The 57,671-nt window shown below is 49.0% G+C and carries 52 protein-coding genes, 5 tRNA genes and 3 pseudogenes (1 of these 60 only partly in view); 27 read left to right on the top strand and 33 right to left on the bottom strand.

Translation table 11 applies throughout. The annotated features are described in order from the left end of the window. The first annotated feature begins 158 nt into the window (after positions 1–158). From K7R23_RS16205 to K7R23_RS16195, 3 genes are all read left to right on the top strand, one after another. A complete protein-coding gene (locus tag K7R23_RS16205; protein ID WP_232796080.1) occupies positions 159–569 on the top strand; it encodes a hypothetical protein in 411 nt (136 codons plus the stop codon). An 820-nt stretch (positions 570–1,389) separates the two neighbouring features. Further along, complete coding sequence (gene mobQ / locus K7R23_RS16200; RefSeq protein ID WP_012906261.1) at positions 1,390–2,904, top strand: MobQ family relaxase; 1,515 nt, start codon at positions 1,390–1,392, stop codon at positions 2,902–2,904. Positions 2,905–3,002: 98 nt separating this feature from the next. Continuing rightward, a complete protein-coding gene (locus K7R23_RS16195; RefSeq protein ID WP_012906262.1) occupies positions 3,003–4,433 on the top strand; it encodes a DUF2971 domain-containing protein in 1,431 nt (476 codons plus the stop codon). 198 nt (positions 4,434–4,631) lie between these two features. On the opposite strand, the gene K7R23_RS16190 is transcribed toward K7R23_RS16195, so the two are convergent. Together K7R23_RS16190 and K7R23_RS16185 are read right to left on the bottom strand one after the other, a co-directional pair. Further along, complete coding sequence (locus K7R23_RS16190) at positions 4,632–5,162, bottom strand: lipoprotein (RefSeq protein ID WP_024132725.1); 531 nt, start codon at positions 5,160–5,162, stop codon at positions 4,632–4,634. Further along, positions 5,107–5,361, bottom strand: coding sequence for a hypothetical protein (locus tag K7R23_RS16185; protein WP_024132726.1), 255 nt, complete (start codon positions 5,359–5,361; stop codon positions 5,107–5,109). The genes K7R23_RS16190 and K7R23_RS16185 overlap by 56 nt, the downstream gene beginning before the upstream one ends. A gap of 235 nt (positions 5,362–5,596) precedes the next feature. On the opposite strand from K7R23_RS16185, the gene K7R23_RS16180 reads away from it, so the two are divergent. The 6 genes and pseudogenes from K7R23_RS16180 (at position 5,597) to K7R23_RS16160 (ending at position 10,862) form a co-directional block, all read left to right on the top strand. Next, entirely contained in the window at positions 5,597–6,070 is a 474-nt protein-coding gene (locus tag K7R23_RS16180) for a DUF4755 domain-containing protein (RefSeq protein ID WP_024132727.1), read from the top strand. Between the two features lie 38 nt (positions 6,071–6,108). Then, a pseudogene (locus tag K7R23_RS25850) lies at positions 6,109–6,486 on the top strand (hypothetical protein). 502 nt (positions 6,487–6,988) lie between these two features. Continuing rightward, positions 6,989–7,858, top strand: coding sequence for a GIY-YIG nuclease family protein (locus K7R23_RS16175; RefSeq protein WP_012906265.1), 870 nt, complete (start codon positions 6,989–6,991; stop codon positions 7,856–7,858). A 1,189-nt stretch (positions 7,859–9,047) separates the two neighbouring features. Next, complete coding sequence (locus K7R23_RS16170) at positions 9,048–9,716, top strand: hypothetical protein (protein WP_012906266.1); 669 nt, start codon at positions 9,048–9,050, stop codon at positions 9,714–9,716. A 105-nt stretch (positions 9,717–9,821) separates the two neighbouring features. Further along, positions 9,822–10,301: a DUF4756 family protein gene (locus K7R23_RS16165; protein ID WP_012906267.1), complete on the top strand. Its 480-nt coding sequence runs from the start codon at positions 9,822–9,824 to the stop codon at positions 10,299–10,301. Between the two features lie 156 nt (positions 10,302–10,457). Then, the gene (locus tag K7R23_RS16160) at positions 10,458–10,862 is read left to right on the top strand and encodes an H-NS family histone-like protein (RefSeq protein ID WP_012906268.1); all 405 of its coding nucleotides are present in this window, start codon (positions 10,458–10,460) and stop codon (positions 10,860–10,862) included. A gap of 73 nt (positions 10,863–10,935) precedes the next feature. Here K7R23_RS16160 and K7R23_RS16155 read toward each other — a convergent pair whose 3' ends face one another. The 6 genes from K7R23_RS16155 to K7R23_RS16130 form a co-directional block, all read right to left on the bottom strand. Continuing rightward, positions 10,936–11,178 carry an H-NS family histone-like protein gene (locus K7R23_RS16155; RefSeq protein ID WP_012906269.1) on the bottom strand — a complete coding sequence of 81 codons (243 nt, stop codon included), beginning with the start codon at positions 11,176–11,178 and terminating at the stop codon, positions 10,936–10,938. A 99-nt stretch (positions 11,179–11,277) separates the two neighbouring features. Next, complete coding sequence (locus K7R23_RS16150) at positions 11,278–11,574, bottom strand: hypothetical protein (protein WP_012906270.1); 297 nt, start codon at positions 11,572–11,574, stop codon at positions 11,278–11,280. A 51-nt stretch (positions 11,575–11,625) separates the two neighbouring features. Further along, positions 11,626–11,916, bottom strand: coding sequence for a hypothetical protein (locus K7R23_RS16145; protein ID WP_012906271.1), 291 nt, complete (start codon positions 11,914–11,916; stop codon positions 11,626–11,628). A gap of 80 nt (positions 11,917–11,996) precedes the next feature. Beyond that, positions 11,997–12,236, bottom strand: coding sequence for a helix-turn-helix transcriptional regulator (locus K7R23_RS16140; RefSeq protein WP_012906272.1), 240 nt, complete (start codon positions 12,234–12,236; stop codon positions 11,997–11,999). Positions 12,237–12,402: 166 nt separating this feature from the next. Then, a complete protein-coding gene (locus tag K7R23_RS16135) occupies positions 12,403–13,248 on the bottom strand; it encodes a DUF6387 family protein (RefSeq protein WP_012906273.1) in 846 nt (281 codons plus the stop codon). 288 nt (positions 13,249–13,536) lie between these two features. Beyond that, positions 13,537–13,626: transfer RNA gene (locus tag K7R23_RS16130), tRNA-Ser, on the bottom strand. Between the two features lie 93 nt (positions 13,627–13,719). On the opposite strand from K7R23_RS16130, the gene mtfA reads away from it, so the two are divergent. Both mtfA and K7R23_RS16120 read left to right on the top strand, forming a co-directional pair. Further along, on the top strand, positions 13,720–14,517 hold the full coding sequence (mtfA, locus tag K7R23_RS16125) for a DgsA anti-repressor MtfA (RefSeq protein WP_012906274.1): 798 nt from the start codon (positions 13,720–13,722) through the stop codon (positions 14,515–14,517). 99 nt (positions 14,518–14,616) lie between these two features. Next, positions 14,617–14,692: transfer RNA gene (locus tag K7R23_RS16120), tRNA-Asn, on the top strand. A gap of 36 nt (positions 14,693–14,728) precedes the next feature. Here the strand turns inward: K7R23_RS16120 and cbl are convergent. Both cbl and nac read right to left on the bottom strand, forming a co-directional pair. Continuing rightward, the gene (gene cbl, locus K7R23_RS16115; protein WP_012906275.1) at positions 14,729–15,679 is read right to left on the bottom strand and encodes an HTH-type transcriptional regulator Cbl; all 951 of its coding nucleotides are present in this window, start codon (positions 15,677–15,679) and stop codon (positions 14,729–14,731) included. 100 nt (positions 15,680–15,779) lie between these two features. After that, a complete protein-coding gene (nac, locus tag K7R23_RS16110) occupies positions 15,780–16,697 on the bottom strand; it encodes a nitrogen assimilation transcriptional regulator NAC (protein WP_012906276.1) in 918 nt (305 codons plus the stop codon). A 327-nt stretch (positions 16,698–17,024) separates the two neighbouring features. On the opposite strand from nac, the gene K7R23_RS16105 reads away from it, so the two are divergent. Beyond that, positions 17,025–17,100: transfer RNA gene (locus K7R23_RS16105), tRNA-Asn, on the top strand. 161 nt (positions 17,101–17,261) lie between these two features. Then, positions 17,262–18,524, top strand: coding sequence for a tyrosine-type recombinase/integrase (locus K7R23_RS16100; protein ID WP_012906277.1), 1,263 nt, complete (start codon positions 17,262–17,264; stop codon positions 18,522–18,524). A 668-nt stretch (positions 18,525–19,192) separates the two neighbouring features. Here the strand turns inward: K7R23_RS16100 and K7R23_RS16095 are convergent. Next, positions 19,193–20,080, bottom strand: coding sequence for an integrase domain-containing protein (locus tag K7R23_RS16095; RefSeq protein WP_012906278.1), 888 nt, complete (start codon positions 20,078–20,080; stop codon positions 19,193–19,195). Positions 20,081–21,051: 971 nt separating this feature from the next. Further along, entirely contained in the window at positions 21,052–21,282 is a 231-nt protein-coding gene (locus K7R23_RS16090; RefSeq protein WP_042623206.1) for a hypothetical protein, read from the bottom strand. Positions 21,283–21,986: 704 nt separating this feature from the next. On the opposite strand from K7R23_RS16090, the gene K7R23_RS16085 reads away from it, so the two are divergent. The 8 genes and pseudogenes from K7R23_RS16085 (at position 21,987) to K7R23_RS16050 (ending at position 28,122) form a co-directional block, all read left to right on the top strand. Further along, complete coding sequence (locus K7R23_RS16085; protein WP_232796079.1) at positions 21,987–22,910, top strand: DUF2169 family type VI secretion system accessory protein; 924 nt, start codon at positions 21,987–21,989, stop codon at positions 22,908–22,910. 205 nt (positions 22,911–23,115) lie between these two features. Further along, positions 23,116–23,472 (top strand): DUF4150 domain-containing protein, encoded by a 357-nt coding sequence (locus K7R23_RS16080; RefSeq protein ID WP_012906283.1) that lies wholly within the window; start codon positions 23,116–23,118, stop codon positions 23,470–23,472. Positions 23,473–23,499: 27 nt separating this feature from the next. After that, the gene (locus K7R23_RS25795) at positions 23,500–24,699 is read left to right on the top strand and encodes a hypothetical protein (protein WP_012906284.1); all 1,200 of its coding nucleotides are present in this window, start codon (positions 23,500–23,502) and stop codon (positions 24,697–24,699) included. A 19-nt stretch (positions 24,700–24,718) separates the two neighbouring features. Continuing rightward, positions 24,719–25,243 carry a hypothetical protein gene (locus K7R23_RS16070; protein WP_197534110.1) on the top strand — a complete coding sequence of 175 codons (525 nt, stop codon included), beginning with the start codon at positions 24,719–24,721 and terminating at the stop codon, positions 25,241–25,243. A gap of 499 nt (positions 25,244–25,742) precedes the next feature. Continuing rightward, a pseudogene (locus tag K7R23_RS16065) lies at positions 25,743–25,957 on the top strand (Arm DNA-binding domain-containing protein); the annotation flags it as partial. Positions 25,958–25,961: 4 nt separating this feature from the next. After that, a pseudogene (locus K7R23_RS16060) lies at positions 25,962–26,371 on the top strand (integrase domain-containing protein); the annotation flags it as partial. Between the two features lie 300 nt (positions 26,372–26,671). Beyond that, on the top strand, positions 26,672–27,565 hold the full coding sequence (locus K7R23_RS16055) for a DUF4747 family protein (RefSeq protein WP_012906287.1): 894 nt from the start codon (positions 26,672–26,674) through the stop codon (positions 27,563–27,565). Between the two features lie 92 nt (positions 27,566–27,657). After that, entirely contained in the window at positions 27,658–28,122 is a 465-nt protein-coding gene (locus tag K7R23_RS16050; RefSeq protein WP_231851609.1) for a hypothetical protein, read from the top strand. Positions 28,123–28,543: 421 nt separating this feature from the next. Here K7R23_RS16050 and K7R23_RS16045 read toward each other — a convergent pair whose 3' ends face one another. After that, a complete protein-coding gene (locus tag K7R23_RS16045; RefSeq protein ID WP_012906289.1) occupies positions 28,544–31,360 on the bottom strand; it encodes an autotransporter outer membrane beta-barrel domain-containing protein in 2,817 nt (938 codons plus the stop codon). Between the two features lie 273 nt (positions 31,361–31,633). On the opposite strand from K7R23_RS16045, the gene K7R23_RS16040 reads away from it, so the two are divergent. After that, positions 31,634–32,563 carry a fatty acid desaturase gene (locus K7R23_RS16040; protein ID WP_012906290.1) on the top strand — a complete coding sequence of 310 codons (930 nt, stop codon included), beginning with the start codon at positions 31,634–31,636 and terminating at the stop codon, positions 32,561–32,563. A gap of 81 nt (positions 32,564–32,644) precedes the next feature. On the opposite strand, the gene K7R23_RS16035 is transcribed toward K7R23_RS16040, so the two are convergent. The 10 genes from K7R23_RS16035 to K7R23_RS15990 all read right to left on the bottom strand — a co-directional run bounded on the left by K7R23_RS16035 (position 32,645) and on the right by K7R23_RS15990 (position 43,539). Further along, positions 32,645–33,235: a YybH family protein gene (locus tag K7R23_RS16035; RefSeq protein WP_012906291.1), complete on the bottom strand. Its 591-nt coding sequence runs from the start codon at positions 33,233–33,235 to the stop codon at positions 32,645–32,647. Continuing rightward, positions 33,192–33,836, bottom strand: coding sequence for a phosphatase PAP2 family protein (locus K7R23_RS16030; protein WP_012906292.1), 645 nt, complete (start codon positions 33,834–33,836; stop codon positions 33,192–33,194). The genes K7R23_RS16035 and K7R23_RS16030 overlap by 44 nt, the downstream gene beginning before the upstream one ends. 6 nt (positions 33,837–33,842) lie before the next feature. Beyond that, positions 33,843–35,186 carry a B12-binding domain-containing radical SAM protein gene (locus K7R23_RS16025; RefSeq protein ID WP_012906293.1) on the bottom strand — a complete coding sequence of 448 codons (1,344 nt, stop codon included), beginning with the start codon at positions 35,184–35,186 and terminating at the stop codon, positions 33,843–33,845. Further along, positions 35,183–36,493 (bottom strand): B12-binding domain-containing radical SAM protein, encoded by a 1,311-nt coding sequence (locus K7R23_RS16020; protein ID WP_012906294.1) that lies wholly within the window; start codon positions 36,491–36,493, stop codon positions 35,183–35,185. Before K7R23_RS16020 ends, K7R23_RS16025 begins: the two co-directional genes overlap by 4 nt. Next, positions 36,490–37,515, bottom strand: coding sequence for an N-acetyltransferase (locus K7R23_RS16015; RefSeq protein ID WP_012906295.1), 1,026 nt, complete (start codon positions 37,513–37,515; stop codon positions 36,490–36,492). Before K7R23_RS16015 ends, K7R23_RS16020 begins: the two co-directional genes overlap by 4 nt. Continuing rightward, complete coding sequence (locus tag K7R23_RS16010; RefSeq protein ID WP_012906296.1) at positions 37,515–38,861, bottom strand: B12-binding domain-containing radical SAM protein; 1,347 nt, start codon at positions 38,859–38,861, stop codon at positions 37,515–37,517. Before K7R23_RS16010 ends, K7R23_RS16015 begins: the two co-directional genes overlap by 1 nt. After that, the gene (locus tag K7R23_RS16005) at positions 38,861–40,252 is read right to left on the bottom strand and encodes a B12-binding domain-containing radical SAM protein (RefSeq protein WP_042623207.1); all 1,392 of its coding nucleotides are present in this window, start codon (positions 40,250–40,252) and stop codon (positions 38,861–38,863) included. The genes K7R23_RS16010 and K7R23_RS16005 overlap by 1 nt, the downstream gene beginning before the upstream one ends. A gap of 6 nt (positions 40,253–40,258) precedes the next feature. After that, positions 40,259–41,791, bottom strand: a complete 1,533-nt coding sequence (locus K7R23_RS16000; RefSeq protein WP_012906298.1) for a GH3 family acyl-acid amido synthetase — start codon at positions 41,789–41,791, stop codon at positions 40,259–40,261. Beyond that, positions 41,784–42,437, bottom strand: a complete 654-nt coding sequence (locus K7R23_RS15995) for a hypothetical protein (RefSeq protein WP_231851610.1) — start codon at positions 42,435–42,437, stop codon at positions 41,784–41,786. The genes K7R23_RS16000 and K7R23_RS15995 overlap by 8 nt, the downstream gene beginning before the upstream one ends. 205 nt (positions 42,438–42,642) lie before the next feature. Further along, positions 42,643–43,539 (bottom strand): hypothetical protein, encoded by an 897-nt coding sequence (locus K7R23_RS15990; protein ID WP_231851611.1) that lies wholly within the window; start codon positions 43,537–43,539, stop codon positions 42,643–42,645. A gap of 167 nt (positions 43,540–43,706) precedes the next feature. Between K7R23_RS15990 and shiA the strand changes: the two genes are divergently transcribed. Together shiA and K7R23_RS15980 are read left to right on the top strand one after the other, a co-directional pair. Continuing rightward, positions 43,707–45,023 (top strand): shikimate transporter, encoded by a 1,317-nt coding sequence (gene shiA, locus K7R23_RS15985; RefSeq protein WP_012906301.1) that lies wholly within the window; start codon positions 43,707–43,709, stop codon positions 45,021–45,023. Between the two features lie 116 nt (positions 45,024–45,139). Further along, positions 45,140–46,594 carry an AMP nucleosidase gene (locus tag K7R23_RS15980; protein WP_012906302.1) on the top strand — a complete coding sequence of 485 codons (1,455 nt, stop codon included), beginning with the start codon at positions 45,140–45,142 and terminating at the stop codon, positions 46,592–46,594. A 55-nt stretch (positions 46,595–46,649) separates the two neighbouring features. Here K7R23_RS15980 and K7R23_RS15975 read toward each other — a convergent pair. The 3 genes from K7R23_RS15975 to K7R23_RS25845 all read right to left on the bottom strand — a co-directional run bounded on the left by K7R23_RS15975 (position 46,650) and on the right by K7R23_RS25845 (position 48,465). Beyond that, positions 46,650–46,725, bottom strand: a tRNA-Asn gene (locus tag K7R23_RS15975). 99 nt (positions 46,726–46,824) lie between these two features. Further along, positions 46,825–48,279, bottom strand: coding sequence for an EmmdR/YeeO family multidrug/toxin efflux MATE transporter (locus K7R23_RS15970; RefSeq protein WP_042623208.1), 1,455 nt, complete (start codon positions 48,277–48,279; stop codon positions 46,825–46,827). Positions 48,280–48,312: 33 nt separating this feature from the next. Continuing rightward, entirely contained in the window at positions 48,313–48,465 is a 153-nt protein-coding gene (locus tag K7R23_RS25845) for a DUF5951 family protein (protein WP_280949113.1), read from the bottom strand. A 6-nt stretch (positions 48,466–48,471) separates the two neighbouring features. Here K7R23_RS25845 and K7R23_RS15965 point away from each other — a divergent pair. After that, a tRNA-Asn gene (locus tag K7R23_RS15965) sits at positions 48,472–48,547 on the top strand. A 231-nt stretch (positions 48,548–48,778) separates the two neighbouring features. On the opposite strand, the gene K7R23_RS15960 is transcribed toward K7R23_RS15965, so the two are convergent. Then, complete coding sequence (locus K7R23_RS15960) at positions 48,779–49,675, bottom strand: LysR family transcriptional regulator (RefSeq protein WP_012906304.1); 897 nt, start codon at positions 49,673–49,675, stop codon at positions 48,779–48,781. 148 nt (positions 49,676–49,823) lie between these two features. Between K7R23_RS15960 and iadA the strand changes: the two genes are divergently transcribed. After that, positions 49,824–50,957, top strand: a complete 1,134-nt coding sequence (gene iadA / locus K7R23_RS15955) for a beta-aspartyl-peptidase (protein ID WP_012906305.1) — start codon at positions 49,824–49,826, stop codon at positions 50,955–50,957. Positions 50,958–50,967: 10 nt separating this feature from the next. Continuing rightward, complete coding sequence (gene dcuC / locus K7R23_RS15950) at positions 50,968–52,434, top strand: C4-dicarboxylate transporter DcuC (RefSeq protein WP_024132734.1); 1,467 nt, start codon at positions 50,968–50,970, stop codon at positions 52,432–52,434. A gap of 89 nt (positions 52,435–52,523) precedes the next feature. Here the strand turns inward: dcuC and ldtA are convergent, their stop codons facing one another. The 6 genes from ldtA to K7R23_RS15920 form a co-directional block, all read right to left on the bottom strand. Beyond that, positions 52,524–53,447 carry a L,D-transpeptidase gene (gene ldtA, locus K7R23_RS15945; RefSeq protein WP_012906307.1) on the bottom strand — a complete coding sequence of 308 codons (924 nt, stop codon included), beginning with the start codon at positions 53,445–53,447 and terminating at the stop codon, positions 52,524–52,526. Between the two features lie 97 nt (positions 53,448–53,544). After that, entirely contained in the window at positions 53,545–54,609 is a 1,065-nt protein-coding gene (cobT, locus tag K7R23_RS15940) for a nicotinate-nucleotide--dimethylbenzimidazole phosphoribosyltransferase (protein ID WP_012906308.1), read from the bottom strand. 25 nt (positions 54,610–54,634) lie between these two features. Then, positions 54,635–55,378, bottom strand: coding sequence for an adenosylcobinamide-GDP ribazoletransferase (gene cobS / locus K7R23_RS15935; RefSeq protein WP_012906309.1), 744 nt, complete (start codon positions 55,376–55,378; stop codon positions 54,635–54,637). After that, entirely contained in the window at positions 55,375–55,920 is a 546-nt protein-coding gene (cobU, locus tag K7R23_RS15930) for a bifunctional adenosylcobinamide kinase/adenosylcobinamide-phosphate guanylyltransferase (protein WP_012906310.1), read from the bottom strand. The genes cobS and cobU overlap by 4 nt, the downstream gene beginning before the upstream one ends. Beyond that, positions 55,917–57,437 carry a cobyric acid synthase gene (locus K7R23_RS15925; protein ID WP_012906311.1) on the bottom strand — a complete coding sequence of 507 codons (1,521 nt, stop codon included), beginning with the start codon at positions 57,435–57,437 and terminating at the stop codon, positions 55,917–55,919. The genes cobU and K7R23_RS15925 overlap by 4 nt, the downstream gene beginning before the upstream one ends. Next, positions 57,437–57,671, bottom strand: the 3' end of a protein-coding gene (locus tag K7R23_RS15920) for an energy-coupling factor ABC transporter ATP-binding protein (protein ID WP_012906312.1). It continues 587 nt past the right edge of the window; the window shows 235 of its 822 coding nt (coding positions 588–822); the start codon falls outside the window, past its right edge; it ends in the stop codon at positions 57,437–57,439. Before K7R23_RS15920 ends, K7R23_RS15925 begins: the two co-directional genes overlap by 1 nt.

Genomic DNA, 57,671 nt, shown 5'->3' with positions numbered 1-57,671 from the left:
AATCGACTGCAATACTACTGATACTTTTTTTATTATCGCCTATCATAGTTATTGTTGTAGGCATTATATTTTTTAACTCCAACTTCTCGACATATCACTTTAACTTATACTACCTTCTTCTTTCAACTGTATGTTCACTGCCAATATATTTTTTATATTTGAAAAGAAATTCCTATAAGAATTTCAATGATTTTATTTTGTTCATTTCAGCGTCCCTTACAGCAGTATCATACGTCACAGGAGGAGAATGGCTGCTTTTATCCAAACTACCAAGCTTAGAGATACAACTGCAGCATCCAAATATATTCTTCTTTACACTGATTAAACTCAACATAATAATTATTTGTACTATTGCTAAAACAATTATAACTTTCCATGAGTGGGTAAAGCTCAGTAGAAATGAAAAAACAACTTCATTGAAAGATAGTTTTAAGCAGGCAAAAATTTATGTGTCAGATCGTTTAAAAAAATTAAAGCCTCTCCCAGATACTACCAACATAGACGATAAAAAACATAATGAGCATAGTGATAATAATGAAGTCCATAAAAAAGATAGAAGAAGCAAATAGTATTATCCATTCATTATCCGTAGTATCAACGCTCATAAACGCAAGTATGTTTATGAGCAATAAAAATAATATCATCATTAGATTTTGACTTCTTACACTTAGATTTTTCATTCAAAGGCTCCATATTAAAGATAAACATACCATAATAAATATGTGTTCTTATCAGATTGTCAATGTAATGAAATAATATCTACAGACGAAACCTGCGCTCCCGGAAGTAAAACCATCCCAAAAAACATGTTTTTGCAGTAGAGACTCAAGTTAGCTGTTATTAAAATAAAATTGTGCAACACATGTGATAGTATTTAATAACCAAAAACATCTGGCACTCTCCGCGTTACTTATTTTTGCACATTCGTGTTTTTATTTTCACCTGTTATTTTTTAAATGTGTTTTCAGGTCTTAACCTGTGAATTGTGCAACACATAGCACTCTCTATTTTATTAGCTTTTTTCTTCAACTTTAGCTATCCCGCCTTACGGCGGGAACAATTAATACTTCTTTTGCCCTTACGGGCCTTTTCTTTACTCTTTTTTCCCTTCGGATGTGAAACCTACACCTTTAATCCAGTTTGCGCCGTTTAATTTAACGCATCATTTTACAACCATCAGTATATTTCGTATTAATTAATAAGGGGGGGAGTTTTTACATTGGCTTATTTTTTAAAGACAATGCCCACCTATACACTGCTACGCAGTGTGTGGGGTCTACCGACGGTTGCCTACCGCAGGCTAAAAGCAAAACCAAGGTCAACGTCAACCCCGAAGTTTTTCTGGCGAAAAACTAACAGCAGCACTTTTATTTGAGGTTATATTTTTATATGGCGATTTTTCATCTGGATTTTAAAATTGTGAAACGAAGCGAAGGCATGACTTCCGTTGCGAAAGCTGCCTACCATGCCCGTACACGTATTACAGATGATCGCATTGGTGAAACATATGATTTCAGCCACAGAACAGATCTACATGGTCATATTATATTAGCCCCTGATTCAGCTCCTTCTCATATTATCGAAAGCTCCTCAGCACTCTGGAATGAAGTTGAAAGAGTGGAACGCCAGAACAACGGTCAAACAGCCCGCTATTTTGATGTCGCTATCCCTGTAGAACTCAACAACGATGACAAGAAAAAATTAGTTGCCGAATACTGTCAGAAAAACTTTGTCGATAAGGGTATGATAGCTGATATCGCATTCCATGATTTAGACAGTAAAAACCCACATGCTCACGTCATGTTAACCCTGAAAACTATCACCGCTGCTGGCTTCGGCAAAAAAGACAGAAGCTGGAATGATAAGAAGATGATGATCCAGTGGCGTGAGTCGTGGGCCACCATGTCAAACAGCTACCTTGAAGCTATTGGAAGCGAAGAACGTATCGATCACCGCTCTCTCAGATCGCAATGTGCTGATGCTCTTGCCCAAGCAGAAGAAGCATTCAGCGCTGAAGAGAAAGCATTCTGGCTTGCCAAGGCAACCGAAACAAACCGTCCAGCAATGCAGCGTGTTCATCGTGCTAAATGGAATAACTCAGAGTCTCAGGAACAGCGAGCTGCTGAACAAGCTCAACGCAATCTTCAAATTGAAGAGGCCAAGAAGGTTTATACAACATTTAGTGAACTGCCATTGGAAATCATCGTTGATGTCAGAAGCTTTACGGTTACACATCATGCTGAACCCGAAGAAATCATTCTCCCTGACTACACGCCAAAGGAAAAACAGCAGCCGGTGGTGTCGGTGCCTACCACAAGCAGAAGACCAGCCGTAAAATCTTACCGCGATCCCAATAAGGCCAGTAAAGTTAGTGCCGCAGGGAAGAAATCTCCCGTTCTAATTGTTCCTGAACCAAATAAATCCACTAAACTGAAAACACCTTCCTCCCGAAACACCAGAGCGAAGAACCGCGCTCCCATGAACAATAGAAAGCAAGTTAAACCACGCCAGAATGGTATGTTTAAGCGTTTCACACTACTTGTGGCGGGCTTCTTCAAAGAGAGATTTGTATGGGCCAGAAGGAAACCCGATACCACTGATACTGATCATGACAAACGTATCGCAGAAAACTATGTCTTCGATGAGGTGTTGGGGATCTATGTTCCACGCTCAGAGTTTGAAAATCGCGTTAAATATAACAATGACCAAAAATCATCAGAAGCAGAGTTCTGTGGAAACGTATCAGATAATGACAAGACCGTTCGTTTCCCAAGTCGTCAACGTGTAGTAGAAAAACATGTGAATGTCTTAGATTGCATACCCAAACCTTCAGCAGGTAAAAAGCTATCAACTTCTGAACTAACACTATCAAGGTCGAGTATTAAAAATAAAAATCAAAACTAGATTACTTTCAATATTTTAATTAAATCTAAAGAATCAATTTTACTGCTATAAGTAATAATGTTACTATAATTAAACATATTATCAAATGGGTTCATATAATGAAAAAGGAAATTTATAGATTTAGAAGCATAAATAGTTTGATAGGCGAATTTAACGAATTAGAAACTCAAAGTATTTTTTTTGCTGCTCCAGAAAATCTGAATGATCCAATGGAAGGCTTTAGAGATATTTATTGGAATGGTGACATCATTGTTTGGCGGAACTTATTTAAACATTACCTTTTATGCTTAGAACAAGTGTGTTCTCTATTGCTCATATCAGGAGAGAAACAAACAATATCCATTCAGGATATACCAATATTTTCCAACGAAGAAGATTATCCCACCCAACAATACAAAGAGCTATTTACTAATATATCAACACATTTTTTCTCAAGTGATTACCTGTCAAGACTAATCGAAGCCATATCAAAACGTACAATCCGGAGAGATGAATTATCTTTTTATCTTAAAACGGTTCACTACTTTGCTCTTGAATCTATATTTTCACAATATGAGAAAAATGCATTAATACCACAAAGGGGAACGAACGACTTTGATACAGAAAAGCCAATAATAGATTTGCTTGAGCAAAATTTCTTTTCACTTATGGATGATAAAATTAGTTCTAATGTTGATGATAATAAAAGGAAAATTAATGCGTTGTTTTCTGCTTTTTTGCATACAAACTCACAAATAGATTTAATTAACCGTTATAATGGCATCATAGATGATAATACTAAAAATAAAAATTTAGTTTTCTTCGAGTTTGTAGAGAAATATATTTCTATTTTAGAGAAGTTAATCTATCCTGAGTGGTATACAGCCTGCTTTATGTCAGAATGTTATAATTCTTCTGTATGGGGACATTATGGAAATAATCATACCGGTGCATGCCTTATATTTAAAATTGAATCTGAAGACAATAATAACAGTCTTAGCTTAAAACGAAAAAATGGTTATAGTTCCACATCCGGGCATACATATGGATTTGTTAAACACAAGTTTTATCCAATTGATTATAAAAACGGATATGGTGAGATAGATTTTTTCAGAATGTTAGGCCGACTACCCATCCCAAAATTAAATTCAACATGGTACACATTGGATGGCGAAATTAGCATATGTGCTGATGATATGCTTAAATCCGAGGACAAATGGAGAGAGTCCTACTGGAATAATTTCTATCGTGATATAACGATCAAAACCAAAGACTGGGAATATGAAAATGAACACAGACTAATATTATCCAGTTCTCTTATTGATTTTAGTGAATCAAAAGATAGAGTGTTGATTTATGACTTCAATTCATTGCAAGGTATCATTTTTGGAATAAAAACAAAAATAGAGGATAAAATAAAGATAATGAAAGTCATTGAGAATAAATGCAGGGAAAATGGCAGAGCTGATTTCAAATTTTATCAGGCATATTACTCCCCTAAAAACAAACAGATAGAGCATTTCGAAATGACCTTACTGACTTTAGCATGATGAATATATGTTATAATATGAACAGTTCTAAAAGCTGTTCATATTATACTATGATTATTTATCTTAAATTATTTTTTATTCCTTTCAGGAAATAAAATTATTAAATAAAGGTAAGCTTTATATTAATTTCCCTTCTCAAACATGCCCCTGCTCTACCTTCTACAGAGGAATAGGGGCATTTAACGATCCAGCATCCTTTTAGTTAGCTTTCCAACCATTACTGGTTTTAACGAGATTCATTGCACCATCAGCAGGTTCATTCATCCCTTTAACGTTGGCGAACGCCTTTTTGTCAATCCAGCTCGGAACGTCAGTAAGCTTCCATGTATAAGATACGCGAACAACCTTCTGACCGCCGTTACCCGGTTCCGTCCATTCCTTGATCTCGTCAACAGCACGACGACCTACACAAGCACCATCTGTTGTGCTCCAGACTTTAGCTTTTACTCCTTCGTCTGTTATCCCTAATACGTTCGAATCATAGCCCTGCTCAAAGACCATCATTCCCTGCTCAACAAATCCATCGAGGATCACTGAATTTGTGCCTGTGCCAGTCGAATCAAGTCGTGGCTTGGCAAGACGGATGGGGAAGCTAGTGTTATTGTTATCCAGCGAAAAGCAGTATCTGGTCTGCCCGATCTTGGCATTGATCGCTTTCTCAAAATCGCCTTTTTCACCACATCCCGCCAGTGCCAGAGCTGCGCCAGCAACGAGTAAAATCTTCTTCATCTGCGTATCCATCCTGATAATCAAAAATGTTGCCATGTGTTAATGTTTTTCTGGTTAACTGTAGTGTTTCTGCGTGTTCAGACAGATATGACACAACAAAACCAACGTCTAACCAATTGATAGGATTCAATTCTTTTTGAGGCTCGTCATATCGTTTAAAACGATCAAAAACAACTTTACGATAGCCTTTTGCTATCACAATTTAATATTCGATCGTTTTTAACAATTAATTACCGATCAATATCACGCATCTAATCGTCAAAAACTATCAATAATTAATTATTGATCTTTTATATCGATCATAATTTTACGTTCTAATAGGCTTGAGACGCAGGGGCAAGAGCCTCAGTCGCAGCGCCATAAGAGCCAGAAACTCCTTAGGGTTCTGTGAACAGACCAAGCCCCTTTAACTCATTTACATGGAGGAAGTAAAAGTGGAAGCAGCAGGTATCGTGTTTTTAGTTGTGCTCTTCATCGTTATCATGACCGCAGTAGATATACAGAAGAAAAAGCACTACAACAGCTTCACGGAAGTTCTGGATGGCGATGTTTTATCTTATGAATGTCAGCGAACCGGGATAGTCATAGATACCAAACAACACACCATTCGTTTTTTCGATAAAGAAAGAGACAAGACATATTCTTATAACAATATCAGAGAGATCAATTACACGCTTTCAGAAGGTGGTAAATTTTACGGAAATGGAACATTGAAAGGCATGAATAATGCGGCTATTGCTAACTGGAGAGAACAGCTTTCAGCTAATAAACGATCTGGCCTAAATATTTTAACCGATGATATTAAAAACCCTATGTGGAAAATTAATGTTCCCTTGAAGAATAAAACCATTTCAAATCAAGAACTTTGCGAACGCTGGCTTCTTGTTTTTAAACGATATGTTTTTTAATCCGTTATTTTTAATTATTATATACCTATGGGACTAAAATGAAAAAAATGCTTATTGCTGTATTGATTATTCTTCCACTTGCCAGTTGTACCGTTCACGGAAATAAATCCCTGACAGATGAAACTCACCAGACGGTAAAGCTAAAAATTGTCAAGGGGAAAACAACCCAACAAGACATCCTTACCGCGTTCGGAGAACCATAGACACGCGCCACGGACGATGGGCAAGAGATGTGGAACTACTCCAGTATGACGGGAGAAAATCAGTTATCTAACTACATTCCCGGACTTGCTTTACTGACCAGTAGCAGTACAGCACACATTAAATCGCTGGATATCTGGTTTAAGGGCGATGTTGTTGAGCGTTACAATTTTAGTCAGACAGCCAGTAAGACTTCACGTGGTTTGATGGATTAATTATTACATGTGATAGACTCATATAGCTGTATATCTATACACCCTCTTTAGACTCTGTTCGATACAGCACACCATTGTAATGAGCTTCGGCATATGTTGAAGCTCTATCTCTTTTTTACACTCAAATCCATCATTTCTAAATTTAGGGTTTATAAATGGTTGAAATTGGGTGCGTATAGCATCATTAGACGCGGGATAAAAACAAGTAAAACCCACTGTTAAGGACAATCATGCTATCCCTGTTAATATCCAACAATACATTGCTGATAAAAAAAATCCGATTATAATCGGAAAGGCTATATTTTCACAAAATAAGTTCAAAAATGAACCAGAATATTGTATTCTTCTGACACTGGTTCAATGAGGATGAATCATAATAGAGATTCTAATATTTATGATTATATATAACCTAAGCAAAATTTACACAACGAATCATAAACCTATATTGTATTATGCTTTTCTCTATCGCCGACTCAAACCAAGATTAAAAATAGGATGAACCATGAAAAAACAAACTAAAAAGAAAACATATACAATGTATATATTAGAGCTTGAAGATAATTGTTATTACATCGGTATAACAAAGTTTTTAGGGCGCTCCATGGATAAACATCATCAAGGGAAATGTTCTTGGACAAAACTACATAAGCCATTAAAAATACAAGAGTCTTATTACGTTCATGTAATATCTGATGATGAATTGCCTTCTTTAGTCAAGGAAAAAGCTAACGAATACGCCCAATTGTATGGTATAGAGAATGTTGGATATTGGCAAAAAGTTTTCAGAGAATATTATGTATATGTTTGGGAACTAGAAGGTGGAAACTACTATATCGGCATGACTGTGAGATTAAAGAACAGAAATTTTGAACATATAAGCAAAAGAGGCTCAGACTGGACAAAGAAGCATAAGCCAATAAAACTTATAGAAAAAACTAGCTTTTTATCTGATGACATTAATTATGTTTATAGAATAGAAAACATTAAAACATTCGAGTATATGTTCCGTTATGGTATTGATAAAGTTAGAGGAGGCACTTTTAGTACTGCAGACACTTTGTATAAAAGCATTATATTAAAATATATACGCAAATACAAATATACACTTTCCGTTTATGAAGAAATAATGACGTACACTCGACCAGAATTAGTTCCCAATAATTTATGGAGTCTTGTACGTATTCATAAAAATGATTTATATCAGAATATTTCATCTCTAGAAAAAATAAATGAATTGCTTAACAAAAGAAATATAGTAATAGATGCTTGGCCTTATGACAATGATACTAAAAAAATAATATTTGCTTGTTGGGTATTACGCGGTTTTAATCCGGAATTCGCATGTTATTTTATCGATAAAATAGCATATTGATAATACAATATGAAGGTATTCATAAACTATATATATAAACAAAAATCCATCCTCCTTGGTATATTTAAATACTGATTATAAATTATACTTCTTCATGTGGATGGAAGGATGTTATCATTTTAATATTGTTCATTGTATTTTTCTTTTTTTATTTATTACTATTTAATACTCTATAGTAAGCGTCAAAAATATATATTTGTATTTTATCATATTTTAAATTTCTTTTTGAAAAGATCTTTATCTCTGTGCTTACGCACGGCTACGCCCTGACGCTGACATTTTTATTTTATTCACCTCCTGTCTGTTAAATAAAAAGAAAAGTCTTCGATCATTATTTGATCTCTTTTCCTCATGATGCTGAATTTAGATCCTATTTTTAAACATAGTTTTTCCCTTTAGACATATAGCATTTGCTCTTAAACGTATAGGAAAACTATATTATTGGTAGCAGCACTTCGTGATTGTTCGCAACAATCACTTAGCTGAACAGGGCTTGCCCCTGTTAATATTGGATTTATCCAAAAAAGATCGCGTCGAAGACGCATACAAAGTAAAAGGAAAATTAATTAATCTCTCACAATAAAAGCAGCGGTTCGTGATTGTATGAAACAATCACATCGCTGTAATAACATAATAAGAAAAATAAAACAGATTGCACCATTGGTGCCATTTTCATAAGGCACAAATAAACTCCATCGCAAAATGTTTCTGAACATAATAATTAAGAAAAATTTTAATGCCACTCATTTTCATTACTGAAAACCTCCAACGCCATCCATAAAATAGCAGGTGCCATTCAACAGGCACACTTTCCCTTTTACTATATTAAACTTATTACTATATTACAGCTATTATTTCTTATATAAAACAATAGATTACATAAAAAAGGTTATAGGTTCCTATAACTATGGTTATCGATATCTATAACTCGAGTTATAGTTTTCTATAACCATGGTTAGCAAAAGCTATAACTATAGTTCCGTACTGAAACTATGATTTAATAACTGGCGGACATTCCACTCCCAGCAAACTTATTCCAGCCAGAAAGTAATAAGCGTTTTATTCATCTTACCCTATGGATTGATATCCACTATTTTAAAACTTTTTCCATTTATTTTTGACTTTGTTATTGACGGTAGTGTTTAATCTGTTATGTATTAATAAAAACAATAATAAAAGGAAAAATACAATGACACAGATAGATTTCAAATCCCTTAACGACTTATCACCCTTTGAGCTAAAGCAGTATATTGATGATCACCATTTCACCAATGAACAGAAAGTACAGATATTCGAACATTATTACAGCACACATAAAGACATTACCAATATTTATTCAAGAAAAGAAAACATCAAATCCATCAAGAAAGATGTCGATTATGTTCATATGTTCACGAAAAACTTCCAACAACTCGCAGAACTTAATATTTCAAAGAATGAACTGAAAGTCATAGCAAGGATCTTAAACATCATGGAGTTCGGAAACTGTTTTCATATATCACAGGCAAAGCTATGCCGTGATTTAGATATCAAAAAATCAAACATGTCTATTGTTTTTACAAAGCTTAAAAAGAAAGGGATCATTATTAATAAGGACGGAGACCTCTTTATGAACTCCAACATATTCCTTAAGGGACAAGCGCATTCTATCAACGCCAAACAACGTCCTAATGTCAAAAAGGCACAGGGATTTGTAGTTGATGAAAAAGAAAGATTTGAGAACGTTTATACTTTCCGAACAGATCATATTGAAGGAACTGATATGGATAGCAATAGTGAACAGCCTGCGTACAATGAGGATTTGAAACTACAGTCCCCAGATGAGATGCCCGAATGCCTATTTGAAAAGACGGAGTAATCGTATTTTATAAAAAATATTACATTGAATATTTCGCTATAATTTGACACTTACACTACACCTCGTAATATATAATATATCCACTATTTTATAACGAGGTTTTATATGAGAAAAGTAAAAACAGACAACAGTGATTTAATCCAGTATTTAGATACAATCAAAGAACTAAAAAATCATATTTCGATAGAAGAATACAGAAATGAATATCGTAGGCTACGTTCCGATGATGTTCCTTTGATTAAAGCCCAAAAGTTTAAATCTGCACATACCGAACTTCGCAGACTTGAAAAAAAGAGAGAGTCTCTCATTGAATGCTTTATTGATGAATTAAATCCCATCAGCAGTTCAAAAGCCAACACATCAGCAAAAGCATCAGGTAATCTTGATTTGTTTAACGAACGTGTATTATACCGTAGGGCCATTTCAGAAAAGGGTGATGAAGAAATCATTGCCTTGGTCATAAAACAGCGTACAGAAGCCGCTGTTGAGTTCCAGCGTTCCATAGAACAAAGTCTTGAGCAGCTCTCTCACATCTCGTCAGAGTTTAAGCCATCAAGCCAAAAGCGCAAAAAAATGTCTCTTTAAAGAACAGCCTTATGTTATCCGTATCAAATGGGATGTTTTAAGATTGCTTAACCGATAATATTTACTATATTATTTACGGGTTGTTTTTGACTGTACAACAATACAGCATACATTATTTTTATTAATCGCCCCTTTTAAAACACCGGACAACATACTATGAGTGAAGCTCTTAAGGCACTGAACAATATTCGTACACTTCGCGCACATGCTCGTGAAACAGATCTGGCAACTCTGGAAGAGATGCTGGAAAAACTCTCTGCTGTCGTTGAAGATCGTCGTGAGGAAGAAAGTGCCGTCCGTAAAGAACAAGAAGAACGTCAGGCCAAGCTGCAAGCCTTCCGTCAGAAACTGCTAGAAGATGGTATTGACCCGGCTGAACTCCTTGCTGCTGTTGGCTCATCCCAGCTTAAAACCAAATCAACCCGCGCTCCTCGTCCTGCCAAATACAAATATACAGATGAAAACGGTAATGAGCAGACTTGGACGGGTCAGGGCCGCACTCCTAAAGCGATCGCTGCTGCTATCGAAGCTGGTAAAACACTGGAAGACTTCGCGATCTAACTTGTATTAACTCTGATTTTCTCTGGTAGAGCCTGCTACCTGAACAGGTTCTGCCAGATTATCCATGTCGTAGTCATCCCTGAAAATCTTCCGGTGAAACCCGATAACGCTCCATTTTCTCAAGCAACTGTTGTAACCTCTTAGCCCTCAATTTCTGCGCTTTTTTCTCACCAATTTCCTGATAGTATTCTTCCCGGCGCTCTGCCACGACTTTACGGAACTTCATTAAAAGCTGTTCCAATGTTTTGATGTCGGTAGTTGCGGCTTCTGCTTGGATTTTTTTATACATATGCATCACATCAAATTCATCAATCATTTTTGGCTCCTTGTATAGAGTATGTTTTCACTAGCATTTTAGCTTTCAAATCAGGTTTGTTATCAGCCCCATGAAGGGGCAGATAGACGTCAGAACGCATCAACATATTGACTCCGCCAGAACGGTGTAGTGCATTTTGGCTAATGCCTGCTTAACCTCTTTAAAATCCACTTCAGACAGTTTTTCAGCAGCGTTCTTTTTCCATGATTTTTTCAAAAGGTGTTTTTCAGCATTTCTCATCGCCAGTTCGATTAGCCTACAGATAAACTCATGATCCATTACATGCGTCATAATCATATTACTGGTCGTTTTATCCTTTGAGTTAAAAAGCTCCGCATAGATATGCAAAGACACAACATAATAGATTTCAGTAGATTTATTTTTAAATGTATTCATTTTTATTTCCTTTTTAGTTTAATATTAAAGTAGATATTTTTTATGGTTGTATCAGCGGTATACACACTTATAGACAATCCAAAGTTGACGAAGGTGTTGCTTTACTTTCACATAGTTAACACTCCCGGAGATCCGTTCCGTTTTTTGTTCACCACCAGTCCCATAAAAAATGTTCTTTGTTTTCTCGATAATATTTTCAATCACTTCGTTCATATCCTCCTTATTTTTCAGTAGGTGATAGAAATGCACAGGCTGGTTTCGTAGCCGTTTATTCATATAATGGTTATACAAATACTCGGTTTCACTGATAAACTGCTCTGTAGTATTAAGTTCTATTTTCATATATTGCCCTTTTATTGTTTAAGATAATAAGAGTCCCTGAGCGAAAAAATATCTATTCGCCCGGAAACAGTATTTATGTTTTATGCTGTGTTCTGGCGTGAGTTCCGAATAGTGGCTTCAATCCATTCATCTATCTCACTTTCGACAAAGGCTACGCACCTCGGTCCTATTTTTACCCTGTCTGGAAAGTTTCCTTCCTTAATACGCTCATATAAGGTGGTGCGACTAAACCCCACCCTATTTAAAACATCAGGAACACGGATAAATCGTTTTGCGATATATTCATTTTTCGTAGCACTTATCTGATTACTGTTTTTCATTGTCTGTCCTCTGTTATTGCGACGAGAACAATAATAGCGAATTCGCTTATGACGTTTTAGGGGCGTTCATAAAAGAGTTTTTTGAAAAATATGAAGGGAGATGAACAGAAAGAGGTTCGTTAAGGCTGAATGCGATCACGTTCGCTCACGGCGAACGTAACCCTTTTTACTTGGCTGCTTTTTTCTTCTTCTTATCATCCTCAACATGCTTATCAACAGGTGTGTCTTTTAAGTGATTGTTTTGCATGATGTAATCTTCAAGCGATTTTAGATAGCTTGCATCAGTCAGAAAAGCCATTGCCAGCGGGTAGTCCGTTGCCTTTAGCATTCCTTCATCACGATCGTTGTCGCTATCTTCGTGAAGCAACGAAGAAATCAGTGAAAGCGGGATTTTGACGCCATTGTCCTCACCCCAGAAAATTAGGTCCATCATCGGAATAAGACGATATTCAATAATTTTTCTGAACGTGCTTTTGCCAAAACGATACTCCCGTTCCGCAGGAGCTTTCATCTTTAGCTGTCTCTTCCATTGCGGGATTAGCACTTTCATATGTTCAATGATCTCTTCGGTTGATGCCTCTTCCAGATGAATATCGACAGTGATACGAGCAAGGTTTTTCAGCGATGTTTGTTTTAGATACTCGGACAGAAATTCGGATTCGCTTAACGCGGAAAGCTCAGGAGTGGCTTCGGTTAATGCCAGCGTTTTCGCATAAAATTGCGCGTGGCTTCGTGTGGTAGGATTTACCGCGTAAGTTCTGGGAAGCTCATGCCCAAGGGTAGCGGTATCACCACTGAACAAGATTTCGCCTCGCAAAATTTTATTGCGGTAATCATCCAGTAGTAGTCTGTTGAAGGTTGGTATGGTATTCCGGCTCAGCAACATCCTGTAGGCCAAGATACGCCGCTCAATCTCAACATAAAACTGTTGAAGGCTTAGCTTCTCTATCGCCTCATAGCGTTTAACATCAAACCATGCTTCCAGTGCTTTCCTGATTTCACTTCTTTTCATCCATCCTCCAGCAATCCATTCCCTTTAAGATACCCTTACAGGATCCGTGTGAAGCAATGGCAGTTCAACTGTTTTGTCACCAGAGATGTGAGATGGGCTAAGTTGTTGTAAAAGAGTGTGAGCTTGTGAGCTAAAGAAGATAAAAGTGGATGCCCAATAAGGTGCAACATGATAAAAATGGCAGCGTTAGAGGTGAGAAAACAGCGTAAGATAAAGAAATTTTAATGCAGGGATTTATGCAGGGCAAAATCAAAAACGCTTCGTAACCTATTGATTTTGTTGAATGATTGGCGGAGAGAGGGGGATTTGAACCCCCGGTAGAGTTGCCCCTACTCCGGTTTTCGAGACCGGTCCGTTCAGCCGCTCCGGCATCTCTCCGTTTTGATAGTTGCCATGATGCCAGGTTATTTGGCATTTTAACAGCCCCTGTCCCTTCAATTTTGTTCAAGTGACGAGTTTGCGAGCAGATCGATGATAAAGTGGCCCTGGAAAGCACAAGACACAGCGCAAAATGAGTCAGCCATGTGGGAGGAAGCCCTCGCAATCCCACTGCTGATGACATTAACTGCGCAGGAACAAGCCAGACTTATCGCGCTGGCGGAACGATTCTTACAGCAAAAAAGGCTGGTCGCACTTCAGGGATTCGAACTTGATGCGTTGAAAAGCGCGCGTATCGCCCTGCTTTTCTGTCTGCCGGTACTGGAACTGGGTATTGAATGGCTGGATGGTTTCCATGAGGTGCTGATCTACCCGGCCCCTTTCGTGGTTGACGATGAATGGGAAGACGATATCGGTCTTGTGCACAACCAGCGGGTTGTCCAGTCAGGTCAAAGCTGGCAGCAGGGCCCCATCATTCTTAACTGGCTGGATATTCAGGACTCTTTCGATGCATCCGGCTTTAATCTGATCATTCATGAAGTGGCGCATAAGCTGGACATGCGCAATGGCGATCGCGCCAGCGGTATACCGCTTATCCCCCTGCGCGAAGTAGCCAGTTGGGAGCATGACCTGCATGCTGCGATGAACAATATTCAGGATGAAATTGACCTGGTCGGCGAAACCGCATCCAGCATCGATGCCTATGCAGCCAGCGATCCCGCTGAGTGTTTTGCCGTTCTGTCGGAGTATTTTTTCAGTGCGCCTGAACTCTTTGCTCCGCGCTTTCCCGCGCTGTGGCAACGCTTTTGCCAGTTTTATCAACAGGACCCGCTGCAGCGGCTGCGCGATAGCCAGGATGACGATTATTTTCCCGCATCGCAGGTCCACTGAGGGTGGTTTTGCGGATTAATTAACCAATTGAAAAAGCGTGTTAATTTTACTGTTGACACGCCGTGGCGCGGCCAGTATTATGCGCCTCGTTCACACAATTCCTCTGTAGTTCAGTCGGTAGAACGGCGGACTGTTAATCCGTATGTCACTGGTTCGAGTCCAGTCAGAGGAGCCAGATTTAAGAAGCCCGCTTTTTAGCGGGCTTTTTGCTTTATATCTGATAATCGATCGCCACCTCGTCCGGCGCCATCACCTGTCGTTTAATCTCATCCACGGCCAGGCCTGCATTGCATAACTCAATAAACCGCCAGACATAGTTGCGCTGTAACTGGCCGCGCTTCAGCCCCAGCCAGACGGTATTGGCCTCAAACAGATGCCGGGTGTCCAGTCGGGTTAATCCCCCCTCTTCCCGCTCGCCGCTCGACTGTTCGGCCACCAGGCCAATGCCCAGTCCCAGCGCGACATAGGTTTTAATCACATCGGAATCCTGTGCGCTGAGCACAATATCCGGCACGATCCCTTTACGGGCAAAAGCTTCATCAATACGGGAACGTCCGGTGATCCCCTGACGGTAGGTGATTAGCGGCCACCTGGCGACAGATTCCAGAGTCAGCGGCGAAAGCTGCGTCAGCGGATGATTTTCCGGGACTAGCAGGCTGTGGTGCCAGCGAAACCAGGGAAAGGCCACCAGTTGCGGATCGTTGCTCAGTCGCTCACTGGCAATACCAATATCCGCCCCGCCATTTTGCAATATAGATGCAATTTCCTGCGGCGTTCCCTGAATTAACTCCAGACGCACTTCCGGAAATATTTCACGGAACGCTTTTATCACTTCCGGCAGGCTGTAGCGCGCCTGCGTGTGAGTGGTCGCGATAGTCAGCACCCCGGAAGTATCATTCGTAAACAGATCCGCAAGGCGACGCACATTGCTGGCCTCATTAAGGATCCGCTCTGCGATGACCAGCAGCGCCTTACCCGGCTCGGTCATGCCAAGCAGTCGCTTCCCCCGACGAATAAATATTTCAATACCAAGCTCATCTTCTAGCTCACGAATATGGCGGCTCACGCCCGATTGCGAGGTATAAAGCATACTGGCGACTTCAGTCAGGTTGTAATCCTGACGCGCCGCCTCGCGGATAATCTTTAGCTGCTGGAAATTCACGCTTCGCTCCGGAAGTATCAGACATGACGCTATTGTTAAAGTCTGCTCTCCGGCATAACAAATAATAAAAATCCGTATCTTATTCCAGGTAAGAATAACGCTAACTGACCAGTTGCAGCTCGCGATTTTCCAGCCCCGGACTACTGACCAGCGACATAAGGATCTCTTTCACCGCCTGCGCCTGAGGGGACAAACTGCCTCTGGCCGAAATGTTTAAGGAAAGCGAGAGATTCATGGAGGGTGAAGTGATCCGCGCCATCCAGCCATGTGCCGCACCGCACAACGCGCGCGCCGCCGACTCAGGCAAAACCGTTACGCCCATGCCGCTGGCGATAGCCGCCGTCAGGGTGGCGATGGACTCAATCTCGCCTGTGACTTTTGCCGTTAAGCGGCGCAGCGAGAAGGCCTCATCGACCCGTAAACGTACCGCGCTGTAGTCACGCGGCAGAAAAAGGTTCATCTGCGCAACGGCGGCAAGATCGACGCTCTGGTCCGGACAGTCGCGAGTCCCCACCAGAAACAGATCTTCTTTGATCAGCGGCTGGCTGATAATTCCGGCCTGTGGAGAGCGCTCATAAAGCACTGCCATATCGAGCTGACCGCTCATTATCTTATCATTCAGTACCGCACCGCTGTTTTCATGCAGGTACACCAGCACTTCCGGTAGTTCCGCCCGCACCGCCTGCAGCAGTGGCATCGTTACTGAAGAAGCAGCCGTTCCCGGCGCCAGCCCAATCGACACCTGTCCCGTCAGGGTTTGCCCGACGTTAACCACCGCCAGCTGCGCCTGTTCGCACTGGCGCAGTATCGTGCGCGCATGGGCATAAAGAATTTTTCCCGCTTCGGTCGGCGTTACGCCTCGCTTGGTGCGAATCAACAGTTGCTGATTGAGCTCCCCTTCCAGCGTGGCGACCTGCTGGCTCAGCGCGGGCTGGGCGATGTGTAATACTTCAGCGGCCTGCGTCAGGCTACCAATATCGACAATTTTCACGAAGTATTTCAGTCGTCTGAAGTTCATTTTGCCTCCTGTACGGAATGCCAGAACCCGTGCTGGCAGTCATGTCAGGAGATAACTGCAAGATGCTTGCCAGTTTCTGTTAAGAGGAACAGTTTCGTTTAATTGCCCGAGAAATAAGCATTTATGATTGCTACCCGTATTATTGTTCACATCCAGCGTTTTTCGATCTGCCCCATCGGGGGTAGCAGCGCACCAGAATGGGGCAACCGCAGCCAACGATCGAAAGTTCATCGCTTTGCTGAATTTGTCAGCAAACAGACGCGCAATTGTATTTCCCCCTTTGACAACCCTGATTGCCGTCGCTAATATGCGCCTCGTTCACACGATTCCTCTGTAGTTCAGTCGGTAGAACGGCGGACTGTTAATCCGTATGTCACTGGTTCGAGTCCAGTCAGAGGAGCCAGATTCTTGTTTTCAGGCGTGCTTATGAGTGCCAGTATGATTAGGTTTCAATAAGTTAGCGTGAAAATCTGTCCCGATGCGTATTCAGTTTTCCCTCCGCATCCGGTTAATTTGGTGGTCAGATTTGGGGTCAGGTTGGTTCGATTCTGGAGTGACCCCCAAATGTCTTTAAACGATTCAAAAATCCGCAACTTTAAATCCCCTTCCAGACCCGTAAAATTGTCTGACTCTCACGGTCTGTATCTGCTGGTTAAACCTGGCGGTTCACGTATCTGGTATCTCAAATATCGCTTCAATGGCAAAGAGTCCCGCGTCAGTCTGGGCGCATATCCGCTGGTTTCTCTTGCTGAAGCCCGCCTGCAGCGTGACGGTATCCGTAAACTGCTGGCGCAGAATATCAGTCCCGCACAGCAGCGTGTTGCTGCAAAGGCCGCTGCGTCACCGGAAAAATGCTTTGAGGCCGTCGCGCTGGCATGGCACAAAACCAACAAAAAATGGTCGGCTGACTATGCAGAGCGCATTCTTGCCAGTATGAAGAATCATATCTTTCCGGCAATCGGTCATATGCCCGTCACTCTGCTGAAAACGCAGCACTTCACGGCATTGCTGAAAGTTATCGAGGACAAAGGCTTTCTGGAAGTCGCGTCCCGTACCCGGCAGCAGCTCTGCAACATTATGCGCTACGCCGTGCAGCAGGGATTTATCGAAAATAATCCTGCGCAGCATCTGGAAGGCGTCACCGCGCCGCCGGTTAAAAATCACTATCCCGCCCTGCCACTGGAACGGTTACCTGAACTGCTGGAGCGTATCGGCGACTATCAGCAGGGACGGCAGTTAACGAGACTGGCGGTTGTACTGACCCTGCATCTGTTTATCCGCTCCAGTGAGCTGCGCTTCGCCCGCTGGAGCGAGATTGATTTCAGAAACAAAATCTGGACCATTCCCGCCACAAGGGAAACGATTGAGAAAGTTCGTTTCTCTGGCCGTGGCGCAAAAATGCATACTCCGCACATTGTGCCGCTTTCTCGTCAGGCTATCGCCATTCTGAAGCAGATAAATGAAATCTCCGGGCATCTGGAACTGGTATTCCCCGGCGACCATAACCCGTATAAGCCGATGAGCGAAAATACCATCAACCGGGCGCTTCGCCTGATGGGTTACGATACCAAAACCGATGTCTGCGGACACGGCTTCCGGGCAATGGCCTGTAGCGCATTAGTGGAATCTGAACTCTGGTCGCGGGATGCCGTGGAGCGCCAGATGAGCCATCAGGAGCGTAACAGCGTGCGGGCGGCATATATCCACCGCGCCGAACATCTTGATGCACGCAAGGACATGATGCAGTGGTGGTCAGACTATCTGGACGTGAGCCGCGAGGGGTACGTTGCACCCTATATTTATGCGCGGCGGCATAAGGCGGCCTGAGCCAATCGCAGCGTCATTTATTGAGAATGGAAAAGCGGTTTCCGATTGCCCGGGAGTCGCTTTTTGCATTGAAAGGTTCTGGCTTCGTTTTTCTGGTTATTCATCGGAAAGTACCCGAATTTATACGGGGCCGGATAAAATCGGGTACTCTTCTATCGATTCATCACAAATCAATAGGTGAATATCGAAAATTATTTGAGATGAATAATTCAGGCGGTAACTGCCAGGCAATCTGCACCAGAAACCGATTTGCCGATACGCCATAACTGCACCAGTCTGCCGTCGCCAGCTTGTTTCAAGGCTGTGCCAGAAACTACCGGATAAATATCGAACTGCGCCAGTGTTAAGGCCCTTTCAGCCCTTTGGCCTTTTCCGGTCTGGCGCTGTTACCCTTAGTCGCCCTTTACCTTTATCTGGCCTTTTCCCTTTTGCTGGCGCAATCATCAACAAAAATACCGTAATGCTGCACCAGATACATGTTAATAGGCCATATCGTTCAGAAGCATCGTTATTGAGAGGAAATTGTACAAAAAATTTCTACGTAGAAATTTTTTGCACGAAAACCGATGAATAACCCGAGATTAATAGGAAACCACCCAAAAATATTTGCCCCCAAATAATTTTGGGTGAAAATCGATGAATAACATCATATTGCAAGTCTGAAGCTATCAATCAGCATCATCCCTTCGCCCGTAAACCTGCGCCACATACCGACCGCGCCCGTCGCCGTGGCCTAAATCCATCGCCGTCATCGCCAGCGCCTCTTTCTCGCTGAATCCCTGCGTCAGATAATGACGAATGGCATCCTGCGCCCACGCATAGCGCAACGAGTGCGGAGAATATGCGCCAGTTAACCCGAGACGTGACGCCTGACTGTGCCAGTATTTCATCGCGCTTTTCAGGTCTGGTTTATCGATCAGCCTGCCGTGGCGATCTTCTGCCACTGCCAGCGCATTATCCAGCGCTTTTTTGACAGCGCCAGCATCAAGAATAACGGTTTCACGCGGGCGACCTCCTTTAGTGCCAAACACCACGGTTAAACGGGTATCACCACGTTCCAGTGCCTGCCGCCACGTTTTCAGCGACTGCTCACTTTGCACCGCCTCCTGCGAACGCAGCCCCAGCAATCTTGACAGTGCCAGCGCTGCCGCCATCCCCGGATCTTTTGCGCGGGCCGTCTCCAGCACATCACGATAGTGCTCCGGCGTGATAGCCTGCTTCGTACCATTGCGGGATGCGCCGGACAATCCCAGCGAGCGGTTATTCAGCCGCTCACTCTGCGCCAGCCTGTCACGCCCGGCCTGTTTCATAATGCAACGCACCGCCGCCATCTCGTTTTGCAGGGAACGCTTCGTGATGCCCTGCGCCAGTCGTTCACGGACATAGCCTTCAATATGCCGCGCCTTAAGCTGCTCCACCCGCCGAATTTGTACATTCTGCGCCAGTACCAGGCGCTCACAAAACCGCTGCGCCAGCTTAATGCGGTCGTGAACGGTCTTATGGCTGCCGCCTGCCTGCTGCGCCAGCCGCTTCATTTCCTGCTCCAGAACTCCCATATTTTCCCCTTTTCATGATTGCCACAAACTCATCCCAAAAACCCAACACTGATACAGCTCTCCCCGGCGCACAGGCCAATAGCCCCTGTTTTTTTGTCGGGGCTGCGAACGATACCTGAGCGCCGGGGCGGCAGTCGTTGAGGTGTGATGGGGCTTCGGTTGTGCTCTCTGAGCAGCCGCCCGCTTGTGCGGGTTATCCCCCGGATCGTCCAGATCCGCCTCGGTATCGGTTCATGTTCTCCTTATGGGTAAAATGGCCTGAAAAGGCAGTGTCAGAATCCAGCAGTGAGCTGATGCAGTTGAGTTTTCTGGTGCAGATTGAAAGGGCTTCGTGCGTCACTTTCCCGCTTTGCGCGGTTAAAGTGACGCACGGGTCTGGTGCAGTATTTTTAAAATCGCAAACTGGTGCAGTTTTACAGTCACGCGGCAGCAAAGCCTGACAGCAATGCAGGCCGCAGTCTGTGAAGCAAAAGGCGCTGACGGGGTCAGCCAGTAGAAGCTGTCCAGGATAATTCCGGCGTGGTGCAAATGGGGGCCTGCTCTTACGCAGTTGTAAAAACCGGGCCTTCGTTGCGATAATCTGCAACCCGGTGTTTGCAGAGGCTTGTACCGGTAAACGGCTCAACCATCCTGATAGCAGGCGCTTCTTTCAGGTTGTGAAGCGTTGAGCGCTGTCAACGACAGCACAGGGCAAGGGAGAAACTATGCCAGTATCGCTGGCGCGGAAAGGAATAACTTTTTTTGCGTCAAAAAGGTTTTCTGTGAATCTCAGCTATGCGTCAGAACGCTTCGTTTGCCTTCTCCAGATCTTCTGTGATTATCCATGCTATAAATCAGGCATGCCATCAATGGGAATCCGATACACTTTATACAGCAGAGGCGCTGTCGCGTACAGGTGAACTTGTGCGCGATAGAAAAAGTGATACGTGGTCTGGCGGAAACAAAGCGACGCGGGGTAAGACGAAGACAAATTAAACCCCGCCTGCTGGCGTTGTATTAAGGTGGCTGAGACAGATAATAACGCTACCAAACGAGCCTTCAGGTTCGTCTGTCTGGGAAAAGAGAACTGGCTTTTCTTCGGCAGCGATCATGGTAGAGACAGAAGAGCCATGATATACAACCTGATCGAGACGTACAAATTCAACGGGATAAAAATGGAAAACTGTCTGAAACAGATCCTGCTGCGGCTTTTCGCTTGGCATGAGTGCTCTGCTGTATTCGACGGCCGGCACGTAATACGGACTCCATATTTTCGTCCGCGATAGCAATAGCAGGTTTTGCAGTGAAATAATCGTTAACTCCGCTTTGTCATTACAGGAGCAGGCCTTCTGGTTGAATGATGTTTAAAATCAGCTCAGACACTGCAGTTATACAGAACGAGTGATAAAAGGGACTGGTACATGTTGACCTGGTGTTTAAGAGGCACATCAATCGCGTTACCCGATGCCTATACAGGATGTCATGGATTAATAAGAGTGTATGTGATTGCTGCTCTGCCTTAACCGCAATCAAGCATAACAGCCCTGTTGACTGGTATGAGACAAAAATAGCGGATCATATGCTACTGTAATTATCTGGTTATTATGCTGATTTTAAAGCTGTCAACACTATCAATTACGAGCTAACCAAATAAAATTCAGGATAACATGCAGCGAGATCAACACATACCAGTTTTATGGACGTTGGCAGGGTATTAACACTTCAGGCCGGAGACGTTATTGAACTGAAGTGCGGAAGGAGCGTACTTCGTCTGGATAAAGAGGGAAAGGTCACGCTAAACGGGGTTGAATTCAGACTGGAAGCTAGTGGTCCGGTACAGATTACCGGGAAAGATATTGATCTTAACTAAGGGCAACAGGCTATGGAATTCAGAAATCTGACGCCGTTTCCGGCATTATATTACGTCATGCGGGATAAAGACGACCGAGAAAACTTTGTGGTGGTCATGAAAACCACGTACCGACTGACCGAAAACGGAACCGCCCGTTTTTGGGCCGAACTCATTGATGATGAAGCAGACATGGCACTTCTATGTTTTCAGGATGAATATCGTCATGACATGCATCATTCGATGGTAATTCAGGAAAGCGATATGTCGCCCTTTAAGCCGCGTTGCGACATCATTATCAACGGAACTGCCCATGCACTTGGTAACCAGCCTGTCGATTCATTACCGGTTTCAGTCACATTACTGTCACCGGAAAACCAACCGCTGATGAATAAAAAATTAGTGGTGACGGGTGAACGGGCATTTCGCCGGACAGATAAAAAAACGTGGGAGCTGACGTTGCCGCAACCGTTCACCTCGCTACCGGTTGTCTGGATTTATGCTTTCGGCGGTGAGTGCCGGATTAACGGGCAGGATAAAGGCAATGATGCCGTGCCTGAGTACTGTCTGTTGTCTCAGGAAGCCCGGAGCGTTCACCCTGACAGGAATAATCCGCCACTGGCTCACAGCGTTTACCCGGCTAATCCCATCGGGCGTGGTTACATCACGCCGTGGTATTTAACGGCAACGCAGGCTGATTCTTTTCCGGCCCCGAGGATAGAACAACCGGACAACCCTTTCACCGCTGAAGCTTTTCAGGCACTGGTTAACGGCCATTCAAATGTCCCGGCTGACGTCTATCGGCCTGCGGGGCTGGGCATCACTGGCCGGAGCTGGCAGCCGCGTTTAGCCCGCGCAGGGACTTATGACCATTCATGGCTGACACAGCGCCACCCTTATTTACCCCAGGATTTTGAATTCAGCTACTGGAATGCTGCACCGGAGGACCAGCAAATAGCGGCTCTGCCGCCCGGCTGCCGGTTCATCCTGAGCGGGCTGTAATGGATGGCCGGTTGATCCCGCAGAAAATGAAGCCGGACACGCTGATTTTAAACACGGACACGCAGCGGGTGACAAAGATCTGGCGGATTATGCTGAATGCGGCATTGCCCGTCAGGGCGGTGGAAGCCAGATATGAAACCGCGCCGGAGCAGTTACCTCACAAATGCCTTCCCCTCCCGTAACATCACTGGTTAAAGGATAAATAATGGCGGACGACTACCTTGCAAGGAAACAAAGCGGCTGGCTGGTGATAAGCACACTGCCGGATGTCTGTAAGACCCCGTTAGGTCCGGTATTCGTACCGGTGCCTTATCCGGTTGTTGCTTTTCTGCAGGAGAGTGAAAAAGAGATCTCCTCGGTGCGTGCTAATGGTCATCCCGTCGTGGTTTATAACCAAAGTCTGGTGCCGACGACGGAAGGGGACCAGCCCGGTACGGGAACGGGGTTGAAAAGCGGCACGGTGGGTGGAAAGTGTTATCCCAAAGCGCACAGCAAATCCGTAAGAGCGGGAAAACATCCAGTTCTGCGGCATGGCGATGATTTCTGGATGAACGGCCGGTAGAGCACTGAACATCACAGGGATGAAAATATGAGTGATGAAGGCGATATTATTAATGTAACGGCACCCGCACCAGTAGGGGGCAGCCTGAACCCGGATATCAGCGTGATTAAGAATATCACTGTCTCGGGGGAGTATGCGCAGGTGGAAGGCGAGACGGCGTTTGATGTGTGGCTGACGGTGGACTACACAGATGGTGCAGCACCGTTCAGCATGGGACTAACGGAGGACGAGTATAATGCCATCCGGGAACAGCACCCACAGCTGGCACTGTCGGCATTGAGTGACGGCGCTGTCGGCAGCAGCTACAGCTATACACCGTCGAAAACGGGTAACACGTTGGGGAAAATCGTCGGCCAGCCACCAGCAGGCAGTGTGAGTGCACGAAATGCTAATCCGGCGGTGACACCGGAGACAGATGAGGAAAAAAGTTTCTGGGATAAGGCGGGTGAGTGGTTTTCAGAGCAGGGAGAGAACATTGGCGAAGCGCTGACGCACCCGGTAGAGGGGGTTAAGGGTGCGGCTAAAGGGTTGTGGAATATGGTGCCCGATATGGGCACAATGCTGGCTCAGGGAAATACATACCAGACCGCAGGAGAAATGGAACAAAGTGCGGCATTGATGAGATTATTCGACCAGTCTCAACAGGCGGAAAAGATGACCGGGCTGGCGCAGGATATCAGGGAGCATGCTGGCGAGGTCAATTTTAACAACTACCGGCTTGAGATGAGCAATAAGGCGCAGGAAGGCGGCGATCTTATTGCGACAATGGCCTCTATGGTCACGCCGGCGGGTTGGGGAAAAGGAATACTGAAAACCGGGAAACGGGTTGTAAAATCGGGTGGAAAAGTTAGGGCACGAGGTGTTGTTCAATCAAGAATCAATATAGCAAATGGGCAAACTAGATTTACTCCAACTAGAAAAACTGGTGAACCTGTTTCTGCTGGGTTTGATCATGTTCTCGAAGGACACTTTAATAGACCTTTAGCGAATAGTCGTTCTATTTTCTCTGTTTCACCAGATAGATTGAAACAGATTTTACAGTCTCCCAGTGTTGTAAAAACACCAGTTGTGGAAATACCTGGTGGACAATTCAAAAGAGTTGTTAATACTGGGGAGGTGATTGGGAATACAGCATTAAAACATGGTGGCAATCCAACCAGTTGGATTGAAATATATACAGATAAAGCTGGTAACTTGATTACTACATACCCAATTCCTAAGCCGTGAATTTGTGAGGATGGAAGTGATGAAAAACATACTAGACAGAAATTTGATCAAAGAGTTCCATGAAATTTCCAAATGCGCGGATAATTTGGAAAGTTATGAGCGGTATTATCAAGCTTATGTGAGATTTATAATAAAAAATAATAAATTTTTCACTAAATCAATCTTGGAAAAATGGGGGTTAGATGTATTAATCTCCATCAATATTGAAGATTATCTAGTTCCAAATCCGGGGTTATCTTTAACGATGGAACAGAAACGATTAAGTAAAAGCACATATGAAGATATTGATACATTCGCAATGTCAATTCGTGATACTCTATGGGATATGGTTACAGTGTATTCTGGTAAAGATTGCCCGATCACCCCAAATGATGAATTGCGCTATATAAAGATTGTATCTAAAGATAAACCGGAAAAAATACTTTTGGAATGTGCCGGATGTGGGTGGACTGAAGATATTAATGGAGATGAATCTACAGAAATATATGGAAAGATATTTCCTGCAAATAAAAATGAAATTGATGAATATATAAAAAAGAAGTGAAGATTAGAGATGAATTTTTTCAATGCTTTACTGACGAATTTTGGGAGGCAACTCACCATATCCCCGTACCGTACCCCCAGCAGCAGCTTTGTAGTATCATGCATTACGCTATGGCAGCAGGGATTCATCGAAAACAATCCTGCGCATCATCTGGAAGGCGTCACTGCCTCTCCGGTTAAAAATCACTAACCCACCCTGTCGCAGGAGCGACAGAAAGCGATATTGTTTTTAGCCGCTATATCATAAGTAATAAATGGTGGTCATTCTGGCGGTCTTGACAAGAGTAGATTTCTGAATTTAGCTTAATCTTCAGCCAGTTAATGGCTAAGGCGATCCCAGTCAGAGGAGCCAGATTTTAGTTTCGGGACATCCTTGCGAGTCCGGAAACTGTCAAAAAAAGAAATTATCTTTACCCGGTTCTCCTGAGAAGGATTACCGGGTTTTTTGATATCCATAGTTTTCGGGGGCCTAATCGGGGGCTTCACGGTTCGATGAGAAAATGGAGCCCCCACCAGGGGCATTAACCGATACCGCTATCCGCAAGATCAAACCCACCGGGAAATCCTTCAAGCTGCAGATAGTTCAGGACTCTACCTGCTGATCAAACCCAATGACTCAAAGCTCTGGTACATGAAGTACCGCATCTGTGGCAAAGAGAAAAAGCTAGCCTTTGGCCCCTGGCCGGACGTTTCTCTGTTTAAGGCGCGTCAGCTACACGCTAACCGTGGTATTCGGCCCCAATATGGACGGCCCTGCAAAACGATAATTCTGGATACAGGTGCATTCAAAAAAGCGCTGAATAATGCGTTGGCTATAGCAGAAAGTCGTAATTACCATCTTATCGACAAGCCAGATCTGATAAAGTGCGATGGACTATTAGCATAACCAAGCGGCGCTTATTGATCTGACATGTGCATACTCCTTGCATTCACTGCGCTATGCATGGAAGCAGGATGCTATTCGTCCCTATCTGGCGCAGGGGTTCATAGAAAAGAGCCTCCGGCACTGGTGGCGATGAACCCTGGGTATGGTGATGAGCGTGACGGGTATGTGGCGCAGTTGTATGGGCAAATCACTGTTGCTTTTTTGTTCAAAAAAGCGATAATATCCTTACAATCAGAATGTTAAGGATTATTAACATGTTCAACAAATGTGCTTTTATATACACACAACATGCTTCACTACCTAGCATCGATATTGGAGCATCAGATTATATTTAAATCAGTTTGCGCTGTGTTTGTGCAAAGGTGTATGTGGGAGAAAAAGTAATCCATAATGGGTATTCTATTCGGTATGGATTATCTTATTGGTAACAATTTAACACTCAGGTCTAATGAAGTAAGAGAAAAATTTTCTTATAGTGGCATTTATAGATATTAGGATTCCAGGATAGTAATTTTTATTTTTCTTAGTGAAGGGAATGTTAAGATGGCTAGAGCAAAAAAACTTTCATATGGTGCTATTAATATCACAATCCATCCCCATAGTCCTCAAAAATATGTTGAATTATTTAGAGATGCAAGAAAGCTTTTTTTAAACGTGAACGTCCACGGCGATCAGTTTGCGGTATTACAGCATTTCAACCCAATGCATAGAGAACAACTTATAACAGAGCCCTATGAAGGAGAAGTAGTAAAATATACTGATATCAATAAGAACGGCGAATGGTATAGTATTAGCCGTAAAGAGTTGGCTACAGATGAAGAAAAAGAGCAAATTGTCATTCCTGATGATATGAAACCAAATGTTTCTCGGTTTTCATTTATATTCCTCCCCAATGTTCACTTGCTGGTTTACGAAAATCAGCACGCACAAAAGAATATTTCCCCTCGCCAAATGGAGAAGTTTTTAAACACTCTTTTTTCTAATGAAAAGATTAAAGAAAAATATGGGGTTGTAAATGTTACGAGTTTAACAGAACCTGATGCTGTAGAACGAATGTTATCGCTTAAAGGTATTACGCTGTTATCTATGGTAACGCGCAGACCTAATCCAGATGATTTGGTTAGTGCTGAACATGAATTTCAAGAGCGATTTAAAGCTATTGGTGTTATCGAAGAAGATAAAACATATAAAGCTGAAAGAGATGGGCAAATTAAACCTGATAAAAAACTAAAGCGTGATGCTCTGATTGCGGCACGAAATGGTCAGGTTGAAATTAAACGAAAAAATGAGAGTGGCCACGTAGAAAGATTGTCTACTATAGATAAACCGTTACAACGTAGTGCGAGTTATGATCCAGTTGTGACACTACCTATTGCACTCTTGCTACAGGAAGCTTACGCTCTTACAAAAGAATTTATAAGTAAACTGAGGGAATAATGTTAAAAAACAGTATATTGAAGGATTACTGGCATATGTATGGAGGGTGGCGAGCCCTCTGTAAAAGCTGCTATTTCCGAATGTCTGTTGTTATGACTATCATTCTTTATCCTACATGGTCACATGTAGGATGGTGGAATGATATTTTATCCCTAATGCCAAACCTTTTAGGATTTTCTCTAGGTGGGTTTGCAATGTGGATTGCAATAGGTGATGATAATTTTAGAGAATTAATTTCTGGCTCTGAAGAGAATAAAACATCACCTTTTATGGAAGTCAATGCCGCATTTGTACATTTCATTTTTCTTCAAATATTATCTATATTAATTGGTTTAATAGCTAAATCTTATTGTGTTGTTTTACTTGGCGAGTTTTTTTTGCTTAAACAGTATAGCTTAATCTATATCATCTGTCTTAAAGCAGTCAGTGGGCTTGGGTATTTTATCTTCGTATATGCTATTTTTTCTGCATTAGCTGCGGTATTTGCAATATTTAGAGTGTCAAAGTGGTATGATCAGTACTCTGGACATATAAGAAAAAGTAAAAAGAGAAACTAACTTCATTCCATAATACTTGACTAACTGACCAGCTTATTGATTGTTACTACTCTATAAAACTCGTAGTATTTGCAACGATATAGAACCGACTAAATATTTTATTACATCTAAAACAACATCTTAAAATATAACAGAAAGGACATTTCAAGATAACAATAATAACGAAGCCTTATTGAAGACTCCGTTTTAACCTTAGAAATAAAATTCATTTACATTCAATACAATAATTTCCCTATCCAGCCAACAACGCTGTTGTTCTGATTTATATTTATTCAGATGATAACAGCGTGACCAACGCGTAACGCTTTTCGACACGAATATCCACAGCATCCAGCCTTCTGATAACGCCTTTTACCCTGACCAACCGGTAATACACCATTATTGCTGCGGCCCTGCAGAAATCGCAGCAATGGGCGCGCCATCAGAACTGATAATTAAATTTCAACAACAATCCTTTGTCCTGCTGATTATCTTCCTGCCAGTGGTAGGCGTTCAGCCCCAGCGCGCTGTTATTATGTATCCAGTGCATCCCAACCTGGGCGCTGCTGGAAATTTTACTGCCCTGCTGGCTGGCGTTTTTAAAACGTACGCCAAGCTGACTGGACAGGCGGGCATAACCGTTCCGCTCCCGATAGTGCAGGACAGGACCGCCTTCCAGCGTCGCATTGACCATCAGGCCGTTGTCGTTAAACCAGGCAAGATGAACACCGGCTATCGCGTCGACGGCAGTTTTTTCACGGGCATCAAGACGTAAGTTCCACTCACCGGCCCGGCGCTCCCGCAAGGCGTCGGCATGGTGTAAACGCAGATTGAAACCGGCATACGGCTCAATGGTTAACCCCTCGCTCAGAGAGAGCGTTTTACCCAGCGTCGAGGCGAAACGCAGCTCCTGCTGTTCACTGGAGGCATCAGCCTGTCGGCTAACGCCGTCGTAGCGAATGTTGCGCGTGGTATCGAGCTGATGAATTGTTGCATCAAGCTGGTTTTTCCACTGCCAGTCGCCTACGGGCCGCTGGTGATGCAGGCCCAGGAACTGACTATAGCCACCGGTAATACCATCGGAACTGTTGCTGTCACTGCCGTCGATCCGCGCCAGTCCGTAACGCAGGGTAAACTGATGGCTGCCGTAAGTGAAATCCTGCGTCACGGCGACCATGTCATAACGGCCTTTTTCCCCCAGTTCCGCCTGAGGATTGCTGCGTTCTACCACGTTGAAACCCAGCCCGTCTGGTGATTTCAGCGTGTTGTCCGCCATGCGGTCAAAGCGACTGCTCAACATTCTGGCCTGCTTCAGGGCCATCCCGATGTCGCGACCGGAGATCTGTGAAATAGCATGATTCAGAGCGCTGACGGATGCCTGGTTAAGACTGCTGTAAAGCGCGCTGGCCTGATAACCTGACTCCAGCGCCCGGGCAGCCTGCTTCAGGGAGGCATCGCTCACCAGGGTGTCGTAACGTTTTTTGTTCATCACGACGTCAATATTGCCCTGCGCATTTTCAACGCCCTGTGCTGACCAGACGACGCTGGTGGACTGAATCTTCTCCGCCCCGTTCAGGTTGTCGCCAACAATAACATCATCAAAGCGCACCGTCGTGTCGCTGGTCTGCGTGGTGAAAGCGGTATCGACCTGCACCGTTTCCAGACTCAGATTCTGAGCGAACAGAGTCCCCGCCTGGCCGGCGCTTTGCGTACCGATGATGTAATTATTCAGCGCATACTGTTGAGTCGCGTCGCTGCCGTTAACGTAAATTTTTCCCCGGTTGACGATAGTGTCGCTGGAGTTTGCCGTGGTAAACGGTGCGGCTCCGCTGGCATTAACGTGAATGATGCCCTCGCTGTCGTTAATCAGGGTGCTGTTGCCCATACCCCGCATGGCGGTGAGCGTTCCGCTTGCAATACCGTTGTCAGCGCGCAGGGTAATGGTGCCTTTGTTAATGGCAGTGGCGCCGCGGGCGGCGCTGAGCGCGCTACCGCTGTTATTCACTACGATCTCCCCGGTATTCACCAGCGATGCGCCATAGCCGCTGGCGCTCATACCAGCGCCGCCGCCGGAAACGTTAAGCTTACCGCTGTTGGTGGCGGTCAGGCTGCCGCTGGCGCTTTCACTTTCAATGCGTATTCCGGTCGCGCCGCTACCGCTGATGGTCATGGTGCCGTTCTGCCTTACGCTGCCGCCCAGGCTGGCTTCGGCATCAATGCCGGTAGCGTTGGCGCCAACCACGAAGTTATTACTGTTCTGCGTGACCTGAAGGTAGTTGCCGTCAATATCAAAGGCGCTGGCGATAACGTCGTCGTCGCGCCAGGTACCGTTCAGAGAGGAGACATCCACCGTGGCGGTATTGCCGATGGTGAGCTGCGCCTTCTGACCGTCGATGGCGATGCCTGTGCTGTCCCAGCCGGACACGGTAAGTGCGCCAAGCACGGATACGCTGGCGTTAGCGCCTTCGATATCCATCGCATGCGCGCCATTAGTGGCGGTAGTTTTACTGGATGCTGCCAGCGTAACGCTGCTGTCAGCGCCATTAAGCTCCAGCACAGTTGCGTCATTGCCGTTGGCTACCAGATTTCCGGCGATATTCACGGTGGCCTGGCGACCGCTGACAAACAGGGCGGTTGCGTCATTTTGCGCGGTGGTGGTGGCGCCGGTCAGCTGCGAGATATGCAATCCCTGGCCGCTGGCCCTGGCAGTATATTGGTTATTGCCGCTAACCGAACTGCTGGTATCAATATTCAGGGTGCCGCCTGGCTGGTTAAAGGTAAAAGAAGAGACATTGGTTCCGCTGCTATTTAAATGGGCGCTGAAGCTATCGCTGGTTACGCCAGGATTATCACCGTTATTGCCCTGTCCGGAATTGCCGCCGTTATTATTGTTGCCGTTATTATGGCTATTCCAGCGGTCAATAACCGATTGCGGCGTACCCGCAGGCCAGGCGCCGTTGCGTACGTAATACTCTACGTAATCATCGTAGTCGTCGAAGTCATTATCATCGTTATCATTATCGCCTCCGCCACCGCCGCCTGCGGCAATGGCTATTCCGGTCGCCGCGAGCGCTGCGCCGCCGCCAACCCACCACCACAGCGAACTGCTCTCATGATTTTCAGCACAGTTTGCCGGAAGCTTTTCCCGTTCGGCGGCAGTGAGTTTTTGCAGATTATCCGGGCAACTTGCAGCCTGACTACTGACAGATGTCGCTCCCAGAGAAAGCGAAATAACGCAGGAAAGAATTTTTTTATTCATACCGTTCCTTAATGTGATTGTCCTTATACAAAGAGCCTGACAGCTAAAAGCTCCGGAATAGGTTGAATTACATTTCACCCGTCTTAAGAAATGCTTAACGTGTCGCGAATGAATGTCAGGAACGGCATAAATGAGATGTTGATCCGAAATGCTCTATCGGATAAGCAAGCGTATTGAGGCAATTTTCGGATTAAAGCGCTATTTATTCCCCCTTTATTAATATTGATTTCCATTATAATTTGTACCTTTGTGCGCTAAATTTATGGATGAATCATGCGACTTACCGTTAATACATTTCTTCTGATTTTCTCCCTGTCCCTCGCGGCGTGCTCCCTGTGGGTCGCCAGCCATGCAGAGTGGTATTGGGGGGTAATCGCTATCTGGTTTTACGCCCTGATCAACAATATGCCCTTTGCGATTATGCATGAAGCGGTACACGGGGTAGCGTCCCGCCATGACTGGGGGAATCGACTTATTGGCGTTGTGGCCGGCTGGGCGTTTCCGACGTCATTTTTATTACAGCGCCGCGCCCATCTTAATCATCACGACAATAACCGCACCGACGGCGAACTATACGATTACTACCTTACCCATCAGCCCAAATGGCTGCGTAACGTCTGGCTGTACGGGGGGAATTTACTCGGTCTGTATTATTTCTGCGTGGTGCTGGGCAATGCAATATGGCTGGTCGCGTGGTGGTTTTACCGCTCTGATGTATTTGTAAAAAAAATAGGTCCTGCTCTAGGCTTTGGCTCGCAAATCCCGGAACTGATCAAACTGCCGCCGCTGGCTGTATGGTGTGAACTGGCGCTGGCCTTTGGCTATCAGGCGCTTCTCTTCTGGCTGCTGGATTTACATATCCTGAGCTATATCGCCTGCCTGTGGGCCTTTGGTCTGCACTGGTCAGCGCTACAGTATGTCAATCATGCCTGGACGCGCCGGGATATCAAAAATGGCGCGTGGAATCTGAAGGTCCTGCCCATTTCACGCTGGCTGGCGCTCAACTATTACTGTCACCTGGCGCATCATCAGCACCCCGCCGCGCCCTGGTACAAACTCCCTTCGCTGATTGACGATCAGGCCAGACCCACGTTCTGGCGCATCTATTTTAGCCTCTGGCGTCATGGCGTACGCCCGGCGCCGCCTATGGGCGCGCCTGCTGACATGGCATTTGTGTTTCCGGCAGAAGCCGCCAGAAAATGATGAAATCGCCCTTTCGCTCCTGCTGGCGAAAGGGCATTTCCTGTCCGCTGACGTCATGACAGTGGACATGGTCGATGAGGGCTAGCTTTTACTTTTTCTTCTGAACAGCAAAAAGCCAATAAGCAAACCAACAACAACTCCGCCGCCGCCCGCGCCATACATGACCTTCGTGATTGCGTTTGTGGCCTCGTTGATCAGTGGATTGTCGACAAAATTGGTGCCGAAGTGAATGGTTCTGATTTTCCAGTGCCCCTCTTCCAGCACCACGGTTGCCGTCCAGCGAGTGGGAATATCATAGCTACGGCCATCGTTGAGGAGATATTTCTCCACTCCTTTTCCGTACACCACTCCCCAGTTTCTGTCGGCAGAGAGCTCAGTTTGCGTATCTGCCGTTATAGAAATATGCATGCTCTTAAGGAAATTATCTTTGCCAAACCATTTATGGAAATAAGGCACAATCCCCGCTTTTCCGTGTATAAATTCCTGAGTAATCGGGGTGGCGCGCAGCTCCTTGCTTAATACAGGCAGCATTTTGTCATACTCACCGGTATTGATGGCCGATTCCACCAGCCCAACGGCCTGACGAAGCTCACGATGAATAGCGTCATCAGAATTGCTGGCAAATACGTTAAAGCTGACCAGCGTTAAGAGAATAAGGACGATTTTTTTCATAAACTTTCCCTGTGAAATAAGAGACGAGTAGCGACAGCAGGAAGCCAGTCGCGATATCCAGCAAATGATGCTGATGAACAAACAGCGTGGATAAGGCAATGACAATAAACCAGAAACAGAGCGCGACCGGGATCCAGCCCCTGGTTGTACGTGAGACAGCGGCTACCGCACACCATGACCATGCGACATGTAGAGACGGCACCAGATTATGCGGCCTGTCCAGCGTAAACAAATGACTGAACAACGCCCGATATAAAGGCGCGTCAGGTAACTGGCGAACAAAGCCCAGACGGGCCGGAAACAGTAAGAAAACGATCGCGGCGGCAACGGTAACCACCATCAACTCAATCGCCAGCCGCTTTTGTTGCTGAAGGTTTAAAAAGAAAAGCGGCACGAGAACGATCAAGTACATCGACAAGTATCCCCAGATAAACTGAGGGATAAACGGAACAGACAGCTCAGCAGGCAGCCACAGCGCCAGCGTGTCGCTGCGGGTGGCGGTATAAGCATTAATGGTGGGATAAAGACCAAAAAACACCACCGAAACCGGCACCATCCACAGCAGATAATATTTTAAACGCGTGGCAAAAGGTTCTTTCATAATGTTTTACCTCAGCCCAAACCGCATCCGGTGTTTCTTATGCACCTCTTTACGAAACAACAGCGTATAGCGCCAGAAAGCGCTCATTCTGGCAAACGACTGAAAAGTCATACGTAAGTCAGAAAAACGCCGAACGATCGACGGAAGGGTATTGAAACGACTCCGCGCCTGGTGACACAAATCGGTTAATGTTTCAGGGGAGATGCCCTGCGGCTGAAACGCCGCCTGATTAAAGCGATATTCAGGATGCAGCCACCAGCGTCCGTCAAATAATAACCGACCCTGCTGCTGTAACTGGTGATATAACGGGGTATTCGGATAGGGCATCAAAATATTATATGCCGCAAAAGCGAAGCGATTTTGCAGCGCAAAATCGACGGTGCGCGCAATGCTTTCCGGCGTGTCATGATCATAACCGAGCGTAAACGCAGCCCAGGTTTGCAGACCAAAATCCCGCAACGCTGCGATCTCATCGCGATAATGATTGAAGCCCCGGACGTTAGGCGATTTTCTGGCATCGTGCAGGCTGGCCGGGGTGATTGACTCAAATCCCATTACGTTGCCCCAGCAGCCACTCCGCTCCATTAACGTCATTAACGGCCGGTTCTGCGTCACATCCAGGCTGGCCTGACTGATCCAGTTTATTTTGAGGGGAATAAGCGCATGGCAGAGTTCCGCCAGGGCGTGATGGTCTGAAGCGATATTGTCATCGACGAAGAAAATAAAATGGCTCTTCTGCGCTGTAATTTCCCGGACAACTTCGTCAACCTGTCGCAGATAGTGCCGACGGCCAAAATACTGGCTGACGGCGCAAAAGCGACAGGCAAAGCGACAGCCGCGGGAAAACTGCATCAGGTTAATCGGCAGATAACCTTTGCCGCTAAAGATCTCCCGCCGGGGCAATAAACAGCGCTGGCAACCATCGACCTGCCCGACGCCGACGGGGGCATCATAACGCGGTTTGAGACGGGCGGCGCGCGCATCTTCAATCATCTCCTGCCAGCGCGTCTCCGCATCGCCAGTGAAGACGCTGTCAGCATGCAGCGCAACCTCTTCCGGCAGGAGCGTGGCATGAATCCCCCCCATCACCACCTTTACGCCCCGCTGACGGTACTCATCGGCGATTTCGTAGGCCCGGCGGGCGGTAAAGGTTTCGACGGTGATCGCCACCAGATCGGTCTGTTCGTCATAAGGAATGCGCTCCATGCGATCGTCATACAGCACCACCTCGACATCCGGCGGCGTCAGCGCGGCAAGGATACCCAGCATTAAAGGTTCCATCCGTCCTTCGTCAACGTACAGGCTGTGCTCTTTGCGGCCAATATTGGGCTTTATTAACGTCAGCTTCATTCCATTTCTCCCAGACGTTTTCCTTGTTTGCGGGCAATCTCTTTGTGCGAGACCCAGTTCGCCAGTAACGCAATCAGCGTGTTTCTCCATTGACGCGCCCGGTTAACGCGCAATAGCCTGCGGGCAATAGAGGGATAGCTGTAAAACTGCGTTCTGGCCCAAAAGCACAGTTCGGTAAGCGTCCGGGCGGACATTCCTTTGGGGGTAAAAATCGGATCGCCATAGCGGTAGTCAGGATCGACCCACCAGCGCGGTGATATTAATCGCCCCTCCGCCTCCAGTCGCTGATACAGCGCACTGCCGGGCGTCGGGATCAGCAGATTGAAATTAGCGATCTCCAGCCGTGTCTCCTGGGCAAACGCCAGGCACTGGCGCACGGTATCGGGCGTATCGCCGTCATAGCCAAAAATAAAGGTGCCATAGACACAGATCCCGCGCGCGTGAAGCGCGCGGATAACCCGGCGATAGTCTCCCGCCGCGTGGTTCCACTGTTTGCCCATTTGCCGGAGGTTGGCAGGATTAAGGCTTTCAAATCCCATCAGGACAAACCCGCAGCCTGCCTGCGCAAGCCGATCCAGCAATGCCTCATCCCGCGCGACATCAATACTGATCTGGCATCCCCAGCGACGCTTTAAGGGGATCAGGGCTTCCAGCAGACTCTCCAGTTTTTTACGGCTGGCAAACAGATTATCATCCACAAAAGCGATAAAACGGTCGCCGGGCAGCGCGTCAATCTCCGCCATTATCTGTTCGACCGGACGCGTGCGAACGCCATCAGGATAAAAGGCGTGAATAGAGCAGAAATCGCAGGCAAAACGGCAGCCGCGCGAATACTGAACCAGGGCAAGCGGTGCGTAACGCTTGCCGGAAAAAATCGAGCGGTCCAGCCGATAATCCTCCAGCCCCCGCTGCCGCGAACCCTCATAGCGGGGTTGCAGCGTGCCGCGTTCAGCATCTGACAGCAGTTGCTCCCACGTGCCCTCGGCATCGCCCGTCACCACGCTGTCCGCATGCTGCGCCACTTCATCCGGCATAAACGTCGCATGAAATCCGCCCATCACAACCTTAATGCCCTGCTGACGGTAACGATCGGCAAGCTGATAACCGCGGCGGGCAGTAAACGTTTCTATTGAGATAGCAACGAGATCGGCGCCCGGCAGCCGCTCCGGAAGAGACTCAAGCCGCTCGTCGTAAAAGTCGATATCATGCCCCGGCGACCGCGCGGCAAGGATCGCCATCGACAGCGGCGTCATGGCATCTTTCGTCCGGTAGTCCCCCATATTGGGATAAATCAGCGCAATCCTCATAGCAGCGCAATTTCCGGCCAGACGATACGATTATCCCACTCCGGTCGGGCGATAAGATCCACGCCATAAAGCCGGGTGCGGTAAACCGTTGCTCGTGTATCCTTAATGAGCTTTCGCACTCCCGGCAGGGCAGCAGGCAACCCCAGCGTCACAATCGGCGTGCTGCTCAACACCAGCGCATCTTCAATAAGCGCCAGTAGCGGCGCGTCATCATCTGCGGCGAAAAAAGCCAGGAAGCTTTGATCCAGGGTCTGACCGGTTGCCGGCAGCGTTACCCGGCCAGTCACTCTGGCGTAGCCGTTATACAGCGGCCGCAGCAGACGCGTACGCGACGAATAACCGGCAACCAAAACCTGTTTAAACGCCTGCTGATTCCACAATACCGCACAGGCTTTCAGCGAATTGACGTCACCGTATCCCAGCACCGTTGCGCCGGAATTAAGCAGCCAGTCCGCATCCACCTCAGGCGCCAGCTGTCGCTGCACGGCGCGACGGCGGTAATATTCAGCAACCGCGTGATAACGCTCTGCGGGCATGATGCGCCACAGGTTATGCTGCCGCCCCCGCCTGTGGCTTATTGCCAGCGAACACATCTCCCCCAGATAGCGATATTCAGGCAGACCCGCAACGCCACGCTCCAGCAAACGTAATGCGCTGTGATTGTCCGCGGCGATACTGGTATAGCAGCGCGTCGGCGGCGGAAGCTGGCGCAGATACTGAAATCCCGCTTTCAGGACGCGAATACGATGACGATGGTCCGGGATAATGCGCAGACTGCCAAGATAACCAAGCTTCTGCGGCTCTCCATTCGCAAAACCCGCATGTTCGGTCAGTCGGCACATCCCGACGGCGCGCGCCTCCTCCAGCGCCAGCGCGGTATGCGCGACGCCGAATTCACTTTGCGGCGAGAAGTAGGTCGGGCGACGCGTCATCACCAGATCGATATCGCCCTGCATGGCGTTCTCTTCGAGCAGGCGTAACAGACAGGCGTCTCGTTCCGGCGTGGCGGTCACAACCTGCATTATCTGACCTCCAGCAGCGTGCCCTGCCACTCTTCATCGCCCAGCGGATAGCCGTTGCGGGCGCCAACCTCGTTATGATGCAACAGATTGATAGGGAAGTAATTTCGCCACATGAAAAAGTCGCTACGATTGCGCCAGCTTCGCTGAAATATCGATTGCCAGCTATAAAAGGCTTTTCTGGCCGCCAGACAGCCCTCTGTTACCTGCTGCGGCGTCAGCCCGTTCGGGAAGAAAGGCAATTCGTTGTAGCGATAGGCGTCGTCCAGCCACCATGATTCAAAACGCAGGCGTTTCTCCGCCGCCAGCCTTGCATAGAGCGGCGTGCCCGGAAATGGCGTCATATGGTTGAACGCGGCAATATACATGCTTTGCTCGCGCGCAAACTCAACCGCCTCGCCAAACGACTCCAGCGTATCGTGGTCGTAGCCAAAGACAAAGGTGCCATAAACCGCAATCCCATGGCGGCGTAAATTGGCCAACGCGCGGCTAAAACCGCCTTTCATCGTGTTAACCCGCTTGTTCATCAACAGCAGGTTTTCCTCATTCAGCGACTCAAAGCCAATCAGTACGCCACGACATCCGGCCCGCGCCAGCTCCTGTACAAAACCTTCATCATGGGCGGCATTAATACTCATCTGCGTTACCCAGCGCACGTTAGCCTGCGCCAGTGCGGGAAGCACCTCGCGGCTTTCGCGTAAGCTGCCGGCAAAATTATCATCCACAAAGAAAAAGAGCTTCTTATGCGCTTTGAGTGAATTCAGTTCGCCAAGAACGCTGTCGATATCGCGTCTACGGTAACGACGCTGGTAAAAAGTTTGTACTGCGCAAAACTCGCAGGGAAAACGGCAGCCGCGCCCCGTTTCGATCAGCCCGATCGGCAGATACCGCTTCCCCTGAAACAGGCTACGATCAACACTCACCTGCCGCAGATCGGTTTGTTGCCCCTCATAACGAGGTTTGAGCGTGTGGTGACGTAAGTCGTCAATCACCTCAGCCCAGACCGATTCCGCTTCGCCGGTCACGATGGTGTCAGCAAAGCGCGCCGCCTCGTCAGGAACCAACGTCACATGAAAACCGCCCATCACCACCGGCACGCCGCGGCGACGATACTCGCTGGCGATCTGATACGCGCGCCGGGCGGTATAGGTCTCAACGGGAATCGCCACGGCATCCGTGGGCTCATCATAAGGAATATGCTCCAGCCGATCGTCATAGAAACGGGTTTCGACGGAGGCGGGCGTTAATCCCAGCAGCGCCGCAACGGGTAGCGGCTCCATTTGCCAGGAGCGCAGGTAGGGCTCATTTTTACGGTGTCCAATCGCCGGATAGATAAACGTCAGCCGCATCAGTCACGCCCCCGCTCTGGTGAGTATTCAATGGGCCAGTCGCAGGTATAAAACTCATGCAAATGGTGCGCATAAAAGCGATATCCCAGATTCGCCGTCAGCGCCAGCGGCTGGAAATTCTTCGCATTCCATAATCGTCTGGCAATGCTGCGATAGCGATAGACCTTCTTCCATGCGCGTTCATGGCCCAGTTCCAGTTCGCGCACGCTCATCCTCTTCGGCTGAAAGACCACGTGCTGCGCATCGTACAGCGACCAGTCTCTGGTCAGGATACGTTTTTCCTCTTCGAGGCGACGGTAGAGCGGCGTACCGGGGAATGGCGTCAGCACCGAGAAACGCGGCAGATCGATCCCGGCATCAATAGCCAGCTCGACCGTGCGGTCAAACACATCCGTGGTATCGTGATCAAGGCCAAAGACAAAGCAGCCCTGTACAGAAATGCCGAGCCGGTGCAGATCGCCAATCAGCGTTTTGTAATCCACTGAACCGTTGAATTTCTTACCAGCATCTTTCAGACTGCCATCGCTGATCGTTTCCAGCCCCAGCAGCAGCCCTTTGCAGCCGCTTCTTGCCATCAGCTCCATCAGTTCGCGATTGTGGGCAATCAGCACGGTTGAAAGGCCGAACCACTTTACGTTCAGCGGGATCAGGGCGTTGAACAGCGCTTTCGCATAACCGATATCCGAGACAAGATTGAGGTCAATAAAGATAATCTTGCGCTTCCCGGTACGGGCGACAAACTGGCGAATGTCATTAATCACCCACTCGACAGGATGCTGAAACTGTTTTCTTCCCCATGCCGACGGCGCCACGCAGAATTCACAATTATGCGTGCAGGAGCGGGTGGCCTCAAAAACGGACTGGGTCAGGAAGTGTTTACTGTCAAAACGTTCGCGCTGCGGAAAAGGCAGTTGCGGATCGTCAAGGTGGAAATCATCGCCCTGCTGATAGAGCGGTTGCAGGTTGCCATGCAGAAAATCAGCGATAAGTTTCGGCCAGCTTTGCTCTGCATAGCCCACGCACAGACTGTCGGCGTGGCAGGCGGCTTCCTGCGGCAACAGGGTCACGTGCGGTCCCCCGAGGACAACGGTCATCCCCTTCTCGCGAAAACTGGCCGCCAGCGCATACGCGCGCGGCGCGGTGCCGGTAATCACCGTCATACCAATCAGATCGGCCTCAAGATCCGCGGGGATTTCGCTGATGCTTTCGTCAATCAGGGTAATGTCCACCGGCAACGTGTCCGGCACCAGCGCCGCCAGCGTCGTCAGGGTGAGCGGCTGATAGCGCAAAGATCGTTTGAAAATGCCGCCCCGGCTGCGATACAGCGGCCCTTTTGGCGAAATCAGCACCAGCTTCATTTTCCGCTGCGGGCCGTAGATGAGATTATCCATATCTTTTTATACTCCAGTCTGCAAGGCATCACGCCAGTCATCGGCGGCGAAAATCACGGGAATTTTTATATCTCCCAGCCGTTTGCCCTGCTGCTGTCGCCAGCGCAAATAACGGTCGGCGGGGTGGTCGATAAACAGGCAACGCAACGGCGCAAGCTGGCCCAGCCGCCGGGCGTAGTGATATTGCGGATTATCGCGCAAGCGCTCTTCAATACTGCTAAGGTACGGCGCATTGCGCTCGCGAAACGCCTTGTCCAGCAGCAGCACGTAGCCGGGCGCGGCGGTATCCTGCGCCAGAGCGGCAAAACCACGCAGAGGAGCGAGACAACGGATGACAAACGGTTCCGTCAGCTTTTCGCCAACCATATCGCTGTATACCCCGCCACGTCCGCAGAAACGCAGCGCAGGAATGCCGTCACTCTCGCCGGTACACCTCACCCGATCGCCCGTATGATAGCGATACAGGCCGCTGTTGGTGGTAACAATCACGTGATATTCCACACCGACAACCAGTTCATCAGCCAGAAATATCGCGCCATTATCGTCAATAAATTCGTAAAAGTTGCTGTCGATGCACAGCGTGGGTTGCCCGTGCCTGTCCGGCACGCTGATGACCGCTTCGGTAGAAAGCAAGCCCTTAGGCTGGAGGCTGACGCCCGGGAAAGAGTGCATCACCTCACTGGCCAGGGTTTGCGAGGCCGCATCCGCCCAGCAGCTTATGACCGCCAGTTCAGGCCATAGCAGACGGCTATCAGGCGCAAGAAGATAACGTTGATAGCGGCATAACGCGTCCGCGTCAGCGCAAAGTGCATGTCCGGCGACCTCTCCACCGTGGGTCAGCACGCTGAGCAGCGCCTGCCGACGCGTTTGCAGCCCCGCCAGCAGCGAAGTAAGAAAAGCCGGGCTCCAGACCGAAATCAGCCTCAAATCGCGGCAGCGCAATAAATAGTAGAGCGTGAGCAACTGCCAGTCGTCGATCTCTTCCACATCGCCGACGCTCAGCGGTACGGCAGACAGTGCGGCAAACGCCGCGAGGTTATCCTCTCCCAGGTAAAGCGCATCACCAGCGCCTACGGGCAGACCGCAGCAAGTCGTCTCCCTGCGGGTCGCGACCGGGCTTAAAGCCCAGTAGACGTATCCGTCCGTCAGTTGATACTCGCGAATCACCTCGCCCAGCCAGCCGATGAGCGCATAGCGGAAATCCGCCAGACCGCGCGCCGAATAGGGGATGAGTTTTCCGCCGCTGTGGCTGCCGCCGGTGCGCTCAAATGCCAGCACATCGTTACAAAAGAGTACGTTTTGCTCTCCCTGTACAAGGCGTTCGATCCAGGGAACCAGCATTTCATAATCAACAATGGGGACGCATTGTTGAAACGCCTTGATGGTCGCGATCGCGGCAAATCCCTTCTCTTTACCGTAACACGCATTCTGGTTGGCTCTCAGGCAGTCCATTAACCATCTCGTTTGCCGCTCGCGCAGCGTCCCCTGCCGCTGAGAAAATTGTTGCTTAAAATGGCGCCAGAAAGGAGCGTTACTCATGGAATAACTCCTTCTCCGGATGGGTAAACCATTTTTGATATCGGGAAGCAAAATTATCCTGCGCAAGCTCACACAGGCATACCAGTTCATGACCGCGAGCGTAACAGGGATTTTTGCGCAAAAAGAAATCGACTTCCGCCCGCTCACGCAAAGCGGTGGGGATGTGGGCCATCGCCTCTTTCAGATAACCATACCGGGAAGGACACTCCACCACACCGCTTGCCGCATTATAAAGCGGGCCAAATTTTTCCATCGCCAGACGGCTGGCTAATTGTTGCAATTCTGGCTCATTTCGCTGCCAGTGAGGGTAAAATGTCCGGGCAAACACTTTCAGGGTCTTATAGGTTCTGACGCCCTTAACCAACAGAAACCAGTACAGTTTTTTATCGGGTGCTTGCGCTTTAAGCAACCCCATCCGCATTATCCATACCCGGTGGAGTACCTGCTGTTGCCAGTGTTCCGGCATGACGATGGTATCGCCGGAATAAACGATAACAGCCTGCTGCCGTTCATAAAACTGGACATTACTGAAGCCCACAAGCTGCCCCTTATATTCAAGAAGCAGGGTTTCATCTTTATTCTCCAGGTCGGCAAGGAAACGGCAAACATCGCTCCCCGCATAGAACTGAAAATAAATTTCAGCCATCTGTTTGCGCCTGGTATCTGACAGTGTCGATATTTTTTGGAAATATGCCCGGTAATCGGCCATTAACAGCATCCCTGTAATTTAGCGTACCGACATTCAGCTGGCAGAACTCACTCAGCCATGAAGAAATGTTGTACCTGAAACATTCGCCTTTCAGAAAAACCTTATAACACGTTGATTAAAAAGCGCATAGTGCGATGGTCACTCAATTTGAACCATCCAGCAAATCGCTGTCTCCCGTCTGACAAACCAGCGTATCCGGAAAATCTTTGCCGAATTTCAGCATCAGATTAAGATTATCCCCGTCCCTCTCCAGAAGCTGCGTGGGCTGTAAACAATCAATGGTCCGCGAGCGTAATAAACTCCAGCCTCCGTCACGTTCAGGACGTTTTCGCAACGTCGATAACGAGACTTCCAGAGAAAAATTATCGCTGAGATTCCACTCTTTTAGCGGCCCCAGCTGATAGGTAAATTGTTCAATTGAACGACTGTCAGTGAAGTAGCCATAGGCCCTTTCGAGGATCGTTAATGGCTGTCTGTATTTAATATTAATGATATTGATGCCAGGCCGGATATTGCCGCTAAAAGCCGCCTGATACAGCGGGAATTGATCGTCGCCAGGGAATGGCGATGTCCAGGTGTGTGATTCATCCAGCGTTACGATTGCCGGGCGAAGCGTTCCGGTCACACTCGCCTGAACCGGCACCTTTTCTGGCAAAATAAAAATAAACGCCAGCTCTGCCCGGATAGCCGAGCGAATAAAATAAACGGCCTGAACGTCGCAATGCTGATAGTTACAATCAATATTCAGCTTTTCTTTCTCCACGGTCAGCTGATCCGTTTGTGGAGAACTTAAAGTAAAGGAGGGAGGATAATGAATATGCATCGGCGCACGCATATTTGCCTGCGTCATCGTGCAAAACAGTAATAACGTCGCGATCGCCACAAGACGAGTTTTAAGCACAGGAACTCCATTTCCAGTTATGCCACCAGCCAGCATCCATACATATAGCCTGACGAATGATTTTATAGCCTCTTCGGTGGTGTGACCAGCGCGGGGGGAGAGATAAAACGCGGAGATATTCCGAAAATTCAATATCATCCGCCAGACCACCGTAAAGTTTTAATTACACATACTCTTTGAACAAAAAATCGTTTCCTCTTTGCGCCAGTCGCGGTAATCTCACGGTAGCTGTCTGAATATCAGCCGCAATGTGTACAATATTATTTCCATTCTAATAACTAAAAATCAGTACTGACAGGATATTTATGGACTCCACTCTTATCTCCCCCTCTGCGCAGGAGGCAACGCCTTCACTTCATCGTGCCCGCCGCGCCGCGCTGGGCAGCTTTGCTGGCGCGGTTGTCGACTGGTACGACTTTTTACTTTACGGCATTACCGCTGCGCTGGTGTTTAACAGCGAATTTTTCCCGCAGATCAGTCCGGCAATGGGCACGCTTGCCGCATTTGCCACCTTTGGCGTCGGCTTCCTGTTCCGTCCGCTGGGTGGGGTGATTTTTGGCCACTATGGCGATCGCCTGGGACGCAAGCGGATGCTGATGCTTACCGTCTGGATGATGGGTATCGCCACCGCGCTGATCGGTATTTTGCCCTCCTTCGCCACCATCGGCTGGTGGGCGCCGGTCATACTGGTTTTATTGCGGGCGATTCAGGGCTTTGCCGTCGGCGGCGAATGGGGCGGCGCAGCCTTATTGTCCGTCGAAAGCGCGCCAGAAAATAAAAAAGCGTTTTACAGCAGCGGCGTGCAGGTCGGTTACGGCGTCGGCCTGTTGCTCTCCACCGGCCTGGTTTCGGCAATCAGCTATCTCACCACCGATGAGCAGTTCCTCAGCTGGGGCTGGCGACTGCCGTTCCTGTTCAGCATCGTACTGGTGCTGGGCGCGCTATGGATAAGAAACGGCATGGAGGAGTCTGCGGAGTTTGAGCAGCAGAAGCAAAAGGCGCCGGAAGAGAAAAAACGCCTGCCGGTGCTCGAAGCGCTGGCGCGTCACCCTGGCGCATTTTTGAAAATTATCGCCCTGCGCCTGTGCGAACTACTCACCATGTATATCGTCACCGCCTTCGCGCTGAACTACTCAACGCAAAACCTCGGTCTGCCACGTGAGCTTTTTCTCAACATCGGCCTGTTAGTCGGCGGGCTTAGCTGTCTGACCATCCCCTGCTTCGCCTGGCTGGCGGACCGTTTTGGACGGCGGCGCGTCTATATTACCGGAGCGCTGATTGGCTCGCTCAGCGCGTTTCCGTTCTTTATGGCGCTTGAAGCGCAATCCCTGTTCTGGATTGTGTTCTTTTCGATCATGCTCGCTAATATCGCCCATGACATGGTGGTCTGCGTACAGCAGCCGATGTTCACCAGCATGTTTGGCGCGGGATACCGCTACAGCGGCGCTGGCGTCGGCTATCAGGTGGCAAGCGTCGTCGGCGGCGGCTTTACCCCTTTTATCGCTGCCGCTCTGGTGACCTTTTTCGGCGGCAGCTGGCACAGCGTCGCCATCTATCTGTTGGCAGGCTGCCTGATTTCGGCCCTCACCGCACTGTTAATGAAAGACAAACACCACGCCTGAAAAAAGCTGCGAGGGCCTTTCGACTCTCGCAGCGTCGTCAATAATCTCACTTTTGTTTCCTCATCGCCTGGCATACTATCGGGTGAGCAGTAGACCTGTTAAACAAGGAGACACAAATGAAAAATAAGGGCTCCGGCCTGACGCCTGCGCAGGCGCTGGAAAAACTTGATGCCCTGTACGAACAGTCGGTGCAAGCGCTGCGCAACGCTATCGGCAAGTACATTGAAACGGGAGAGCTCCCCGATCTCACTGCCCGCAGTAAAGGTCTTTTTGTTTATCCATCGCTATCGGTAAGCTGGGACGGTAACGCCACCAATCCGCCGAAAACCCGCGCCTACGGTCGCTTTACCCATGCAGGTTGCTATACCACCACTATCACCCGACCAACGCTGTTTCGCCGCTATCTTGAAGAACAGCTTACGCTGCTTTATCAGGACTACGACGCGCATATTATTGTCGAACCCTCGCAGCATGAGATCCCCTATCCCTACGTGATAGACGGTTCGGAACTGACGCTGGACCGCTCCATGAGCGCAGGGCTCACGCGTCATTTTCCGACCACGGAACTGGCGCAGATTGGTGATGAAACGGCAGACGGGATTTATCACCCTGCTGAATTTTCACCGCTGTCGCACTTCGATGCCCGCCGGGTTGATTTCTCGCTGGCGCGACTGCGGCACTACACGGGAACGCCCGTGGAGCACTTCCAGCCGTTCGTGTTGTTCACCAACTACACCCGTTATGTGGATGAGTTCGTCCGCTGGGGATGCAGCCAGATCCTCGATCCGAATAGCCCGTATATCGCCCTTTCCTGTGCGGGCGGCATCTGGATCAACGCCGAAACGGAAGCGCCGGAAGAAGCCATTTCCGATCTGGCGTGGAAAAAACATCAGATGCCCGCCTGGCACCTGATTACCGCTGACGGCCAGGGCATTACGTTAGTGAATATTGGCGTCGGACCTTCTAACGCGAAAACGATCTGCGATCACCTGGCGGTGCTGCGTCCGGACGTCTGGCTGATGATTGGTCACTGCGGCGGTCTGCGTGAAAGCCAGGCAATTGGCGATTACGTACTCGCCCATGCCTATCTGCGCGACGACCAGGTCCTGGATGCGGTACTGCCGCCGGATATCCCGATCCCGAGCATTGCGGAAGTGCAGCGTGCGCTGTATGACGCCACGAAGATGGTCAGCGGTATGCCGGGTGAGGAGGTCAAACAGCGTCTGCGTACCGGTACGGTAGTGACTACCTCCGATCGCAACTGGGAGTTACGCTACTCTGCCTCAGCGCTGCGGTTTAACCTGAGTCGCGCGGTGGCGATCGATATGGAGAGCGCCACCATCGCCGCGCAGGGATACCGCTTCCGCGTTCCTTACGGCACGCTGCTGTGTGTCTCCGATAAGCCGCTGCACGGCGAGATCAAACTGCCCGGTCAGGCAAACCGCTTTTACGAGGGGGCGATTTCCGAGCACCTGCAGATTGGCATTCGCGCCATTGACCTGCTGCGCGCTGAGGGCGATCGTCTGCATTCACGCAAGCTGCGCACCTTTAACGAACCGCCCTTCCGCTGATTTCTGGCGAACGCAGAAAAGCAAAAAGCCCGCTAAAAAGCGGGCTTCTTAAATATGGCTCCTCTGACTGGACTCGAACCAGTGACATACGGATTAACAGTCCGCCGTTCTACCGACTGAACTACAGAGGAATCGTGTGAACGGGGCGCATATTAACGATGCCCGCGGTTAATGTCAAAGCCTGAATACGCAATCTCGTTCGTTTGCCGAAATATTCAACATTTCGTTGTTTATTCAGACGCAACGGGCGTTTTGGCGCTCTTTTTATGCTCCGGACGCGGATATTTCCATAACCAGCGACCGCTGACCATACGCCAGTAAAACAGCGCCGCACGCACCGCCCAGTCGAAAAACATTCCGAGCCAGACCCCGACGACGCCCCAGCCAAGCACAATCCCCAACGTATAACCGGCCACCACGCGACAGCCCCACATACCCAGCATGGATACCCACATCGCAAAACGCGCATCACGCGCACCTTTGAATCCGGAAGGTAAAACCCATGAAGCCGCCCAGATCGGCATAAACGCGGCGTTAAGCCAGATAAGGATCACCACAACGTCTTTAACTTCCCGATCGTGAGTGTAAAACGAGGCCATTAGCCCGGCAAAGGGAGCGCTTAGCCATGCGATCGCCGTCAGTCCAATGGTCGAAAGCCAGAACACGTGACGTAACTGGATTTCCGCCTGCGCAATCTGCCCGTTACCTAACCGTCTTCCGGTGATGATGGTCGAGGCCGACCCCAGCGCGTTCCCCGGCAGGTTAATCAGCGCGGCAATAGAAAAGGCAATAAAGTTGCCGGCAATCACGCTGGTGCCCATCCCGGCGACAAACATCTGCGTTAACAGCTTACCGCCGTTGAAAAGAACCGACTCAATGCTGGCGGGAATGCCTATCCCCATCACCTCCCAGATAATGGCGAAATTAAGCGGTTTAAAATAACTCTTGAGCGGAATACGCAGCGCCGGGTTAAAGCCAATCATTAGCACCCAGATTATCGCCACCGCGCCGATATAGCGCGAAATGGTCAGCCCTAACCCTGCGCCGACAAAACCCAGCCCTTGCCACGAAAAAAGGCCGTAGATCAGGATGCTGCTGATGATGATGTTGAGGATATTCATCCCGCCATTGATCAGCAGCGGAATTTTTGTATTCCCTGCGCCGCGCAGCGCGCCGCTGCCAATCAACGCAATAGCGGCGGCGGGATAGCTAATCACCGTTAATTCCAGATAGGTAAGCGCCAGCGCCTTTACTTCAGCCGTCGCTTCACCGGCGACAACGTCAATAATTTGCGCGCCAAAGTAGTGGATAACCGCAGCCAGAATGGCGGCGAAAAGCGTCATGATCACCAGCGATTGTCTGGCAGCGGCGCGGGCGCGTCTGCGATCGCGCTTACCCAGGCTGAACGCCACCACTACCGTCGTACCAAGATCGATAGCCGCGAAAAAAGCCATGATGACCATATTAAAGCTATCGGCCAGCCCCACGCCCGCCATCGCTTCTTTACCCAGCCAGCTGACGAGAAAGGTACTGAGCACCCCCATCAACAGAACGCAGGTGTTCTCCAGAAAAATAGGTACGGCAAGCGGAGTAATTTCTCGCCAGAAAAGGACCTTATAACTCTTGCGTTTGGCGTACCAGGGGGTGCGGGCAACAGCCTGGCGTAAAGCAGTGGAGACGTTCAAAATGGACCTTAGAAAGAAAGTTGAAACCACATTTCAAATGATGAGGGAGAAAGTAAAAAGCTGCAAAGTTTTTTCCCTGTAAAATGTCGGTAATTGCAACAAATTGTTGAGAGAAGCGGCAAACGGACGTGGATGGGGGAAATGGGGTTTGACAAAAGATTTTTCGCCGCTAAGATAAGCCTCCACAACGATTCCTCTGTAGTTCAGTCGGTAGAACGGCGGACTGTTAATCCGTATGTCACTGGTTCGAGTCCAGTCAGAGGAGCCAGATTCAAGTTTCAGGACATCCCAGCGAGTCCGGAGACGATTTAAAAACAAGAACTTATCTTTACCCGGTTATCCTGAGAAGGACTACCGGTTTTTTTAATGTCCCTATTTTTGGGGCCTCACGGTTCGCTAAAAATGGAACCCCATCTGGGGCATTAACCGATACCGCTGTTCACAGCTCACACAAGTGCTGGCTGGCGCATTTTACGAAAGTGCAGCAATATTTCCAGGCTCAATTAAAGCGTATCAACTTTTCCCAGCATCTCTGCAAAACCTGACGTTGATCGTCAATATTTGCCCAGATAACCACGGGAATTTCGCATATCATCGCGGCGTCCTGAGGCCAGCAGTGAATAACTTCTCGATTCACCAGCGCTTCCGCCACCATTGACTCAGGTAACCAAGCCATTCCCATATGGCGCATAACCATCTCTTTGATCGTCTCACTGAGTCCGGATTCAAACACTTTTTTTAAGCGTGGTCGTACGCGCTGCTCAGCAGGATCAATAATACGTCGAACAAAGGTATAGTCGCTGTAGCACAGCCAGGGGATCTGCGCGTGGGGATCGTCCAGAACTTCAGCAATATCGGCAGAGATCACCGGAATAAAACGTTCGTATCGCCATAATGAGCGTTTAAGCTTGCCGGCAATATCCAGGCCCGGCTGTGAAGAGGGTATATCGTAGGTAACCAGTATATCTATCTGCCGGTCTATCAGAGCGTTGAAGTGGTTATCGATCCCCTGAATACTGGCGTTTACGGTATAGTTGAGCTGTGGCTCGCTTTGCCGCAGATAATTTATCATATCAGGCAGGATATTGACTGAAAGCGTGTGCAGGCTCACCATCACCAGCGTGTCGTCCGTAGCCGGACACATAGCGGCCAGTTCTTGTCGCGCCTCTGTCAATGAACTCAGCACCTGACGCGCATACGGCTCAAAACGTTCACCATAGCGCGTCAGGGTCACAGGCGTCGTGGTGCGATCGAATAAAGGAACGCCCAGCATCTCCTCTAACGCTTTAATACGCCGACTCAATGCAGGCTGAGTGATGTGCCGTGCCGTCGCCGCAAGAGAGTAATTCCCGTGCTGGCTTAACGCTAAAAAATCCTCTAACCATTTGCAATCCAAGATGAACTCCACTTCATGTCGTTTGCGTATCCTCCGATAACAAATCGGAAATAGCCACCACTATAGCAGTAGTTTTATTGTGGACATCATAACAACAATATTTGTTTCACCTGCCGTGTCTCTCCCATTGACGTTTGACAGGATTTATATGTTTACATTATTGACTAACGCTCGTGTTTTTTCGCCAACAGATTTAGGCCTCTGTTCTCTGCTCATCTATGCCGATCGTATTGTGGCAGTAGAAAAAGATATTTCGTCTTTTGACAACGTCACAGAAGTGATTGACTGCCGGAGTAAATGGGTGATGCCTGGCATCATAGATCAGCACGTCCACCTTACGGGCGGCGGTGGCGAAGCCGGATTTGCCAGCCGCACCCCGGCGGTCAAACTGTATGATTTGTTCCAGGCAGGGATCACTACCGTCGTCGGGGTCCTTGGTACCGACGCAATATCGCGTTCGCCAAGGGATCTCTATGCCAAAATGCAGTCACTGAATATCGAAGGGCTGCGCGCATTTATGCATACTGGCGCGTATGTTGTCCCCAGCCCGACAATTACCCGTTCGATTCGGGATGATTTAACATTTATTCCGGCGATTCTTGGCGTAAAAATAGCGCTGGCCGATCACCGTGGATCCTTCCCGTCTTTTCAGGAGCTGTTGAGAATCATCAGTGATATCCGTGTGGCATCGCTCCTGGCAGGAAAAAAAGGGCTGCTGCATGTGCATCTGGGGAATCTGCCTGAAGGTATGTCACAGCTTAATGCACTCTGTGATGCCGGTATTCCTGTTCATCATATCTCGCCCACCCATGTGGCCCGGACAGAGGCGTTATTCGAACAGGCAATCGAATTTGCCCTCCGCGGCGGCCATATTGATGTCACATCCGGCGGCAGCCGCTTTATGCCACAGGAGCACGCTATCCTGAACGCGCTGGAAGCGCAGGTGCCAGCCGATCGCATTACCGTCAGTTCCGACGGAAACGGCAGCGTCCCTCGTTTTAATGCTCAGGGCGTGGTGGAAGGGCTGAGCGCCGCACCCGTTGCGGGCAATCTAAACCTCCTCCCCCGACTGATTGACGCCGGTATTCCTGTTGACCAGGCGATAGCGATGATGACGGCTAACGTTGCCAGCTCCTTAGGGATTTCTGGCGGGAAACTCTGTGCGGGTGAACGCGCTGATATTTGCGTGCTTAATGACGATCTTTCATTGTCCCATCTCTTCGCCGCGGGTAAACAGGTTATCCGCGATGGGGAATGCCTTGTGACCGGCAATTTTGAATGAGGATATGCTGATGTCATTATTGCTGGCGTTTATCGCCATTCTGTTTGCCGGACGGCTTATCATACGCAAATATCACCCTCAGTCGGTCCTGCTGCTTACCGGGATTGCGCTGCTTTTGATTGCGCATTTTAGCGGTATGACCACCCTCGGTAGCCTGGTAAAAAAGAGCACGGGCCTGGGGATATTCGATGCGTTTGAGTTCATTCGCGACACGCTGAGCGTTCGCCTTGGCGGACTTGGCCTGCAAATCATGCTTATTGGCGGATTCGCGACCTATATGTCAGCCATTGGAGCAAGCCAGGTACTTGTCAGGGTGACTTCCCGTCCACTGCAACGTCTGAATTCTCCTTACCTCCTGCTGGGGCTTGCCTTATTGCTGGGGCAGTTCCTGTCGCTGTTCATCAGTAGCGCCACGGGATTAGGGCTTTTGCTGATGGCCACGCTCTACCCGCTGTTGACGCGGCTGGGTTGTAGCCGGGCAGCCGTCGCGGCGGTTATTGCCAGTACCTGCGCCGTTGAGTTTGGTCCTGGCTCCGGTAATTCTGTGCTGGCAGCCAAAACGGCGGGGATTGAAGTTGTGAACTACTTTGTTCACGACCAGCTTCCGGTTGTGGTCCCGGTGATTATCTTTATTGCTCTGCTGCATATCATGGTGCAGCGCTTTTTTGATCGTCGAGAAAATGACGATCCCCAGACTCACAAAGCGCAACCCCTGGAGCAGACCGTTGAAACAGACGCCCCCGGAGCCTGGCTTTTTCTGCCGATGCTGCCGCTGGTACTGATGTTACTGTGCAGTAAATTACTGTTCAGTTCGCTCAAAATTACGCTGGATACTGCGGTGTTGATTAGCCTCGCGGTGACGCTTATATGCGAGTACCTCCGTCACCGCAATGCCCGGGCAGTGATGGCTGGCGTACAAAAGGTATTTGACAGTATGGGGAGCGTATTTGCCACCGTCGTTACGTTGATTATTGCCGGTGAAGTTTTCTCTGCCGGATTAAAAGCGATAGGCGCCGTGGATGCTTTGCTGTCTCTCTCTGGCGAATTCGGCCTCAGCGCCGCTTCAATCATTTTGTTGATGACGCTAATCACCTTCGCCATTTCAGCATTGATGGGCTCCGGAAATGCAGCATTCTTCTCCTTCGCCCCAATGGTCCCGGATATCAGTCGGCATATAGGTAGTGATATTGCTGTGATGATGCTGCCGATTCAGTTATCAGCAGGCATCGGGCGAACACTCTCTCCGATTGCTGGCGTCATCATTGCCATCGCCGGGATAGCGGGCGTATCGCCAGTGGATATCGTCAAACGGACGGCAATACCGATGCTGGGAGGCTGGCTGTTGATGATTATTCTGACATTTGCCCGTGCAGGGTATCTGCAGGCGGTCCTGCCATGGATAGTCGTTATTTTGGTGGTAATGGCTGGCTCTTATTTCTGGCACAACAGGCGTAAGCAGATCTGTTCTGCTAAGTAATCTGCTTTCCTGACATAACGCCTTTAAAAGCGGATGTTTTTCAGCCCCCTGAGGAAGGATATTCTTCAGGGGGCAATTTTTCACCGCCGTCAGATACTGCTCTGCCCCGGACTGATATTCACCGGCATGCCGGAACGACGTTCGAGCGCCTCGTTAACCCGGTTTACATCCGCCCCTTCGCCGCTGATAAGCGAGCTCGTGACGGGCAACGGCACTTTCTTATCCGATTCAAACTCCGCACGATTGCGCGACAGCGGTTCGTGCACCTCTACCCAGCGGCTGCCATCCGGTTCAGTGGTGGTTTTCACTGGCCGATCGATAATTTGTACGCGGGTGCCCACCGGGACGTTTTCAAACAGGTATTTAATATCATCGTTGCATAAGCGAATGCAGCCCTGGCTCACGCGCAGGCCGATTCCGAAGTTGGCATTGGTGCCATGAATGGCATACAGCCTGCCGATGTAAATCGCATACAGCCCCATCGGATTATCCGGCCCGGCAGGAACGAATGCCGGCAGCGTTTCGCCTCTTTTCGCGTATTCGCGCCGGGTATTCGCCGTTGGCGTCCAGCTCGGCGCCTCCTGCTTACGCTGGACGGTGGTTATCCAGTTACGCGGCGTTTCCCGTCCCGCCTGACCGATGCCAATAGGCAAAACCTCCACGGTATTTGTGCCCGGCGGGTAATAATAGAGCCGCATTTCCGCTACGTTAACGATAATGCCCTGACGCACCGTGTCCGGCAGGATAAGCTGTTGCGGCACCACCAGCGTGGAGCCCGACTTTGGCAGGAACACGTCCACGCCGGGATTCGCCTCCAGCATATTGCTAAGCCCCTGCCCGTACTGCGCGGCAAACGCCTCAAGCGGCTGGGTATTGTTGTACGGCACCGTAATGGTCAGCGGACTGCCCACCAGCCGACTCCCTTCCGGCGGCAACGGATAGCTCACCGCCAGCGCGCTCTGGCCAGTAAGCAACAGCAATAACGTACAAAACAGATTTACGCGAGACCTCATTTCCCTTCCTCAGTCATGACAGGTGTAGGGAAATTATAGCTTTTTTAATATGTTTTACCGAAAATCATCACCAACAGGTATGATCTGCCCAGCGCAGTTAAGACGATTTCCCGTCAGGCAAAACAATATTGCTGTCGGTCAGCTGTCCCATATTGTGGTACATGGCGCAGGCGGCCTCGACAATCGGCATCGCCAGCGCCGCGCCGCTGCCCTCGCCCAGGCGCATTTCCATATTGAGATAAGGCGTCAGTTCCAGATGCTCCAGCGCAATCCGCGCCCCCTTCTCCGCTGAATAATGGGAGGGGATGAGGTAAGGTTTAACCGCTGGCGCTATCCGGCAGGCCGCCAGCGCGGCGGAACAGGAGAGGAAACCGTCCAGCAGCACCGGTAAGCCGCAGGAGGCCGCGCCCAGCATTACCCCCGCCATACCTGCCAGATCAAATCCGCCGACCTTCGCCAGCACGTCGACGCCGTCACCCGGGTCAGGCTGGTTGACGGCAATCGCACGACGAACCACCTCGACCTTATTACCAATACGCGCAGGCGGCAGGTTCGCGCCAATTCCCACCACGGCTTCGGCGTCACTGCCGGTCAGCACGCTGAGCATCGCCGACGCGGGGGTGGTGTTCGCCATTCCCAGCTCGCCGACGCCAAACAAGGTAACGCCGCTGTCCGCCAGTTGGCGGGTATAGCGCATCACCTCCAGCAGCAACGCTTCCGCCTGAGTACGGCTCATCGCCGGGCCGACGGCGATATTGCCGCAGCCGCGCGCCACGCGCATATTCACCACGCCGGGGATCGGATCGGCATCTATTCCCACATCAATAACATGCACCTTCGCGCCTGCCTGCGCCGCCAGCACGCAGACCCCCGTCGTCCCGCGGGTCATATTAGCCGCCTGAATAGCAGTCACCGCCTTCGGCGAAATCGCCACCCCTTCATCCCAGACGCCGTGATCGGCGCACATCACCAGCACGGCTTTTTCCGCAACCTGCGGCACGCCGTTAAGTCCGGGCATACCTGCCAGCTGTACGGCAAGCGCTTCCAGGCGTCCCAGGCTACCGGGGGGCTTAAGCAGACCATCAATATGCTGTCGGGCTCGTGCCATTGCGCCGCTGTCCGGTGGCGGAATTTCGCTAAGTAGAGAGGTTAACGTCTGCATAAGGATTCTCGTTATGTTGACTGGCTCACAGCAGAGCCAGCAGGAAGATCAGCTCACCAAGTTCGATTGCCGCGCCAAGCGTATCGCCGGTTTGCCCGCCCAGCGTGCGTTTTAAAAGTTGTCCCAGCAGGAAAATCGCCGCCACCGTTACCACCATCGCCCCGATGCCCTGCATCCCCGGCAGCAGTACGGCGGCGAAAATGACGGTCAGACCGAGGGTAACGCAGGTTTGCGTGCCGGTGACATGACCGATAAACACATTCCCGAGCCCTTCTTCACGGGCATAGCGATGGCGATACATCAGCAAAACGGCGCTTCCCCGCCCCACTGCACAGGCGGCCGCCAGCGCCGCCAGCATCGGCGTTCCCCGTAGCGCCAGTTCGCTGACCACCAGCACTTTCGCCAGCAGAACGAAAATCAGCGCCAGCCCGCCGTGAGTGCCAAGCCGACTGTCGCGCATAATTTCCAGCATCCGCTCGCGGCTACGCGCCGAAAAGACCCCGTCGCAGGTGTCCGCCAGACCGTCGAGATGGAAGCCGCCGGTCATTAAAGCCAGCGCCAGTACGCTGAACAACGCCGCCAGCGGCACACCGCACCATGCCTGAAGCAGGATAAACACCACGCCGCTTAACGCGCCGAGCAGCAGGCCAATCAGCGGAAAGGTGACAATCCCGCGCGCATAGTACGCAAACTCCACGCCGCCTGACCAGCGCGCCGGAACGGGCAGACGGGTGATAAAGGCGAGCATCGCCCAGAACAACTTATTCATTTAATTTTGACTCCAATGCCTGATACCACCAGCCAGACCTCATCCGCAGCCACCGCCAGACGCTGGTTAACGCGCCCGGCAATATCGCGGAAATGGCGCGCCAGTCGGTTTTCCGGGACAATGCCCATCCCCACCTCGTTAGTCACCAGCACCACTTTTGCCGCCGAGCGCTGGCAGGCGGCAATTAAGGCCCCGATTTCCGCGTCGACCGCCGCCTCCAGCGCCGCGTAATCCCAGCATTCCGGATCGCTGTCGTCGCCGAAAGCAAACAGCAGATTCGTCACCATCGTGGTCACGCACTCCAGCAGAATGGCTTCATCGGGGGAATTATCCGCGCCTACTAGTTGATCCAGATCCCGCCAGCGCTCGGCGGTTCGCCAGTGCGCGGGACGGCCTTCGCGATGATGCTGAATGCGCGCCGCCATCTCTTCATCAAAAATCTGCGAGGTGGCGATATAAAGCACCTGCGGGTAGTCGGCAATCAGGGTTTCCGCATGACGGCTTTTCCCGCTGCGCGCGCCGCCGGTAACCAGTATCATCATTCGGACTCCCGCTGCTGTCGCATAATGGTATAAATCTTCGCAATATCGATGTGTTGCCGCATCGTATCCGCCAGCAGATCAAACTGCTGCGATTTATATTGCGCGTACTGGATGGCGAGATCCAGCGGCGCCAGGCCTTTACGCCGCCGAAGCCCGTTGACCAGCGCGCGAGTGAACGCATCGCTGTCGAACAGACCGTGCAGGTAGGTGCCAAACGCCAGTCCGTCCGCCGATACCGCGCCGTCCGCCACCGCTTCTCCGTTTTTCTGTAACTGCATTACCGGCTGACACGCCCCCGCCAGCGTCGTTTCGCCCATATGAATTTCATAGCCGCGCACCGGTAACCCGGCGACCGCCGCCAGCCAGTCCGGAAGCGATGCCGCCATCGTTGCGTTAAGCAGAGTAGTGGTTTTATGCCGGGCGAAATGGGTCACCGTGTCGAGCAGTCCCAGCCCAGGCTGGGTGCCGAGTCCTGATTCCACCTCGTCAATAATGGTTTCGCCCAGCATCTGATAACCGCCGCAAATGCCGAAAACCGGCACGTTACGCCGCTGTGCCAGGGTAACAGCGTGAGCCATGCCGCTTTCACGTAGCCACCGCAGATCGCCCAGCGTGTTTTTGCTGCCGGGCAGGATCAGCAGGTCGGCATCCAGCAGTTCCTCCGGTTGACAAACATAGCGCACGCGCACGTCCGGCTGCGCCGCCAGGGCGTTAAAATCGGTGAAATTGGCGATATGGGGTAGCTGGATCACTGCAATATCGATGTCGCGCCTGTCGGTGCGCAGATACTTCCCTTTCTGTAACGCCACGCCGTCTTCATCTTCAAGATCGACCTCCAGCCAGGGCATAACGCCAAGTACCGGCACGCCGGTCAGCTTTTCAATCTGCTCAATGCCGGACCAGAGCAACGCCACGTCGCCGCGAAATTTATTAATAATTACCCCTTTGACCCGCGCGCGCTCATGGGCGTGCAGTAGCGCCAGCGTGCCGTAGATGGAGGCGAACACGCCGCCCCGATCTATGTCAGCCACCAGGATCACCGGACACTGCGCCATTTCGGCCATCCCCATATTGACAATATCCCGGTCGCGGAGGTTAATTTCCGCCGGACTACCGGCCCCCTCCAGCACCAGCACGTCAAACTCCTGCGCCAGACTTTGATAAACGGCGAGGATCTGCTCGCGCAGCCGCGGCTTATAGTCGTGGTAGCTGACGGCGTCCATATCGCTCGCCACCTCGCCCATCAGCACCACCTGCGCCTTGCGATCGCTGGTCGGTTTCAACAGCACCGGATTCATGCGCACATCCGGCGCAATGCCAGCGGCCTCCGCCTGGAAAATTTGCGCGCGCCCCATCTCCTTACCGTCCGGGGTGATGCCGGAATTGAGCGCCATGTTTTGCGCCTTGAACGGCGCTGTCTTCAGGCCATCCTGATAAAAAATCCGGCACAGCCCCGCCACCAGCACGCTTTTACCGACGTCAGACGCCGTTCCCTGCAACATAATGGCCTGCGTCATTACGCCTCCTTAATGCGGTTCAATGTGTGTTGTCGCATACGGCTGAAAAATTCCGCTTCGCTTTTACACAGCGGTAATCCCAGCTGCGCGTGCAGCTTAACCAGCCAGGGCTGGCTGAGTCCGGCCTGTTCAATCAGCTCGCCGCGGGCAAAGACCTCACCCGGTTTGCCTTGCGCCAGCACTTCGCCACGGCACAGCACGTAGACTGCATCGCTGATCTCGTAGATCAGATCG

It is taken from the genome of Citrobacter rodentium NBRC 105723 = DSM 16636 (assembly GCF_021278985.1).
Taxonomy (GTDB): domain Bacteria; phylum Pseudomonadota; class Gammaproteobacteria; order Enterobacterales; family Enterobacteriaceae; genus Citrobacter_A; species Citrobacter_A rodentium.
Note: the sequence above shows the minus strand (reverse complement) of the source record. Positions and strands in the feature narration are given on the sequence as shown.

Bases quoted from the DNA above. Each gene is read 5' to 3' on its own strand.
- mobQ (WP_012906261.1), top strand. From the start codon at position 1,390: ATGGCGATTTTTCATCTGGATTTTAAAATTGTGAAACGAAGCGAAGGC.
- K7R23_RS16195 (WP_012906262.1), top strand. From the start codon at position 3,003: ATGAAAAAGGAAATTTATAGATTTAGAAGCATAAATAGTTTGATAGGC.
- K7R23_RS16190 (WP_024132725.1), bottom strand. From the start codon at position 5,162: ATGAAGAAGATTTTACTCGTTGCTGGCGCAGCTCTGGCACTGGCGGGA.
- K7R23_RS16175 (WP_012906265.1), top strand. From the start codon at position 6,989: ATGAAAAAACAAACTAAAAAGAAAACATATACAATGTATATATTAGAG.
- K7R23_RS16170 (WP_012906266.1), top strand. From the start codon at position 9,048: ATGACACAGATAGATTTCAAATCCCTTAACGACTTATCACCCTTTGAG.
- K7R23_RS16165 (WP_012906267.1), top strand. From the start codon at position 9,822: ATGAGAAAAGTAAAAACAGACAACAGTGATTTAATCCAGTATTTAGAT.
- K7R23_RS16160 (WP_012906268.1), top strand. From the start codon at position 10,458: ATGAGTGAAGCTCTTAAGGCACTGAACAATATTCGTACACTTCGCGCA.
- K7R23_RS16155 (WP_012906269.1), bottom strand. From the start codon at position 11,178: ATGATTGATGAATTTGATGTGATGCATATGTATAAAAAAATCCAAGCA.
- K7R23_RS16150 (WP_012906270.1), bottom strand. From the start codon at position 11,574: ATGAATACATTTAAAAATAAATCTACTGAAATCTATTATGTTGTGTCT.
- K7R23_RS16145 (WP_012906271.1), bottom strand. From the start codon at position 11,916: ATGAAAATAGAACTTAATACTACAGAGCAGTTTATCAGTGAAACCGAG.
- K7R23_RS16140 (WP_012906272.1), bottom strand. From the start codon at position 12,236: ATGAAAAACAGTAATCAGATAAGTGCTACGAAAAATGAATATATCGCA.
- K7R23_RS16135 (WP_012906273.1), bottom strand. From the start codon at position 13,248: ATGAAAAGAAGTGAAATCAGGAAAGCACTGGAAGCATGGTTTGATGTT.
- mtfA (WP_012906274.1), top strand. From the start codon at position 13,720: ATGATAAAGTGGCCCTGGAAAGCACAAGACACAGCGCAAAATGAGTCA.
- nac (WP_012906276.1), bottom strand. From the start codon at position 16,697: ATGAACTTCAGACGACTGAAATACTTCGTGAAAATTGTCGATATTGGT.
- K7R23_RS16100 (WP_012906277.1), top strand. From the start codon at position 17,262: ATGTCTTTAAACGATTCAAAAATCCGCAACTTTAAATCCCCTTCCAGA.
- K7R23_RS16095 (WP_012906278.1), bottom strand. From the start codon at position 20,080: ATGGGAGTTCTGGAGCAGGAAATGAAGCGGCTGGCGCAGCAGGCAGGC.
- K7R23_RS16090 (WP_042623206.1), bottom strand. From the start codon at position 21,282: ATGCCAAGCGAAAAGCCGCAGCAGGATCTGTTTCAGACAGTTTTCCAT.
- K7R23_RS16085 (WP_232796079.1), top strand. From the start codon at position 21,987: ATGCGGGATAAAGACGACCGAGAAAACTTTGTGGTGGTCATGAAAACC.
- K7R23_RS16080 (WP_012906283.1), top strand. From the start codon at position 23,116: ATGGCGGACGACTACCTTGCAAGGAAACAAAGCGGCTGGCTGGTGATA.
- K7R23_RS25795 (WP_012906284.1), top strand. From the start codon at position 23,500: ATGAGTGATGAAGGCGATATTATTAATGTAACGGCACCCGCACCAGTA.
- K7R23_RS16070 (WP_197534110.1), top strand. From the start codon at position 24,719: ATGAAAAACATACTAGACAGAAATTTGATCAAAGAGTTCCATGAAATT.
- K7R23_RS16055 (WP_012906287.1), top strand. From the start codon at position 26,672: ATGGCTAGAGCAAAAAAACTTTCATATGGTGCTATTAATATCACAATC.
- K7R23_RS16050 (WP_231851609.1), top strand. From the start codon at position 27,658: ATGACTATCATTCTTTATCCTACATGGTCACATGTAGGATGGTGGAAT.
- K7R23_RS16045 (WP_012906289.1), bottom strand. From the start codon at position 31,360: ATGAATAAAAAAATTCTTTCCTGCGTTATTTCGCTTTCTCTGGGAGCG.
- K7R23_RS16040 (WP_012906290.1), top strand. From the start codon at position 31,634: ATGCGACTTACCGTTAATACATTTCTTCTGATTTTCTCCCTGTCCCTC.
- K7R23_RS16035 (WP_012906291.1), bottom strand. From the start codon at position 33,235: ATGAAAAAAATCGTCCTTATTCTCTTAACGCTGGTCAGCTTTAACGTA.
- K7R23_RS16030 (WP_012906292.1), bottom strand. From the start codon at position 33,836: ATGAAAGAACCTTTTGCCACGCGTTTAAAATATTATCTGCTGTGGATG.
- K7R23_RS16025 (WP_012906293.1), bottom strand. From the start codon at position 35,186: ATGAAGCTGACGTTAATAAAGCCCAATATTGGCCGCAAAGAGCACAGC.
- K7R23_RS16020 (WP_012906294.1), bottom strand. From the start codon at position 36,493: ATGAGGATTGCGCTGATTTATCCCAATATGGGGGACTACCGGACGAAA.
- K7R23_RS16015 (WP_012906295.1), bottom strand. From the start codon at position 37,515: ATGCAGGTTGTGACCGCCACGCCGGAACGAGACGCCTGTCTGTTACGC.
- K7R23_RS16010 (WP_012906296.1), bottom strand. From the start codon at position 38,861: ATGCGGCTGACGTTTATCTATCCGGCGATTGGACACCGTAAAAATGAG.
- K7R23_RS16005 (WP_042623207.1), bottom strand. From the start codon at position 40,252: ATGGATAATCTCATCTACGGCCCGCAGCGGAAAATGAAGCTGGTGCTG.
- K7R23_RS16000 (WP_012906298.1), bottom strand. From the start codon at position 41,791: ATGAGTAACGCTCCTTTCTGGCGCCATTTTAAGCAACAATTTTCTCAG.
- K7R23_RS15995 (WP_231851610.1), bottom strand. From the start codon at position 42,437: ATGGCTGAAATTTATTTTCAGTTCTATGCGGGGAGCGATGTTTGCCGT.
- K7R23_RS15990 (WP_231851611.1), bottom strand. From the start codon at position 43,539: ATGATATTGAATTTTCGGAATATCTCCGCGTTTTATCTCTCCCCCCGC.
- shiA (WP_012906301.1), top strand. From the start codon at position 43,707: ATGGACTCCACTCTTATCTCCCCCTCTGCGCAGGAGGCAACGCCTTCA.
- K7R23_RS15980 (WP_012906302.1), top strand. From the start codon at position 45,140: ATGAAAAATAAGGGCTCCGGCCTGACGCCTGCGCAGGCGCTGGAAAAA.
- iadA (WP_012906305.1), top strand. From the start codon at position 49,824: ATGTTTACATTATTGACTAACGCTCGTGTTTTTTCGCCAACAGATTTA.
- dcuC (WP_024132734.1), top strand. From the start codon at position 50,968: ATGTCATTATTGCTGGCGTTTATCGCCATTCTGTTTGCCGGACGGCTT.
- ldtA (WP_012906307.1), bottom strand. From the start codon at position 53,447: ATGAGGTCTCGCGTAAATCTGTTTTGTACGTTATTGCTGTTGCTTACT.
- cobT (WP_012906308.1), bottom strand. From the start codon at position 54,609: ATGCAGACGTTAACCTCTCTACTTAGCGAAATTCCGCCACCGGACAGC.
- cobS (WP_012906309.1), bottom strand. From the start codon at position 55,378: ATGAATAAGTTGTTCTGGGCGATGCTCGCCTTTATCACCCGTCTGCCC.
- cobU (WP_012906310.1), bottom strand. From the start codon at position 55,920: ATGATGATACTGGTTACCGGCGGCGCGCGCAGCGGGAAAAGCCGTCAT.
- K7R23_RS15925 (WP_012906311.1), bottom strand. From the start codon at position 57,437: ATGACGCAGGCCATTATGTTGCAGGGAACGGCGTCTGACGTCGGTAAA.